Here is a 56015-nt window from a genome sequence, read left to right on the forward strand (position 1 = left end):
GCTCTACGACACCCTGCTGACGCTGGCCGGCTGGGCCGAGCGGCACCTGCACGAGATCGACGAGTCCCGTGTCCGGTACGACCGACGCGCCCTGGCGGAGGCGGAAACGGCCTGATTCACGGGGCGTCGGCAGCGGAACGCCGGGTGGCCGGCCCTGCCGACGAGGGGTGCCGGGAATGCCGCCGGGCCGCGACGGGTTGCCGTACGTCCGCGCTCAACGACGGTGCTCGTAGCGCCGCATGAGTGCAGCACCGCCCGACCAGCCTGCGATGGCGGCCGCCACGGCAGAGGCCCAGGCGGCTGTGTCCGGCGCGCCCAGAGCGGAGAGCAGTGCCCCTGCCACGCCGAAGCCGAGCACGGCTCCGCCGATGCGCACGGCGAACCTGAGCCTTTCGCGAAGGAAGCCCTCGCCGTCCATGCCTCGCCTCCTCGCGGTGAGCCATCCGGCGGCCGCTCTCGAGCCGCGCTGCCGGTCTGCCCGGCCGGGGGCCCGTCACACCTTTTGACGGCTCAGGGCGACCCGCGGCCCCGGAGCCGTGCGCTCCGGGGCCGCCGTACGAACGGCACCGCGGCCTTTCTGCCGCGGGCTTCACTCTCCGGGTTCGGTGCGCTCTGCGTCCCAGCGGGCGAGGTCGCGCAGCCAGACCTGCGCCGAGCTGTCCGAGGGGGCGCGCCAGTCGCCGCGGGGGGATAGGGAACCGCCGGCCGACACCTTCGGCCCGTTGGGCATCGCCGAGCGCTTGAACTGCGCGAACGCGAAGAAGCGGCGGCAGAAGGACTCGAGCCAGTGCCGGATCTCCGGAAGGTCGTAGGCCACCCGTTCGGCCCGCGGGAAGTTGGGCGGCCAGGCGCCGGCGTCCCGGTCGTGCCAGGCGTGCCAGGCCAGGAACGCGATCTTCGTCGGCCGGAAGCCGTAGCGCAGGACGTGGAAGAGGGTGAAGTCGTGCAGCGCGTACGGGCCGATCTTCGACTCGGTGGACTGCAGTTCCTCGCCCGGCACGAGTTCGGGGCTGATCTCCGTGTCGAGGATCGCCGCCAGCGTCTCGCCGGTTTCCTCGTCGAACTGGCCGCTGCTGATGACCCAGCGGATCAGGTGCTGGATGAGTGTCTTCGGCACACCGGAGTTGACGTTGTAGTGGCTCATCTGGTCGCCGACGCCGTACGTGCACCAGCCGAGCGCGAGCTCGGACAGGTCACCGGTGCCGAGCACGATGCCCCCGCGCTGGTTCGCCAGCCGGAACAGGTAGTCGGTGCGCAGGCCGGCCTGCACGTTCTCGAAGGTGACGTCGTACTCGGGCTCTCCGGCCGCGAACGGGTGATCGATCTCCCGGAGCATGAGCCGGGCGGTCGGCGTGATGTCCAGTTCCGACGCCGTGACGCCCAGCGCGCGCATCAGCTTGTGGGCGTTCTGCTTGGTGTGCGCGCCGGTCGCGAAGCCGGGCAGCGTGAAGGCCAGGATGTCGCTGCGCGGTCGGCCCGCGCGGTCCATCGCCCGGGCGGCGACGATCAGCGCGTGCGTGGAGTCGAGACCGCCGGACACCCCGATGACGACCTTCGGGCCGCCGATCGCCGCCAGCCGCTGCTGCAGGCCCACGACCTGGATGTTGTACGCCTCGTAGCAGTCCTGGGCGAGGCGGTCGGGGTCGGCCGGGACGAACGGGAACCGCTCGACCCGGCGGTGCAGTCCGAGGTCGGTCGTCGGCGGGTCGAGCCGGAACGGCACGTGCCGGAAGCCGCCGGTGCGCGCGGCGTGGGTGCGCCGGTTGTCGTCGAAGGTGCCCGTGCGACGGCGCTCCTGCACCAGCAGGTCGAGGTCGATGTCCGCCACCGCGTACTGGTCACCGGGCGGGAAGCGGTCGGTTTCGGCCAGCAGGGTGCCGTTTTCGTAGATCATGGTCTGCCCGTCCCAGGACAGGTCGGTGGTCGACTCGCCCAGCCCGGCAGCCGCGTACACGTACGCGGCGAGGCAGCGCGAGGACGCCGAGCGGCACATCAGCCGCCGGTCGTCGGCGCGTCCGACCGTGATCGGACTGCCCGAGAGGTTGACCAGGACGGTTGCCCCGGCCAGTGCGGCCTCGGCGCTGGGCGGCACCGGCACCCACATGTCCTCGCAGATCTCCGCGTGCAGTACCAGGCCGGGGACGTCCTCGGCCTCGAACAGCAGGTCCACCCCGAAGGGCGCCGTCGCGCCGCCGATCCGGATGGTCCCGCCGCGCTCGTCGTCGCCCGTGGCGATCTGTCGCCGCTCGTAGAACTCCCGGTAGTTCGGCACGTAGGACTTGGGGGCGATGCCGAGGATCCGCCCGCGGTGCACGACCACCGCGCAGTTGTAGAGGCGGTTGCGGTGCCGCAGCGGTGCCCCGACCACGAGCACCGTCATCAGATCCGCCGAAGCGGTCACGATGGTGTCGAGCGCGGCTTCGACGTCGTCGAGCAACGCGTCCTGCAGCAGGAGGTCCTCGACGGAGTAGCCGGACAGGCACAGTTCCGGGAAGACGGCGACGGCGACCCCCTCCTGCGCGCACCGGCGCCCCTGCCGCAGAACCGCCTCGGCGTTGGCGGTCGGGTCGGCGATGGCGGCATGGCCGGTGCACGCGGCCACCCGCGCGCATCCCTGCTGATAGATGGACCAGAAGTTCACCCACCCATCATGTCAGCCGGGTCGGGGACTGCAGGGGCCGGAGGGACGGGCACTGGTGTTGCCGCGGGGAGGGCGCCCGAGGAGACCGGGGGAGGTGACGTTGCGCCGTTCGTGGCCCGGGCTCCCGGCCGGCCGGCGACCGGGGTGCGATCCCGGGAACGGTGTCTCCGAGATGCTCTCCAGCCGCTGTCCGGTCGGACCGCAGCGGAGATCCGGCGCCGCGGCCCCGGCCGGCCGGAGCCCGGCGGCGTCGGCACCCTCGGTCCGTCAGGTGCCGGGGGCCCGGAAGGCGACCTTCCGGCGGGCGGCCTCGTCGATCTCGTCGAGGGTGAGGAGGGGGGTGGCCCGGCTGCGGAGGGCGCCGCTGGCCTTGACGATGAGGCTGCTGGCTGCCATGGAGGCCGGGTCGGGGAAGTCGAGGATGAGCACGATGTCGTCCTCGCCGAAGGCGAAGTACATGGCCTCGACCGTGCCGCCGAGTTCGGTGACGACCTGGTCGACTGCGGCACGACGGCCACTCGCGCAGACCCTTCGTGCCCTCTGGCGTGTACAGCGGGCCGGGGTGCCGCTGGTGCATGTCGGTCCGCCGTACACCAGCCAGCAATGCTCCGAGTGCGGTCACATCGACCGGCGCAACCGCCAGTCACAAGCGACGTTCGCCTGCCGGTCCTGCGGGGCCTTCATGCACGCGGACGACAACGCGTCCCACAACATCGGCCGTAAAGGCGAGAGCGTATGGACTGCGGGGCGTGAGTCACGCGTCCCCGCCACCCCATAGGGGTGTCTGGACGGAGGAGCCCACCCAGCAGCCGGTTGGGCACTACCTCCAAGCCCGGTCGTTCACGGCCGGGTCAAGTTGACTACAGCCGTCTGTCGAACCTCGCCGCGACGGCCTGCTCCAGTGTGAGGCCACTCGCGTCCTCGTCCGGTTCGAGGAACGCATAGATCACAGCGAGCGCCACCAAGCCCATGAGGGAACGGTTGTTGTCGTGATCGATCACACCGGAAGCGGGGTCGCCGATGGCCCGGAGGGTCATTCCGTCGTTGGCCGCGGACAGGGCGTTGGCGAGGTCGTCGCGGGTGAGGCCCTCGCGCAGTCGCAGGCGGCGCGCCCGTATGACGGTGCCGTACAGCTGCTTCCACGAGCCGAGGTAATCCCCGTACACGGCGGAGATTATTCGCCTGACCTCGTCGTCTCCCTCGGCCGCCGCCATGAGTGCGAGGCTCAGCCGGACTTGGGGCAGGTCGACACCCTCGGCGGCGTGCCGATGGGCGACTTCGTGTACGGCGTTTGCGAAATCCGGGCCACGCACCAGTCTTTCGATGTTGGCTTTCCGCTGCTTCCGGTACTCGGGCCGGTAGTTCTCCCGCCAGAGAGCGAAGTTGAGCAGGTCGACGATGAAGTTCGAGTGCGGCTCCCAGCGATCTCTCAACATCGATCCGCCGTTGCCGTTCCGGACGAACGGGGGCGGGTTGCGATGGAACTCCTCGGCAACCCTGCGCTGGGAGAGGGGGCCCAGCAGCAGGAGCTCACTGTTGACGCGTTGCCGGCCGCCGGGGCCGAAGTGCCGGTGGAGCAGCCGCATTCCGGCGGCCAGGAACGCTGCGGTCTCCGGGCTGTTCGCGAGCCGGCGGCGGCCCATGGGAGTGATGCGCCTGAGATTGCGCAGCACCCCGGACACGTCCTGGTTGTAGGGGAAAGGAAGGTTCCGTTTCCGTCGGTGGCCCGGCGGCTCGTCCATATCGCTCATGCATGCATGTTGCCTTCGCCGTCGTCACCCCAACAGGGACGCAGATGCGCGGAGTTCGAGCGCAGTGGACGACTCCGCGCGGCTGCGGGGCAGCGGATCCGTCCGCGACCGCGCTACACCGGGGACCTCCTGATACGAGAAGGGTGATCGAGGATGCGCAACTTCGACATGGGGGTTGTCGGCTGGGCGCTGACGGCTGTCGCCGTCAGCAGCGCTCTGGTCCGGCTGATCCTCGGCGCGCTCGCCGTCCATGCGACCCGCAAACTGCTCACCGAATCCACCGATCGCACCCATCTCCTCGCGGTGCTGCGCGCGCTCCTCAGCAGCCTGAAATCCCCACGGCGTTGAGCACGCCATGTGGCAGCGAACCGGCCGTCCACTGACGCACCATGGCGCAGGAACCGACCGGCCCCGACTCCCGGAGCCGCAGGCCGGGGACCGGTGCGGTCCGGCCTTGCGTACGTCGCATCCACCGCTACCGGTATCCGCAGCCCCGAGCGGCGACGTACCGGTGAACTCTCCAGGCCCTTTCCGGACACCCGCCGGAAGTCACGCAGGGGCCGTTCAGGAACCGGTGGATCGCTGAACGCCGCCGCCGGCTTCGACGAACACCCGGCCCCGATGAGCGTGAGCGACGGAAGGGAGTTCCCGGACCGGTGGCCGGGAACTCCCTTCAGCGGAGGTGCGGATCAGAAGGTGGAGACGTTGAGCAGCTTCTCCTGGATGCCGTCGGGGTCGCCGGCCGGCCAGCTGTAATTGGTGGTGCCTGCCGTCTGGAGGGCCGACTTCACGGTGCTCGGGGAGGCACTGGGGTGGGTGGCCCTGTACAGAGCCGCAGCGCCCGCCACGTGCGGCGTGGCCATCGAGGTACCCGAGATGGTGTTGTAGGCGCCACCCTTCCAGGTGGACTCGATGCAGACACCCGGGGCCATGATGTCGACGTCGGCACCGTAGTTGGAGAAGTCGGCGATGGTGTCGTCGACGTCGCTGCGGCAGGTGGCAGCGGCCCCGCCACCGGGCTGGCCGTTGAAGTCGGCCAGGGCGCTGACCGTGATGACCTCGTCGTAGGCGGCCGGCGTGTGGTTGGCCGCATCATCGGTCTCGTTGCCCGCTGCCACGGCGTAGGTCACGCCCGCGGCGACGGAGTTGCACATGGCCTCGTGCATGGCGTCCTGATTGGTACCGCAGACGCTGTCCGTACCGGCCCCGCCGAGGCTCATGTTGGCGACCTCGATCTCGTCGGCGTGGGCGGTCACGTAGTCGATGCCGCAGATCACATCCGACCAGGTGCCGCTGCCGGCGTTGTTGAGCACACGGACGGGCCAAACGCGGGCACCAGGAGCCATGCCGACGACGCCGTTGCCGTCGTCGAGTGCACCGATCGTGCCGGAGACATGCGTGCCGTGTCCGTTGCCGTCGTCGGCGCTGTTGCCCGTTGAGCAATTCTTGGCACCGGCGGTGTTGACATTGAGGTCGGGGTGGTCGAGGTCTATACCGGTGTCGATGACGGCGACGTCGACGTTGACGCGCTCGTCCGTGCCGTTGATCTTCGCCGTGGGGCTGAGGTCGGCGTCCGCGCGGTTGATGCCCGTGGGGGTGGACTGAGCATCGGTGCTGACGGTGCCATCACGCTGGACCAGCAGGACGCGGGAGTCGCGCGCGATCCGGGCCGCAGCCGTGTCACTCATCTTGGCCGAGTAGCCGTGGATGGAGTGTGCGTAGAGGTGGTTGACAGTGGTTCCGTAAGCGCGGGAGTGCTCGGACGCCACCGACGACGAGTTGGCCGAGTCGCGCAGCATGACGATGTAGCCACTGCTGGCCGGAGCAGCCTGGGCCGGGACCGTGGCCACCGCAGCGGCGGCCATAACCGCCCCGGCGAACAGGGCAGCGGACAGGGATCTACGCATGGTTGGGCTTCCTCTCCGAGGGATCATGAAAACCAGGGGGGTGGCCATGCGGTCCTGCTGTCCGACGCTTCCACGTCCGACCGGAGGCAGCATGCTCAAGTCTGAGTTATGTCCTGCTCACATGGGGTGTGAGCTCTGTGCGTACGTGCCGATGTCGTGCAGCGAAGTCAGGGGCCGCCGTGAATGCCGTGTCCCTGACAAACGCTCAGGAGAGTTTCACCCCCCGATCGACGTGCTGCAAGACCTCCTTCGGTGCCAAGTGTCATGAAATGCGTCTTAGATCACTGAAAGGCCACTGGAAGCGAATTTTGAGCAGTTCCCATCACGCTGCACACATCGGCCATGAGCCGTCACACTGCGCCTTGGACTTGTCGTACTTCGCTCCTCGACGATCGCTGCAAGGCCGAGGGGAGGCCGGGTCGGCACTGGTGGAGTCGGGCGTCATCGAACAGCGGTAGCGCGATGTCCTGGAAGTCGAGCCCGGTTGCCCGGTGAGCGCATGACCGGCTCGCAGGTCTCGCCGCCGTCGGCCCTCCCGGACGCATGCACTTCCACGACCAGAGGTACACCGGGAACACGCTCGCCTCCAGCGCAGGGGCCGGGAGGCGGGAGCTGATGACGCGGACGGGCAGCAGCACCGCGCGCGCCCTTCTGATTCACCGGCACATGACCGGCGGCCGGGACCGTGCGATCGCCGACGAGCTCGGCGCGGTGATCCGGACGAGCCGCGGGGACGGGGACCCCGGAGCGACGTAGTGGCACGTCTGTGGCACGCGTCTGATCAACGAAAAGGGCCGGCCCCGGCGGATGACTCCGCTGAGCCGGCCCTTTGTCGTGTGCCCCCGGCAGGATTCGAACCTGCGACACCCGCTTTAGGAGAGCGGTGCTCTATCCCCTGAGCTACGGAGGCGTGGCCGCCCGCGAGGACTGCCGGGACGTAGCCTACCGGGTTCCCGCCGGGGCGCGGTGCGGGGTTCACCGGCCATCGGCCGGGGCCAGGAGATGACCGGTTCACGACCGGCCGACGGCGGACGCCCTGCCGGACGGGCCCCGGCCGGGTGATGACCGCAGTCACGGCCGGGTGACGCGGACGCGGTGCCGACCGTCCCCGTCGCGACCGGTCACCTCGATCGACACCCCGGTCCGCCGGTCGCTGAACTGCTCGTGCAGCCCGAAGGGCGCGTCCGTCAGCTCGGCGTTCGCGTTGGCCTCCTTCGCGCAGCCACCGCTGTCGGGCGCGCTGTCCGCCACGACCACCGGCCCGCTGCCGCTGTCGACGGCCGCGTCCACCCAGTAGACGAGGGCCCCCGGCTTGCAGACCGCGTGATCGTTGCCCGCCTGGGTGCGTACCTCCACCGCCCAGCCGGCCGTGTCCGAGACGGGCACGTACAGCAACTTTTTCCCGTCGGGCCCGGCCAGCGGGGACAGCACGTGGACGCTGCTCCCGTGCCCCGTGGCGCACGCGAACCGACCGCCCCCCAGCCACCCGAGCTTGCGCTTGTGCCAGGCCAGGAAGTCGTTGCCGGCGCCCCAGTCCTCCGACATGACGTCCCAGTGCCCGGCCTTGCCGCCGCCGTCGGCCGTGTACAGGTCGGGCACCCCGAAGGCGTGCGCATTCTCGTGCGGCAGGACGCGGAACGCGTTGTGGCGGGCGGTCGGCGACCCGTCGTCCTGGCGGCTGTAGACGAACGACACGTCGGTCAGCGGCACCCCGTCGGCCTTCGGCACGTCCCGCAGCCCCGAGTAGGTGACGGACAGGACGGTGTCGACGGCGGACGGTCCGGCATTGGGCGTCACCAGCACGTTGACCAGGTCGTAGAGCCGGAAGTCGACCCGCGGATCGGCCGCGTTCACGATGTCCTGAACGAGCCTGCGATAGCCGGGGGAGTAGGGGCTGCCGCGCTTGATCCCGTAGGAGGCGAAGCTGCGCGGCATCCGCAGCCAACGGGGGACCGGCGCGTACGCACGGTAGTCGAGCGCCCCGTACGAACTGGTGCGGTACCAGTCGGAGGTCCGCGGAAAGAACTCGCGGAAGCGCTCGCGGGCGGTGCCCTCGCCCCGAACGTCCGGGAAATCGATCATGAGGTTGAGGGCCTTCAGCGTCCCCGTGCTGCGGACACGCCCCGGAGGCGTGGGCAGGCCCTCCGACATCTCCACGCCGGGCACCGGCGCGGGGGAGCACGGGGCGCTCGCACGAGCCAGGCCGCCCGACAGGAACGACGACTGGGCGAGCTGGGCCGCGGTGGCAGTGGTCGAGGCCCCGAGAGCGACCGCGGCGGTCGTCAGCAACACGGTCACACGGCGGGGCCTGCGTATTCGCCTCCGAAGGCGGGCCTGCTCCATGGTCGTCGCTTTCGGCTCGGGGCAGCCCGGTCCGGCTCGGCGGCTGCGTCGTCCCTTCACCGTGCGGCGGCGCCCCGTTCGGCTGCACGACGACTGGAGCCGTACGGGTGAATCCGCGGGCCGTTCGGGCGCTCCCGCACCGGATGTCGTTGACGGACGGGGCGCGGGGAACGCTCCTGCGCGAGTTCGGCACGATCGCGCCCGGTCAGGCACGCCCGCGACGCGCGCCGCGGCCTGCCGCCGGGCCCCTGCACCGCCTCATGTGATGCGCATCACGCCATCTCCGCGAAATAACCGGTGAGAGTTTCCCCGTTTTCCTGGCGTCCACGCGATCCGGGGCGTCCGCCCCCGGCCGAGCGCCGGAGGGGGCGCGCCTGTGACTGCTGTGACAACCGGCCGCCTTCGGCCCCGGATGCGGGCCGACGCCCAGCGCAACCGGGAACGGATCGTCGCCGCCGCCCGCGAGATGTTCGTCGAACAGGGGCCGGACGTCGCCCTGGACGAGGTCGCGCGCCGGGCCGGCGTCGGCAATGCCACCCTCTATCGCCACTTCGCCGACCGGCAGGAACTGCTCCGGCAGGTGACCCTGCTTGTCATGGCCCGGGTGGCCGACCGGGCGGAGGCCGCACGGGACGAGAGCGACCCGTTCGAGGCGTTGCGCCGCTTCGTCCATGCCGCAGCCGAGGAGCGGGTCGGCGCCCTCTCCCCCCTGATCTCCGACGGCATCGACCGCGACGGCCCCGAACTCTTCGAGGAGCGGACCCGGCTGGAACGTGCCGTCGAGGCCCTGATGGCCGCCGGTCGCCGCCGGGGACTGCTCCGGGACGACGTCGCGGTCGGCGATCTCATGGTCGCCGTGGCCCAGTTGACCCGCCCGCTGCCGGGAAGCGACTGTACTGACTTCGACGGCTTCGTCCACCGGCACCTGCACCTGTTCCTCGACGGGCTGCGGCCGTCCGCGCAGTCCGAACTGCCCGGCGAACCAGCCACGTTGGAGGCCCTGCGACGGCCGTCCTGATGCCCCGGCCGTCCCGGCGCGTCGACGCAACCGGCGCATCGCCCCTCCTCCGACCTGCACCGTCCCGCTTTGCCGCCCTGTCCCGTACTGATCAGCACCACGAGGAAGTCGATCCATGCCCGCTGCCGTCACCGACGGAGTGTCCGCCGTCAGGCCGGAACTCCCCGAGCCCGCCCCCAACCGCTGGAAGACGCTGGTCTTCATAGCCCTCGCCCAGTTGATGGTCGTCCTCGACGCGACCGTCGTGAACATCGCCCTGCCCTCGGCCCAGGCCGACCTCGGGTTCTCCGACGGCAACCGGCAGTGGGTCATCACCGCCTACGCCCTCGCGTTCGGGGGGCTCCTGCTCTTCGGCGGCCGGGTCGCCGACCTCTGGGGACGCAGGCGCACCTTCATCACCGGACTCGTCGGCTTCGCCCTCGCCTCCGCACTCGGCGGCGCCGCCGCGACCACCGGCGTCCTGCTCGCCTCCCGTGCTCTCCAGGGCGTGTTCGGCGCGCTGCTCGCCCCGGCCGCCCTGTCACTGCTCGCCGTGACGTTCACCGAGGCGAAGGAGCGGGCCAAGGCATTCGGCATCTACGGAGCCATCGCCGGCGGCGGAGGAGCGATCGGCCTGATACTCGGCGGCGTCCTCACCGAGTACATGGACTGGCGCTGGACCTTCTTCATCAACATCCCGATCGCGGCCGTCGCAGTGGCGGGCGCGGCGCTGGTGATCACGGAGCCTGCAGGTGCCCGCAACCGCTCGCGCCTGGACGTCCCCGGCGTCGCCCTGGCCACCCTCGGCCTGGTTTCGCTGGTCTACGGCTTCACCCGCGCCGAGAGCCACGGCTGGACCGAGGACGTCACCCTGGCGCTGTTCGCCGCGTCCGCGGTGCTGCTCGGCACCTTCGTCGCCGTCGAACACCGCACGAAGGCGCCGCTGCTGCCGCTGCGCGTGGTCGCCGACCGGAACCGGGGCGGTGTCTACCTGTCGCTGGGCCTCGCGGTCATCGGCATGTTCGGCCTGTTCCTCTTCCTCACCTACTACCTGCAGGTGGTCAGGGGATACAGCCCCGTCGCTTCCGGGCTCGCCTTCCTGCCGATGGTGGCCGGCATGGTCACCGGGTCGACGCAGATCGGCGCCCGGCTCATGACGCGCATCGCCCCTCGGATGCTGATGGCGCCGGGCTTCCTGCTCGCCGCGGTCGGCATGCTCGTGCTGACCCGGATCGACGTCGACACTCCGTACGCCGGTCTGATCCTGCCCGGGCTGCTGCTCATGGGGCTGGGCATGGGTACCGCCTTCATGCCGGCGATGAGTCTGGCGACGCACCGGGTCCAGCCGCGGGACGCCGGGGTCGCCTCCGCCATGGTGAACACCTCGCAGCAGGTCGGCGGCGCCATCGGCACGGCCCTGCTCAACACGGTCGCCGCGAATGCCACCACCGACTGGGTCGCTTCGCACGCCACCCCGGCCGCGGCCGGGCGCGCACTGCAGGTGGAGGCCGTGGTGCACGGCTACTCGACGGCGATCGGGTGGGCCGCGGGCATTCTGACGCTGGCCTCGGTCATCGCGCTCGTCCTCGTCAACGCAGGCCGGCAGGACGGGGCGCCGGGCCCCGCGGGCGGCGCCCGGCGTCCCGACGGTGACGCGGCGACCGCTGCGCCCGTGCTCGCCCACTGACGCACGCGACCGTGAGAGGGGCCGCCCGGCGGACGGGCGGCCCCTTTCTTGTTGAATATTGAATCAATTTGGTCGTACGGTGGAGGCAGTAACACAAGGCCACCACGACGGTTCGGGGGTTCACATGTCCGCTGCCGGCACTTCCCGCGAGCGCATGCCGGCCCTCTACCTCAGCCATGGAGCGCCGCCGCTGGCCGATGACCCGGTCTGGCCGCGCCAGCTCGCATCCTGGTCCGCCGATGTGCCACGGCCGACCGAGATCCTGGTGGTCTCGGCCCACTGGGAGGACGCCCCGCTCGCCCTCGGCGCCACCGGGACCCGACCGCTGGTCCACGACTTCTGGGGTTTCCCGGAGCGGTACTACGACGTCCGCTATCCGGCGCCCGGAGCCCCGCAACTGGCCGAACGTCTCCGAGCAATGCTGAGGTCCGCGGGCACTCCCGTGCAGGACGTACCGGACCGGGGACTCGACCACGGTGCCTACGTGCCGCTCGTCGAGATGTTCCCCGCCGCGGACATCCCCGTCCTGCAGATGTCGATGCCGACCCTCGACCCGCAGCGGCTCATGGAGATCGGCCGGAAGCTCGCACCGCTGCGCGACGAGGGCGTGCTCGTTGTCGGCAGCGGGTTCTTCACCCACAATCTGAGCGCGCTGCGGCACCCCGGCGGTCACGTGCCCGGCTGGTCATCGGAGTTCGACGCGTGGGGCCGGGAGGCCCTGCAGGCCGGTGACATCGACGCGCTGCTCGACTTCGAGCGCAAGTCCCCGGCGGGCCGGCTCGCACATCCGCGCACGGAGCACTTCGCCCCGCTCTTCGTCACCCTCGGGGCCGCGGACGCCGTGGGTGAGGCGGCCGAGGGGCGCAACGTGATCGACGGGTTCTGGATGGGGCTGGCGAAGCGGTCGCTGCAGTTCGGCTGAGGCAAGCGAGGCGTGTGAGCCGTCCGTGCCCCACGTGCCGACGGCGCCCGGCTCAGCGTGCCGGCTCGATCAACTCACAGGCGCGGACAGCTGCCGCGAGCGCCCGCCCGTCCCCGGGACGGTCGCCCTCCGCAACGTCCAGGGCGGTGTCGGCGAGCTTGATCGCATGCTCGTCGCCATGCGCTGCGACCCGCTCGAAGACCTCCCCGGGGTGCAGCGTCACGGTCGGCGCCGCCCCGGCCGGTTCCCGTGGTGCGTACGCGGCGGTGACCGCGGCGCTCGCCGACCAGGCGGCTTGCAGACTCGCCGGCCACAGCTCGTGCGGAAGCGCAGGCAGGGTGCGCAGCACCGCATTCGGAGCGGTCGCGGCATGGACGAGCATGACCGGGTCCCCGTGGCCGTGAGTGGCGTAACGGTGGGTCGATGCGTGCACGAGCTCGGTCAGCAGCGCCCGGGCCTCCTCCGGACCGGCCGCCCGGGCCGGCCACGCAGGGACGGTGGTGAGCTGTGCGAACCGTCCACGGATGCCGCCCTGCTGGTCGGGTACGGGCTCCACGGCGGCCAGCGCCCCGGCCGCCGATCCGCCCCCGGCCGGCAGCGGCGGGCGGCTCAGCTCGGGAAGCGGCTGGTGGCGAGCTGCCCAGTAGCCGAGGGCGTGGGCGAGTTCGGCGGTGCGGGGTGCGGTGGTGGCGGGCCCGTCGGCGAGCAGGGTGTGCACGGCGTGCCCGACGCGGATCGCCCCGTGGGTGGCGGCCGCGGTGATGCCGGGGAGCAGCCGCGGCCACCATTCGGCCAGGACGTCGCGCCACGGCCGCTCGGCGATCTCGCGGTCGAACCAGCGGGTCCAGTCCGTGATGCGGCTCGGATCGCCCAGAGCCTGGCGCCAGTTGTCCTTCCGGACGGCCTCCGTGGGCCGGGGCATGTCCTCGAGCTTGTGGCGGTACCGGTCGAGCCAGCGGTGTACGTCGCCGGCGTGGCCGTGCCGGGTCAGGGCCTCGATGGCCATCGGTGCGTGGTTGGAGAGCCAGCCGTCGCGTTCGGGGCCCGAGGCGTGCAGGCGTTCCAGGGCTTCGTCGAGCGTTCCGTCAGATGTGTTCATGCGGGCCATGGTGTGACTTGAAGTTCGATTGAGGTCAAGAGGTGATCCTCACCCCCTTGCAATCGATCATCCAGGAGCGAGCGGGGCGGTCCGGAAAACCGGCTGCGGCCCGAAGTGACCAGGACTTCCGGCCTGGTTCGAGGCGGTCGGAAAAGCTACATCCCGAAGGCGACGCATCCGTCGTCCGGACGGGACAGTGCCTGCTCGGCCCAGATGACCTTGCCGGTCGCGGTGTAGCGGGTGCCCCAGCGGGTGGTGACCTGCGAGACCAGGAACAGGCCGCGTCCTCCCTCGTCGTTGCTCCCGGCCCGGCGAGGACGCGGTGAGGTGCTGGAGCCGTCCGACACTTCGCAGATCAGAACGTGATCACGGAGCAACCGCACCCCGATCGGGCCCGCCGCATGCCGGATGGCGTTGGTGACCAATTCGCTGACGGCCAACTCGGTGCTGAACGTGAGGTGTTCGAGCCCCCATTTCTCGAGTTGCCTGCCCACGGCTGCGCGGACGTCCGCGACGACCGACGGGTCCGGGTCCACCTCCCAGCAAGCCGTCTGCTCGGCGGTCAGCCTCCGTGTCCGCGCGACGAGTAGCGCCACGTCGTCGTTCGGGTGTGTGGGCAGCATGGCCTGAAGCACCGCGTCGCACGTTGCGTCGGGGTCGTCGCGGCAGTGTGCGAGCGCACGGCCCAGTTGTGCCAGCCCCACGTCGAAGTCCCGGCCCCGGTCCTCGACCAGACCGTCGGTGTAGAGCACCAGCCGGCTGCCCTCGGGCACGTCCAGATCTGTGACCTCGAACAGCATCTCCCCGAGGCCGAGCGGGGCGCCCGTCGGCACGTCCGCCGCCGTGACGGAGCCGTCCGGCCGGACGATCATGGGTGCCGGATGCCCGGCCCGTGCCACGCTGCAGCGTCCCGACGCCGGGTCGTAGATGGCGTAGAGACAGGTGGCGCCGATGATCCCCTCGCCACGATGGTCGCCCGCGGCGCACTCGTCGCGGTCGAGACGGTCCACGAGATCGTCGAGATGCATGAGCACCTCGTCCGCCGGCAGATCGAGTGCCGAGAAGTTGTGGATGGCGGTCCGCAGCCGCCCCATGGTCGCGGCCGCGTGCACGCCGTGGCCGACGACGTCGCCGACGACCAGCGCCACCCGGGCTCCCGAGAGCGGGATGACGTCGAACCAGTCACCGCCGACACCCGCCTTGGCGGGCAGATAGCGGTGGGCGACGTCCAGGGCCCGCTGCTCCGGGGCGCCGCGGGGGAGGAGACTGCGTTGCAGGGCCAGGGCTGTGGTGTGCTCACGGGTGTAGCGGCGGGCGTTGTCGATGCAGATCGCGGCCCGGCCCACCACTTCCTCGGCGAGCGCCAGGTCGTCGTCCTCGAAAGGGCTCGGCAGGTCCGAGCGCAGGAACGTGACCACGCCCATCGCCTCGCCCCGGGCGAGCACGGGAACCGCGATCAGCGAGTGGTAGCCCGCCTGGAGGATCTCATCGACTCGTTTCGGGTCCTGGGACGCCCAGCCCACGGCGTTCCGCAGGGCCGGTTCGAGCACCGCGCGGCCGGCGGTCAGACTGCGGGCCTGAGGTGTGGCCGGCACGAAGCGCGTAAGGGATCCCAGGGGGTAGGGCGCCGAGCTGTCGCCCACGGCCCTGAGGGCGACCCGGCGCAGCCCCTCGTCGACCCGCACCGGCTCCTCACCGCGGAGAACGGAGTCCGCCAGGTCGACGGAGGCGAAGTCGGCGAACCGGGGGACGGCGACCTCGGTCAGCTCCTCCGCCGTCCTGGTCACGTCCAGCGTGGTGCCGATCCGGACGCTGGCGTCGTGCAGCAGCCGCAGGCGGCGCCTGGCCTCGAGCGCCACTCGGCCCACACCCTGCTCGCCCACGAGCAGCAGCCAGGGGTTGTCCCCTGCCACCGGGGCGATGGCGCCTCCGGGCTGTCGGGCGGGGGGCACCGGCACCGCGGTGGCACCCGATGAGCCTTGCTGGGCGTCCTCGTGGGTGAGCGTGAGGTGGCGCTGCCGGGAGCCCGTGCCGATACGGGCCTCCACGGCGATGCCGTCCTCTCCGGAACCGCTCCTGAGCCGACGCGATCGCAGGACGGCCACGCGGCCTCCCGGCAGATCGACCCGCTCGGTCGCGCCGGGCGGCCCGGCGAGCAGTTCCGCGGCCTTCTCCCGCAGCATGGCCCGGTCCTGGCGGTCGAGGTTGTCGGAGACGGTGCCCGGGGAGGCGGGCCCGAGCGCTCCGGCTGCCGGGCGCGGTCCGGTGCGCAGCGCGGCGAACGCCTCCACCAGTCCGCGCTCCCGTCGTGACGCCTCCTCCAGCAAGCGCTGCTCGATGTCGGCGGCGCACTCGCGGGCCAGCGCCAGCAGCAGCGGATCGGCGTCCGCTCGACGGCAGGTCAGATCGAGGACACCCTCGGTTCGACCGCTGATCGGGTCGTGGACGGGGGCCCCGGCGCAGGCGAACGGCTCCATGCAGTCGGCGAAGTGCTCCCGCCCGTACACGTAGCAGGGGCGGCGCTCCGCGAGTGTGGTTCCGATGCCGTTCGTCCCGGCGAGCTGTTCGGTGAAGGCGTAGCCCGGCGCGATGTTGAAGCTTTCGAGTTCACGCGCCAGGAGCTGGTCGGTCGTGCGGCAGTGCAGGATCCGGGCCTGGTCGTCGGCGAGGACGGCGCTCACCCCGAACCGGGTGAAGGATGCCATGAGCCTGTCGAGCACGGGGGTCGCGGCACGTACGAGGCGGTTCTCCTCGTCCAGGCCCTTCTCGTACGGGACGGCCAGTTGCCGGCCGATCAGGCCGTACTCCTCGCACCGACGCCACGAGGTGGCGATGGAGGTCCTGACGCCGTCGGGCTCCGGGCGTCCGGCGAGGAAGCGGTCGTAGGAGCGGTTGAGAGCCCGCACGTCGTCCCAGATGCCTGCCATGGATTCACTTCCGCTGGTGAAGCCCCGTTCCGCTGGGCGGCTCCTGCACCCGTCACGGGCGCATATGAACGGATTGTAGGTGAAAGTGGAATTTGCAGTGGATCATGGCCCTGGTGGCCGGGGACTCCGGTCGCGAATCCGGGTCAGGGGCCGAGTGGCTTCTCGTACCAGGCGACGTCCCAGTAGCGGCCGAACTTCTGCCCCACTTCGCGGTAGGTGCCGACATGTTCGAAACCGAAGCGGGCGTGCAGGCGGACGGACGCCTCGTTCGGCAGTGCCACGCCGGCGTAGGCGCGGTGCAGGTCCTCGTTCTCCAGAGCCTTGAACAGCGACTCGTACAGCAGGGTTCCGACGCCGCGTCCGCCCGCACCCGGGGCGCAGTAGACGGTCAGTTCCACCGACGTGCCGTAGGCCGGCTTCGGCCGGAAGCTACTGCTCGTCGCGTAGCCGAGGAGCGTGCCGTCCGATGTGTCGTGGGCGACGAGGAGCCGGTGCGGACCGTGCTCGGGGTGGGCGAGGAGCCACGGCCGGCGTGTGCCGGGCGTGAACGGCTCGGTGTCGAAGGTGATCGCGGTCTCGCGGACGTAGTGGTTGTAGAGCTCCGTGAGCGACGGCAGGTCGGCCTCGGTACCCGGCCTCACCTGCATGTCCGCGGACGTCGAAGACATGGTTCCTCCCCGTTGTGGCCGGACAGGGTACTGCATGATCGAAAAGTTCTTGGGACGCCATGGGAATTCTGTCCGGGTTCCAGTCGTTGTTTCCTTCTGAGCGGGCACCCGACCAGTGCACGTTCACAGACTCGCGACCTACCAATCGCAAGGGAGCACGCATGGCAACCCGTGCCGTCGCCCGTCGGCAGTCCGCTGGAAGCGAGACCGGCAGGGCAGGCAGTGTTCGCGCCGGAGGCGAGATCGCCGACCGCGACCTGGTCGGCATGTACCTCGACGAGATAGCACGCACACCCCTGCTCGACGCGGCCAAGGAAGTCGACCTGTCGCAGGCCATCGAGGCCGGGGTCTTCGCGCAGCGGATCCTCGACAAGGAGGTGGAGTCCGAGGCGGCCGGCGCCAGCGAGGAGGAGCTCGAAGCCCTCGTGGCGGAGGGGGAGCACGCGAAGGATGTGTTCATCCGCTCCAATCTCCGACTCGTCGTTGCCGTGGCGCGTCGCTACCCGCGCAGCGGACTCCCTCTGCTCGACCTGATCCAGGAGGGGAACGCCGGACTGGTCCGCGCGGTCGAGAAGTTCGACTACACCAAGGGCTTCAAGTTCTCCACGTACGCGACGTGGTGGATCCGGCAGGCGATCACCCGTTCCATCGCCGACCAGTCGCGCACGATCCGGCTGCCCGTTCACCTGGTCGAGGAGCTGGGCCGGATTCGCCGGGTCCAGCGCGAGTTCAACCGCGAGAACGGCCGCGACCCGGAGCACTCCGAGATCGCCGCGGAACTCGACAGCAGCACCGAGCGGATCGGCGACGTCCTGGACTGGGCGCGGGACCCGGTGAGCCTCAACATGTCGGTCGACGACGAGGGCGAGACCCAGTTCGGCGATCTGCTCGAGGACACCTCCGCGGACTCGCCCGAGCAGTCGGTGATGGTCATGCTGCGGCGTGAGGAGCTCGACGGACTGCTCAGTCGGCTGGACAACCGGACAGCGTCGATCATCAAGATGCGTTACGGCATCGATGACGGCCGTGAGCGCACCCTGACCGAGGTGGGCAAGCAGCACGGTCTGACGCGGGAGCGTATCCGGCAGATCGAGAAGCACGCGCTGCTCGAACTGAAGAAGATGGCGCACGACACCGGGTTCGACGCGGCGGCCTGACCTCCGCCGCCGCGCGACCGGTCGTGCGGCGGGATCGAACCGCCGCACCGTGGCGCACATGAAGCGGAGCCTCGGCGTCTTCCCCCCGGCGTCGGGGCTCCTTCATGCACGGCGCCGGCCCGAGTCGCCCGGAAGCGGGGAGCCCGGGCCACCGGCGGCCCGGAGCCCCGTAGGCTGAGTGCATGAGCAGTACCGACCCCGGCTCCGATCACGCGGAGAACCACGCCGAGGACCAGGCGGAGAACACTCGGGACCCGCAGCCGAAGCCGTCGCGGCCCCGAGCGGCTGCGCTGATCTTCGACGATCCGCTGTCCCGGCCGTCGGCGGACGACACCGACGCCGGCTGGGGGGAACGCTCCTCGCGAGGTGACGGAGCGGCCGATCTGGCCCGTTTCCTGGCCGAGAAGCCCCCGCACCACCTGTAGGGCGGGAGCTACGTGCCCTGGCCACCCGGCTGCTTCTGAGCCGGTACCGCCCCCGAGGCGCCCGCGCGCTGCGCCGCCAGGTGGTCGCGGATCTCGCGGAGCAGCACGATCTCGGCGGCCTCCGCCTCGGCCTGCACCTCTTCCGCGGCCTTCTCCCTGGCTGCCTTGCGGGCCAGGTACTTCGCCATCGGCAGGACCATGAGGAAGTACACGACAGCTGCGGTGATCAGGAAGCTGACGGTCGCGCTGACGACCGATCCCCACATGATCTGCACGCCGTCGGCCGCCTCGCCGTTCTTGCCCGGCGTGCAGGGGTCTTTGAGGCAGACGCTGTAGTGGTCCAGATCCTGGGTGCCGAATGCCCCGATGACGGGGTTGATCAAGCCCTGCACCACTGCGTTCACGATGTTGGTGAACGCAGCTCCGACGACGACCGCGACCGCCAGGTCGATGACGTTGCCCCGCATCAGGAAGGCCTTGAAGCCCTCCAGGATGCTCTCCTTCTTCTCTTCGCTCAACGCAGTGCCTCTCCTCACGCAGGTCGGAACATGGCGTTCCGCTGCCCAGAGAAGCGTGGAGGAAGGAGGGCCGAAACGACAAAGTCGCCAGGGAAATATCACGCCTCGTTCGGAACATGTTCACGGAACGTCACGCCCCGCCGTCTGCGTGACCGACCGGCAGGCGGGTGCGGACGGCCCCGCACCGAGGTCCGTGGATGCGAGCAGCGCGGCGGCCACCAGCAGCAGACCGGCGGCCGCGGTGCGCCGGCCCGGAAGCCGCAGCCCCGGCCCGAAGCGCCCCCGGCGCACCCGCAGGGGCGGAAAGACGGGCACCTCCCGGGCCGGCGGGACGGGCCGCGCCGGCAGCGGAGGATAGGGGGAGCGAACGGGGACGTGAGGCATGGCCATCACCGCCTGATCGTCAGAAGTCCGTCGGGACGACCCCCACGATCCCCGCTCGGGCCGAATCCTGCTGAGCCCTGTGGACAGGCACGTCGCCTGTGGAAAACCCACTCACACCTGTGAGTGACCAAGGCACTCACGCCCGGCCGATTCGCCGCGGATCGGCCGCCGGCCCCGGCACTGCCGCGCGCCCGACGCCTCGGGCCGCAACGGACGGGCCGCCGCCCGCCCCGCCTACGGCAGCTCGATTCCGGTGTCCAGCCCGTCCAGGGCTTTCGAGCACAGACAGTCCCGGGCGTTGCGCTCCGGCAATGCCGCCACCGCGTCGAAAAGCACGGTGCGCAGGCGCTCCACGTTCTCGGCGAACACCCGCAGCACCTCGTCGTGCGAGACGCCCGCACCCGTCTCGGCGCCCGCATCGAGGTCCGTCACCAGCGCCAACGTCGAGTAGCAAAGCCCCAGTTCGCGTGCCAGGACGGCCTCCGGATGCCCGGTCATCCCCACCACGGACCAGCCCTGCGCCGCATGCCAGAGGGACTCGGCCCGGGTCGAGAACCGCGGCCCCTCGACCACCACGAGCGTGCCGCCGTCGACCGGCTCCCAGTCCCGGCCGCGTGCCGCGGCCACGGCCGCCGCCCGGCCCGTCGGGCAGTAGGGGTCGGCGAAGGAGAGGTGCGCGACGTTCGGAATGGATCCGTCCGACAGCGTCTCGCCGTCGTAGAAGGTCTGCACCCGGCTCTTGGTCCGGTCGACCAGCTGGTCCGGGACGACGAGCGTGCCGGGGCCGAACTCCTGCCGCAACCCGCCCACGGCGCACGGGCCCAGGATCTGCCGGATGCCGAGGGTGCGCAACGCCCAGACGTTGGCGCGGTAGTTGATGCGGTGCGGCGGAAGGTGGTGCTTGCGGCCGTGCCGTGGCAGGAACGCGACCCGGCGTCCCGCGATCTCGCCGAGGAAGACCGAGTCGCTCGGCCGTCCGTAGGGGGTCTCCAGGGAAATCTCGGTCACGTCGTCGAGGAAGGAGTAGAACCCCGATCCGCCGATGACACCTATGTCCGCCTGAGGGGTCTGCGCCCGCGCACTGCTCGTCTCCACCATGCGGTCACCCTACGGGGCGCACCGGCGTCGCAGGCCGCTCCGGTACCGGGCCCGGCACTGGAGCAACCTGCCCGCCCGGGCGGGCAGGAGTCCGTCCCCGGCACGGCGAGACCCCGCCGCCTCGCGGACGAGACGACGGGGCCGGTGCGTGCTGCTGCCCGCCTCAGGCGGCCGTGGAACTCCCCGCCGGGCTCTTGGAACCCGACGAGCTCGACGACGGGGCGGAAGACGTGGACGAGGAGGAGCCCGAATCCGAGCTGCCGCCGGACGACGAGCCGCCGTCGCTCTTCGCCGTCGCGGACTTCGCCGGGCTGCTGCCGGACGACGAGCTGCGGCTGTCCGTCCGGTAGAAGCCGGAGCCCTTGAAGACGACGCCTACCGCCGAGAACACCTTGCGCAGACGGCCCGTGCACGCGGGGCACTCGGTCAGTGCCTCGTCGCTGAACTTCTGCACCGCCTCGAGGCCCTCGCCGCATTCGGTGCACTGGTACTGATAGGTCGGCACTTGCTCCTCCTGGCACTCTTGCTCAGTGAGTGCTAACGACGCTCCATAGTGCAGCATTCTTCGGGATCAGTCCACCGCGACGGGAACACGGTGACCGACTCCACTCGTCCCGCGGGCCGCGATCCGCCCGGATGCACGGGTCCGCAGCCGGCCGCGCAGCATCCCGACCGTCACCAGGGCGGCGGCCGTTCCCGCCAGAGGGACGAGGAAGCCGGCGCTCGCCCCGTAACGGTCCGCGAGTTGCCCCGCCGTGGTCGCGGCAGCGGCCTGCCCCAGTGCCACCGCACCCGTGAGCCAGGTGAACGCCTCGGTGCGTGCCGCCGCCGGAACGAGCGTGTCGACCAGGGTGAACCCGCTGATCAGGACGGGCGCGATGCACAGACCGGCCAGCAGCCCCAGCCCACCCAGCAGCGGAACGGCGTGCGCCGACCACAGCAGTGAGGTCACCGCGGTGAGAGCGGTGTAGGCGACGAGCAGCCGTCGCTGCGGCGAGACCCGCCAGGCGATGGCACCGCAGGCCACGCCCGCGAGCATGTTGCCCGCGGCGAAAGCCCCGTACAGCAGGCCGTTCAGGCCCGGCTGTCCGATCTCCCCGGTGAATGCGGTCAAGGACACCTGCATGCCGCCGAACACGGCCCCGACACCGAGGAAAGCGGCGGCGAGCACTCGTACACCCGGGACGGACAACGCCGACGCGTGCTGCTGCGCGCACCGTCCCGCGTCGCGGTTCCCCGCCGGCTGGGTCCGCCGCTGCGCCGCGAAGAGGAGTCCCCCGACGAGCGTCAGCACGCCCTCGGCGGCCAGGCCGGCCGCGGGGTGCACCGTTGTGCACACGGCCGTGGCGAGCACGGGGCCGACGACGAAGGTGAACTCGTCCGTCACCGACTCGAAAGCCGTGGCAGTGCCCAGCAGCGGCGAGCCCTCCAGTCCGGCGGCCCAGCGGGCGCGCACCATCGGGCCGATCTGCGGGACCGAGGCGCCGGCCGGAACGGCCGCGGCGAACAGCGCCCACAGCGGGACTTGGGCGAGGGCGAGGGCGATCAGCAGGATGACCGCCGCGGCGTGCACGAGGACGCCGGGCACGAGGACCGCCGCCTGCCCGAAGCGGTCGGCGAGACGCCCGTTCTGCGGTGCGAACAGGGCCATGGAGACGCCGGCGACAGCGGACACCGCGCCGGCGGTCCCGTAGGAGCCGGTGGTGTGCTGCACCAGTAGGACGATGCTGATGGTCAGCATGGCGAAGGGCTGCCGGGCGGCGAAGCCGGGCAGCAGGAAGGTCCATGCGCGGGGAGTGCGCAGGAGGTGGCCGTAGCCGGGACGTTCGGTGACCGTGGTCGACACGGTCCGTGCCTTTCTGCCACCTGGTAGCGCGCTTCGGCCGTCCGTCGGGGGGACGGGCCGGGCCTCGGGGGGCCGGGGTGCGCGCCGAGAGCCGTCCTCTCGCGCATGACCGGGGTGACGCCACCGGTCCGCGCCGAAAGGGTGGCGAGGGGACCGTGGCCGCCGAGCGGTCGCGCCGACTCTGCATCAGGCGGATTCGGTTCGTTCTGAAGTGGCGATTGTACAGGTGGACGCGCGTAGAACCGTCGACCGTCCAAAGAGTGGAACGCTGCCGTCCGGGGGCCCGTGCCCCGCCCCGGACGCCCGGCTCCGCGCTGTCGTCGCAGCGCCGGGCGGGCGGCTACTCCGAGCCGCCCGCGCCCAGCCAGCCGGCCAGTTTCCCGCCGCGGGCGACGGCTCGCAGCCGCCGTTCCGTCGCATCGCGCACCGGGTCCGTGGCGACGACCAGCAGTTCGTCTCCCCGGCGCAGCATGGTCGACGGCGCCGGTACGAAGCTGCGGTCCTCCCGCACGACCAGGGTGACGGCCGCGCCCGGCGGCAGCCGCAACTCGTTGACCTCCACGCCGTGGATCCGTGAGGACTCCGGGATCGAGACCGACAGCAGATGCCCCTGCAACCGCTCCAGCGGGGCGGACTCGATGCCCAGGTCCTCCGCGCCCTCGCCGCCGAGCCGCAGGCGCCCGGCGACCCAGGGCAGGGTCGGGCCCTGCACCAGGGTGTAGACGATCACCAGCAGGAAGACGATGTTGAAGATCCGCAGGCTGCCCTCGACCTGCGTCACCATCGGAATGGTGGCGAAGATGATCGGTACCGCACCGCGCAGACCTGCCCAGGACAACAATGCCTTCTCCTGCCAGCGCACGCCGAAGGGGGTTGTGCTCACCAGCACCGACAACGGCCGCGCCACCATCGTCAACACGAGGCCGACGACCAGCGCCGGCACGATGTCGTCGGCCAGCTCGTGCGGGGTGACCAGCAGGCCGAGCAGGACGAACATGCCGATCTGGGCGAGCCATCCGAGTCCCTCGGCGAAGCCGCGCGTCGCGGGCCAGTGCGGCAACTTCGCGTTGCCCAGGATGAGCGAGGCGACATAGACCGCGAGGAATCCACTGCCGTGCGCCAGCGCCCCACCCGCGTAGGCCGTCACCGCGATGGCCATCACCGCGATCGGATACAGGCCGGACGCGGGCAGCGCCACGCGCCGCAGGCCGTACGACCCGAGCCAGCCGATGGCGATGCCGATCGTCGCGCCGATGGCCAGCTCGAGAACGATCTTGCCGAGCAGGACGTACCAGGACTCGATCGGTCCGGCCGTCGAGAAGGCCACCACCATGATCACAACGGGTGCGTCGTTGAATCCCGATTCCGCCTCGAGGACGCCGTTCAGCCGTGACGGCAACGGCACCCGGCGCAGCACCGAGAAGACGGCGGCCGCGTCCGTCGAGGACACCACGGCGCCGATGATGAGCGCCGGCCGCCAGTCCAGGCCCACCAGGTAATGGGCGGCCAGGGCCGTGACGCCGACGCTCACCGCGACTCCGGCGGTCGAGAGCACCGCGGCGATCGGGAGTGCGGGTCTGATCTCACGCCACTTCGTCCCGAGTCCGCCCTCGGCGAGGATCACGACGAGCGCCGCGTAGCCGAAGGTCTGGGTCAATTCGGCACTGTCGAAGGAGACTCCGATGCCGTCCTGGCCCATGGCCACGCCGATGCCGAGGTAGACCAGAAGGCTCGGCAGCCCGCTGCGGGAGGAGAGCCGGACCGCCGCTACCGCGATGAGCAGGACCAGTGAGGAGATCAGAAGGAGTTCGTTGAGGTGGTGGACAGTCAGGGGCCGTCACCTTTCTTGCTGTTTCCTGCTGTATCGGCGGAATCGACCGAAACTGTCGCCCCCCGCCGGGCAGAAGTTCATTGCCTTACCTAACATTTTACCGGCTCTTGACGCCCTCCTGCCGGGGACCGGCCCAAAGCGCCCGCAAAGCGCGTCGGTGCACCGCTGATGAAGCCGCGTAAGGGCCGTCCGGACGCTGCGCCTATGGTTGCTCCAGCAGTTCCAGGATCACCCTGCCCCTCTAAGGACAGCGATGCCCGCCAACAACAACGGTCCCTCCCCGAAGAAGAAGAGGGGCCGCGTCGGACTCCTCGTGATCGCAGTCGTGCTGCTGCTCGTGGCGGGCGTCGGATACGGCGGCTACTGGAGCGTCAACGCCGTGCGGGCCTCGTACCCGGAGACCACCGGCTCGATCAAGCTCGAGGGGCTCTCGGGGCCGGTGCAGGTCAAGCGCGACAACTACGGGATCCCGCAGATCTACGCCGACACCGACGAGGACCTCTTCCGCGCGCAGGGATTCGTCCAGGCCCAGGACCGCTTCTGGGAGATGGACGTCCGTCGGCACCTCACCTCCGGCCGGCTCTCCGAGATGTTCGGCGAGAAGCAGGTCGAGACCGACGCCTTCCTGCGGACCATGGGCTGGCGCAAGGTCGCGCAGCAGGAGTACGACACCAAGCTCTCGCCGCGGACCAAGCAGTACCTGCGGGCCTACGCGGCGGGCGTGAACGCCTACCTGAAGGAGCACGAGGGCGCCAAACTCTCCGCCGAGTACGCCGCCATGGGCCTCACCAACGACTACAAGCCGGAGAAGTGGACTCCGGTCGACTCGGTCGCCTGGCTGAAGGCCATGGCCTGGGACCTGCGCGGGAACATGCAGGAGGAGATCGACCGCTCGCTGCTCGCCGGCCGGCTGTCCCCGCGGGAGATCGAGGACCTCTACCCGGCCTACCCCTACGACCGGAACGCGCCGATCGTGGAGGGCGGTTCGGTCGACCCGCTCAGCAAGACCTTCGACCCCGAGAAGGCCCCGGCCGGAACCCGGGAGAGCGCGGGCGCCGCGGCCCAGGGGTTCCGGGGCCGGCTGGCGTCGCTCTCCAGGACGCTGGAGGACGTGCCGGCGCTCCTCGGGCCGAACGGCAACGGCATCGGATCCAACTCGTGGGTGGTCTCCGGCAAGCACACGGCGACGGGCAAGCCGCTGCTCGCCAACGACCCGCACCTGGCACCGCAGATGCCTTCCCTCTGGTACCAGATGGGTCTGCACTGCCGGTCGGTCGGCAAGTCGTGTCGTCACGACGTCTCCGGGTTCACCTTCTCCGGCATGCCGGGTGTGGTCATCGGCCACAACCGGAACATCGCCTGGGGGTTCACCAACCTCGGCGCGGACGTCTCCGACCTCTACCTCGAGAAGGTCACCGACCGCGGCTACCTCTACGGCAGCCGGCAGCGTCCGTTCACGACCCGCAAGGAGACCATCAAGGTCGCCGGCGCCCCGTCGCGCGAGATAACCGTCCGCTCGACGGTGCACGGCCCGGTCGTGTCCGACCGCAGCGGCGAACTGGGGGACGTCGGCCGGCAGGCGCCGGTCGGTGACGCCGCGCCCGACCGGGGCCACGGTTACGCCGTCTCGCTCCAGTGGACGGCGCTCACTCCCGGCAAGTCCATGGACGCGGTCTTCGCGCTCAACGAGGCCGAGGACTTCCAGCAGTTCCGCAGCGCCGCCCGCGACTTCTCGGTCCCCGCACAGAACATGATCTACGCCGACACCAAGGGCAACATCGGCTACCAGGCGCCCGGCCGGATCCCGGTCCGCGGCGAGGGCGACGGCCGCTACCCCGCGCCCGGCTGGGACCCGCGCTTCAAGTGGACGGGCTACGTCCCGCAGGCCGCGCTGCCGTACGAGTACAACCCGAGCCGCGGGTACATCGTCACCGCCAACCAGGCCGTCATCGACCAGAGCAAGTACCCCTACACGCTCACCGAGGACTGGGGCTACGGCGCGCGCAGCCAGCGGATCCACGACCTGATCCAGTCGAGGATCGACGACGGCGGCAAGATCTCCACCGACGACATGCGGACGATGCAGCTGGACAGCAGCAGCGAGATCGCCGAACTGCTCACCCCGCTGCTGCTGAAGATCGACCCCGAGGACCCCGAGGTCCGCGAGGCGCAGAAGATGCTGGCCGGCTGGGACTACACCCAGGACGCCGACTCCGCGGCCGCCGCCTACTTCAACTCGGTGTGGCGCAACGTCCTCAAGCTCGCGTTCGGCAACAAGCTGCCGAAGGAGCTGCGCGTCGAGGGCCAGTGCCTGCGGGTGCGGCCCGCCGACGACTCCGGCCCGATGGAGGACCTGGACGGCAACACCCGCTTGGTGCGCGAGTGCGGGGAGAGGGCCGCCGACAACGCCCAGCCCGACGGCGGCGACCGGTGGTACGAGGTCGTGCGCAACCTCCTCGACGACGAGGACAGCGAGTGGTGGAAGACGAGCGGCACGCTCCGCGAGCCCGGCGACCGCAACCGTGACGAGTTGCTGGCCCACGCCATGCGGGACGCCAACTGGGAGCTCACCGCCAAGCTCGGCAAGGACCGCGAGACCTGGAGCTGGGGACGTCTGCACCAGCTGAACCTGCGCAACCAGACGCTGGGCACCGACGGGCCCGGCTTCCTGCAGGGCGTGTTCAACCGCGGGCCGTGGAACGTCGGGGGCGGCGAGGCGGCCGTCAACGCGACCGGCTGGAACGCGGCCGGTGGCTACCAGGTCGTCTGGGTCCCCTCGATGCGGATGGTCGTCAACCTCGGCGACTTCGACAAGTCGCGGTGGATCAACCTGACCGGCGCCTCCGGGCACGCGTACAACACGCACTACAGTGACCAGACCGAGAAGTGGCTCAAGGGCGATCTGGTCCGCTGGCCGTTCAGCGAGAAGAAGGTCGCGGACAGCACCGACGACACCCTGGCGCTGATTCCCTAGAACCGCCGGCCTCCGGGGCCGGAGACGACGCCACCGGCGTGCCGCGCGAGCGGCGCACCGGTGGCGTCGCCGTTCGCCGGAGCCGGCCGGTTCCGGAGGCCGCCGCGTCCCCGGGCCCGCCGTTTCCGCCGCACGCGCCCTGGGGTTCAGCCGCCGAAGTGCCGTACGCCACGGGGTGTGACGGCCGCGTGCACCGGCCGGTCGTGGGCCTCCTGCGGAACCCGCGGCACCACTTCGTCCGCGTACAGCAGCACCACCCGGGCCGGATCGGCGCCGGCCTGCTCGAGCCGCTGCAGAACCCGGTCGTACGATCCGCCGCCCCGCCCCAGCCGCATGCCGCGCTCATCCACCGCGAGCCCCGGAAGGAGCACCGCGCCGGCCTCCAGCACCGCCGCCGGACCGAGTCGTGGGCCCGCCGGCTCCAGCAGTCCGCGCCGCGCCGGGCGAAGCGACCCCGGCCCCTCGTAGACCGCCCAGTCCAGGTCGTTGTCGGCCATCAGGACGGGCAGCAGTACGCGGACGCCGGCCGCGCACAGCGCGTCGAGCAGTCCGCGGGTCCCGGGCTCACGGCCCACCGAAACGTACGCGGCGACCGTGCCGGACCGTGTCAGCACGGTCAGTTCGAGGGCGTGACGGATGAGTCCGCGCTCCGCCGCAGCGACGTCCTCGGGTGTACGGTGCGCTCTCAGAGCCAGCAGCCGCTGCCGCAGCTCCGCCTTGACCGCCTGGTTCTCTTCCACGGGGAGTTCGCATTTCCTCTCTCATCGTCCGGCACTAACCGGAGCTTCACCTTCTGCTCATACGCACCGGTTATGGTTCTCGGCATGACCGAATCGCGTTCCCGGATCAGCAAGGCTGTCATCCCCGCTGCCGGCCTCGGCACCCGCTTCCTCCCGGCGACCAAGGCCACTCCGAAGGAGATGCTCCCGGTCGTCGACAAGCCCGCGATCCAGTACGTGGTCGAGGAAGCCGTCACCGCGGGTCTGTCCGACGTGCTCATGATCACGGGACGCAACAAGCGCCCGCTCGAGGACCACTTCGACCGCAACTACGAGCTCGAAGAGGCGCTGCACCGCAAGGGTGACGAGTCCCGGCTGGCCCGGGTGCAGGAGTCCAGTGACCTCGCCACCATGCACTACGTCCGCCAGGGCGACCCGCGGGGCCTGGGCCACGCGATCCTCTGCGCGGCCCCGCACGTCGGCGACCAGCCGTTCGCGGTGCTCCTCGGCGACGACCTGATCGATCCCCGCGATCCCCTGCTCACCCGCATGGTGGAGATCCAGGAGCAGCAGGGCGGCAGCGTGGTGGCGCTCATGGAGGTCGACCCGTCGCAGATCCACCTCTACGGCTGCGCGGCCGTGAAGGAGACCGGCGAGACGGACGTCGTCCAGGTCACCGGTCTGGTGGAGAAGCCGGACGCGGCGGACGCCCCGAGCAACTACGCGATCATCGGCCGCTACGTGCTCGACCCGTCCGTGTTCGAGGTGCTGCGCCACACCGACCCCGGACGCGGCGGGGAGATCCAGATCACCGACGCCCTCCAGACGCTCGCGGTCGATCCGGCCATCGGCGGTCCGGTGCACGGCGTGATCTTCGACGGCCGCCGCTACGACACCGGCGACCGCGGCGATTATCTGCGCGCCATTGTCAGGCTCGCGTGCGAGCGTGAAGATCTGGGTCCGGAGTTCCGGACGTGGCTCCGCAGTTTCGTCGACGAGGAGATGTAGCGCGTTGAGCAGCACCGCGGGACAACCGGCCGCCGGTACCGGAACGCAGGGCGAGGACGGCGGCCCGGGGGCCGCACCCACCGCGGATCGCGTCTGGTCGGTGCCGGAGCACCTCGACGACGTCCTGCGGAACCTGAAGCCCCTCGAGCCGATCGAGCTCCCGCTGCTCGAGGCCCGGGGCTGCGTCCTCGTGGAGGACGTCACCGCCCCCGTCGCCCTCCCGCCGTTCGACAACAGCTCGATGGACGGATACGCGGTGCGCACGGCCGATGTGGCCGGTGCCACCGAGGAGTTCCCGGCCGCACTGACCGTCGTGGGTGACATCGCCGCGGGGGCGCGGGATTTGCCCACCGTCGGGCCCGGCGAGGCCGCCCGCATCATGACGGGCGCGCCGCTCCCGCCCGGCGCCGAGGCCGTCGTTCCCGTGGAGTGGACCGACGGCGGGACGGGCACCGGGCCCGTGACCTCCATGGCCGCCCACGGCACTGCCCCCGGGGGAGGGTCGGGGGAGGTCCTCGTCCACCGGCCGGTCGGGGAACACGGCCATGTCCGCGCCCGCGGCAGCGACATCGGCGCCGGTGCTCTCGCGCTGCGGGCCGGGACGGTCCTGGGCCCGCCGCAGATCGGTCTGCTCGCAGCGATCGGCCGGGCCGTGGTCCGGGTGCGCCCGCGTCCCCGCGTGGTCGTCCTGTCGACGGGCAGCGAACTCGTCCCGCCGGGCGAGACCCTCGGACCCGGCCGGATCCACGACTCCAACAGCTACGCCCTCACTGCGGCAGCCCGTGAGGCCGGGGCCATCGCCTTCCGGGTCGCCTCGGTATCCGATGACGCCGCCACCCTGCGGGCCACCGTCGACGACCAGCTGGCCCGGGCCGACGTGCTCGTCACCAGCGGCGGCGTCAGTGTCGGCGCGTACGACGTGGTCAAGGAGGCGCTCTCCCGGCCCGACGAGGAGGGCGGGCGCGTCGAGTTTCGCAGGCTCGCGATGCAGCCCGGCAAACCGCAGGGCTTCGGCAGGATCGGACCGGACCGCACGCCGCTGCTGGCCCTGCCCGGCAATCCGGTCAGCTCCTACGTCTCGTTCGAGCTGTTCGTGCGCCCGGTGATCCGGACGCTCATGGGCCTTCCGCCGGACGATCGCGGGACGTTGCGAGCCGTCTGCCCCGAGGGCGTGGCGTCGTCGCCTCGCGGCAAGCGGCAGTTCCTTCGTGGCCGGTACCACGGCGGCACGGTCACTCCGGTGGGCGGTTCCGGATCCCATCTCGTCAAGGCGCTTTCCGACGCCAACGCCCTGATCGTCGTCCCCGAGGAGACCACGAGCGTCGCGCCCGGCGCCGAGGTCGACGTGGTGCTGCTCGGCTGAGACGGGCTCCCCGGCGGTACCGTGTCTGCCCACAGGGACCGCACCGGGAGAACAATGAGCAGCGCCCAGCACCACCTCACGCACATCGACGCGGCGGGTGAGGCCCGCATGGTCGACGTATCGGAGAAGGACGTCACCGCACGCACGGCCACCGCCTCCGGGCGGGTGCTCGTCTCGCCCCGCGTCGTGGAACTCCTGCGCGGGGAGGGCGTTCCCAAGGGGGACGCCCTCGCCACCGCCCGCATCGCCGGGATCATGGGAGCCAAGCGCACCCCGGACCTGATCCCGCTGTGCCACCCCTTGGCGGTGTCCGGGGTGAAGGTCGATCTGACGGTCGCCGACGACGCCGTCGAGATCCGGGCCCGGGTGAGGACCACCGACCGGACGGGCGTCGAGATGGAGGCGCTGACCGCGGTGACGGTGGCCGCGCTGACGGTCGTGGACATGGTGAAGGCCGTCGACAAGGCCGCCGTCGTCACCGATGTCCGGGTCGAGGAGAAGACCGGCGGCAAGTCCGGGGACTGGTCGCGACCGGGCCGGGCCGGGGACGCGGCATGAGCGCGCCGGACCACGACGGGGCAGCGGACGGAGCCGGGCGCCGTCGCGCGCTGGCCGTGACGGTCTCCAACCGGGCCTCGGCCGGCGTTTACGCCGACAAGGGCGGCCCGTTGCTGGTCGAGGGGCTCTCGGCGATGGGGTTCACCACCGACGGTCCCCGGATCGTCCCCGACGGAGAGCCGGTGGAGGCGGTGCTGCGCGAGGCGGTCGCGGCCGGGTACGACGTGGTGCTGACCACGGGTGGTACCGGCATCTCGCCGACCGACCGCACACCCGAGATGACCCGCCGCGTCCTGGACCGCGAGGTTCCGGGGATCCCGGAGGCGATCCGCGCGGAGGGACTGGCGAAGGTGCCGACGGCGGCCCTCTCGCGCGGCCTGGCCGGCGTCGCGGGCGGAACCCTCGTGGTCAACCTGCCGGGTTCGACCGGCGGGGTGCGTGACGGCCTGGCCGTCCTCGAGCGGCTGCTGGTCCACGCCGTCGACCAGATCCGCGGCGGCGACCACGCCGGGTCTGCCGGGAGTTCGAACTGAACGCCCCGTGGCCGGTCGAGCTGGCGGACCGCGACGTGCGGCTGCGCCCCATAAGGCTGCGGGACCATGCCGCCTGGCGTGAGGTCAATCTGCGGAACCGGGACTGGCTGCGCCCGTGGGAGGCGACCGTTCCACCGCCGGGTCCGCGCGGGCCGGTGGCCCGGCGTCCGTCCTACCGGCAGATGGTGCGGCATCTGCGGACCGAGGCACACCAGGGCCGGATGCTGCCGTTCGTGATCGACTACCGGGGCCGGCTGGCCGGGCAGTTGACGGTCGCCGGCATCACCTGGGGCTCGATGTGCTCGGCCCACATCGGGTACTGGGTGGACCGGGCGGTGGCCGGACGGGGCGTCATGCCGACCGCGGTGGCGCTGGTGACCGACCACTGTTTCCGGACGGTGGGACTGCACCGGGTCGAGGTCTGCATCCGGCCGGAGAACACGCCGAGCCGTCGCGTCGTCGAGAAAATCGGATTCCGCGAGGAGGGGCTGAGGCCGCGTTATCTTCACATCGACGGCGCTTGGCGTGACCATCTCGTCTACGCGCTGACGGCGGAGGAGATTCCTGGTGGCCTGCTCACCCGTTGGCACCGGGAACAGTCCAACGCAGGCCACAAATAAAATATGTGTTCGAAATAGTTCAGCAATTGGCCACATTCTGCAGACGGTTGATCGCATCAATCACAAAAAAGTCTCGAGATATGAGCTAGATCGTGCGACACACCGAGCCAATTGGCGGATGGCCTCATGCGAACCCCTCTACCGTGTGAGATGTGAGCAGCAGCGGCCTCATCTATGCAGTCATCGTCGGGGCCTGGGCCGCCTACCTGGTGCCGATGTGGCTCCGAAGGCAGGACGAGCTCAACGAAGCCCGTCCGACGGAACGCTTCAGCACCGCCATCCGGTTGCTCTCCGGACGGGCGGGAATGGAGCGCCGGTACGCCAAGGAGCTGGACGAGCGCTACGCCGGGGAAGCGGAGGCCCTCGGTGACGGGGGACCGGCCGATCCGGACGACGGCACCACCGGCCCGGACGTCGTGACCGACTCGGTCGACGTCCGGTCCTTCGCCGTTTCCGCTTCCGCCGATGCTCCCTGTCCCGACGGCGCAGAAGCCCCGGCCGACGCTCCGCCGAGCCGTACGCCGGCCCGCCCCGGGCACACCGGTGCGGAACGCCGGGCGCGCTCGAAGGTCCTGGCCCGGCGCAGACGCACCACGATGGTGCTCTTCCTGGCCTTCACCCTCGGGGCGATCGTGGCGGCCGTCGGGGGGCTCGCCTTCCTGTGGGCGCCCGTGGTGCCGGCGCTGCTGCTCAGCGCCTACATCGTGCATCTGCGGGCTCAGGAGCGCCGCCGCTTCGCGTTCACCATGGACCAGCGGCGGGCCGAGGCCGCGGCGCAGCGGCTCAGGGAGCGGGATCGGCGGACGCGGCAGGAGGTCCGGGATCCCGGCGGCGAGAACGACACGGTACGGGCGCCCGCCCCCGACCCGGAGATGGTGACCGTCCGGGTGCCCGCCCCGGCGTCCCCGCACGCTGCGGGCCGCCGGGCACTGGTCGAGCAGACCGATCACGCCGAGTGGGTCGACCAGCAGCGGGAGCGCCGTCCGGCGGACGGCGAGAGCTGGGAGCCGGTGCCGGTTCCGCTGCCCACCTACGTGACGGCCCCGGTGGCGCCGCGCGCCGCCGCCCGTGTCGACCTGGAGGCGGGCGATGCGTGGAGCTCGGCCCGGTCCGGCTCCGCCGAGCCGGCCGTGGACCTGCCCGAGCAGGCCGCCGGGCCCGGTGGGGCGTCCGCGGAGCGCCGGCCCCGGGAGCGCGGACGCACGCCGCTCTTCGACCAGTACGCCGACGAGGACCGGCCCCGCGCTGCCAACGAGTGACGCCCGCGCCTCCGCCCCACGGGGACCGTGCTGACCAGCGGGGAGAGCGCCCCCGCGGGGGCGGGGATCGGATTTCCGACCAGCCCGCTCGGGGTGCTAGAGTCTCACTCGTCGCAAGGGCCTGTGGCGCAGTCTGGTAGCGCACCTCGTTCGCATCGAGGGGGTCAGGAGTTCAAATCTCCTCAGGTCCACAGACAGACACCGAGATCCCGCCCGATCACATCGATCCGGCGGGATCTTCGCGTTGGCCGGGGCTCCTCCGATCGGAGCCCCGGCCCTTGCGGGGCGGTCGGTCAGACGCGGTCCGCCGCGATCAGGAGGTACTGGAAGGAGCCGTCCTTGTACGCCTTGATGAACGCCTCCTCGATTCCGGTGACCAGCGAAGACGTGGCCCTCAGCTCCCAGTAGGACAGCGTCGCGGCCGTCAGGTCGACGACGGCCTGCGGTACGAGACGGTGGTCGGCCATGGCGCGCAGGTACTCGCGCCGGGAATGGATGTTGCACTCGAAGTGCGCGTTGATCCGGGAGACCCACTTCGACGGCTGGCCGTAACACGGGTTCCAGCAGCCGGTGATGGTGACGTAGCGGCCGCCCGCGGCCAGGACGCGGGAGTGCTCGGCGAAGAGGTCGTCCAGGTCGACGTACATGCTCGACTCGTTGTTCCACGATCCCGCGACGCGCCCCGTCTCGAAGGGCATGCCGAGCATGTTGCACACGCGGGCCCGGACGTGGTCCTCGATGCCGAGTTCACGGGCGCGCCCGTTGGCGAAGTCGGCCTGCTTGGCGGACAGGGTGACGCCCTCGACCGTGCAGCCGAACCGCTGATGGGCCATCACCATCGAACCGCCCCGGCCGCAGCCGGCGTCCACGAGTGTGGCGTCCCGCCCGACGGGGCCCAGGTGGTTCAGGAGGACCTCGGCCTGTGCCGACTCCAGGCGGTGGAGTTCGGCGATCAGGCGCTTCTCGTAGCCGCTGTCGCCGGGGTCGCCGAGGGCGGCGCGGTCGACGTCGCCGATGCCGTAGTGGTGGTGGTAGAGCCCGTCGACGTCGCCGAGACGCAGGTTCACGGGCCTGGCTTCCTGGTCCCAGTAGCGGGCGATGTCCCCCTGGTAGGGCGACGCCGGGGCGGGGACGAACGGGGAAGTGCCGGTGGTGAGCTCGGTGCTGGTCACAGAGAAGTCCACTCCTTACCAGAAGTCGGGCAGGCTGTAGCGATAGGTGTTGGTCCGGTGCCAGTAGTGGTTGCCGTCGACCCATACGGCGACCCCCCGCAGGAAGCGCAGGACGCTCGGGAAGGGGCAGGCGGCGGCCAGGGCGGCCGACTCGGCTTCGAAGTCGTGCATGAGGTCGTTGTGGACCTCGACCGCCTTCAGATAGGCGTCCCGGTCGGACATGCCCTCACGTTCGGCGATCACCACGGGCAGGTTCAGATGCCGCCCGGGGGCGGCGAGTTCCTTGGTGTACGAGTACAGGTCGTTGACGATGGTGGTGGCGTTGCCGGCGAGGGCGATGACCCGCTGCACGGCGGGCTGCGCGTGCAGGTCGGCGGGCATTTCGTAGCCCCCGACGGTGTCGGTGATGGTCGGGCAGGGACGGAAGTTGTTGAACTGGCGCATCGCCAGGTACTCCCACACCTCGGGCACGTGATCCGTCTCGGCCCACGCGGCCTCGGCGAGGTACCCCAGGTGCAGACGGGCCATGTCGTGCCGGAACCGGTCGGCCTGCGAGGGGGTGGCCCGCCGGAGGAAGTACTCCATCGCGGAGCGGTAGGCACGCCGGGGTGCGTCGGACCGGAGGGACTCCGTCCACGCGGGTTCGTACTCCTTCGTGGTGTGCAGCGGGTCGAGGGCGGTGTGCGCCAGCAGGAGGCGACTGCCGAGGCCGACGGGTGAGCCGCCGTGGTCCTCGCAGTAGCAGTCGTCGACGGCGTTCTCGGCGACCATCAGCCGGGTGGCGATCATCAGGTGGTCGACGGTCGGGGCGTCCGGATGGCAGGCGACCATGTAGCGGCCGACGGAGAAGCCGTCGAACTGGTCCTCCCACTCCGGGGGGAAGGCCTGCACCTCGTCCACCGCCCAGGCCTTGATCCTGCGGCCGACCTCCGCCACCCGCGCCGGGTCGGGCTCCGGCACCGGGTGGTGGTGGAGCCCGGGAACGGGTTCGCCCTCCGCCGCTTGCGCGGGGGACGGGGGAGTCGGGGGGTTCCGGCGACGGGCCGGGTGCAGGCTCGTCGTGCCCAGACCGCTCGGGCCGCGCAGAATCCGTTCCAGGGCAGAGGCGATGTCGCGCGTGGTGCCGGTGCCGGTGCCGGGCCCGGGGACGTCTGCCGGGACGACTCCCGCGGTGCGGACGGGTACGGCTGGCGGGCCCGGCAGGGCGGGGCGCGTGCGGCCGACGGCTTCCGTGCCGGTCGCGTGGGTGCTGGTGCTGGTGCTGTTGCGGGTGCGGGCGGCTGGGCGGTCCGCAGTGGCGCGCGGGCCGGACTGCGGAGGGGAAAGCCCGGGGTCGGACATCCGTGACTCCTTGGCGTGATGGCGGGCTGAGCCGGTTGACGACCGGTGCCGCCCGGCCCGGAAGGGTCCGGGCCGGCCGTCCTGTCCGTCCGACGGCCCCGTCACCGGTCGCGCAGCCGGGCGATCTGCACGTTCTCCAGCACGCCGAGTGCGTCGGGGACCAGGACGGCGGCGGAGTAGTAGGTGGTGACCAGGTACGAGATGACCGCCTGCTCGTCGACGCCCATGAAGCGCACCGACAGGCCCGGCTCGTACTCCTCCGGCAGGCCGGTCTGCCGCAGACCGATGACACCCTGGTTGTCGGCTCCGGTCCGCATGGCGAGGATCGAGCTCGTGTTCTCCTGGCTGACGGGAATCTTGTTGCAGGGCAGGATGGGGACCCCGCGCCAGGCCGGGACCTGCTGCCCGCCGAGGTCGACGTGGTCGGGGTAGAGCCCGCGGGCGTTGAACTCCCGCCCGATCGCCGCGATCGTCCGGGGGTGGGCGAGGAAGAGCTCGGTGCCGCGGCGGCGGCAGAGCAGCTCGTCGAGGTCGTCCGGAGTGGGCGGACCGGAGTGGGTCTGAATCCGCTGCTTGAAGGCGGCGTTGTGGAGCAGACCGAACTCCCGGTTGTTGATCAGCTCATGCTCCTGCCGCTCGCGCAACGCCTCGATGGTGAGCCGGAGTTGCTCCTCCGTCTGGTTCATCGGCTCGTTGTAGAGGTCGGCGACCCGGGTGTGGACCCGCAGAACCGTCTGAGCGACGGAGAGTTCGTACTCGCGCGGGTTGAGTTCGTAGTCGACGAAGGCGCCCGGCAGTCGGGCCTCGCCGATGTGGCCGGACGACATCGCGATCTCGGCCTCGCCGTGGCGGTTCTGCCGCGGGCGGGGCAGGGCTCCGACCTGTCGAACGTGCTCCCGGAGGCCCGGAGCCGTGGACAGCACGGCCTCGAAGTCGGCGCGGGACAGGGTGAGCAGGGTGCCGGCGGTCTCGGCCGTGGCGGTGCAGTCCCACCGGGCGTCGGCGTCCAGCAGGGCGTCCTCGCCGAACCGGTCGCCGTCGGCGAGCACGGCGACGGCGACCTCGTCGCCGTACTTGCCGACGGAGGTCCGGCTGATCCGGCCGTGGGCGATCAGATGGACCTGCTTGGCGAGGGTGCCGCGCTCGGCCAGGACCTCGCCGGGGCGGAAGTCGCGCTGGACGCACCGGTCGGCGATCGCGGTCAGCACCTCGACCTCCTCGAAGCCGCGCAGCACCGCCAGTTCGCCGAGCTCGCGGGGGATCACCCGCACGTCGGCGCCGTCCTGGACGAACTCGATGCGCCCGTCCCCGACGGTGTGGCTCAGCCGGCGGTTCACCCGGTAGGTGCCGCCCTTGGCCTCCACCCAGGGGATCATCCGCAGCAGCCAGCGGGAGGTGATCTCCTGCATCTGCGGAGCGGACTTGGCCGTGGTGGCGAGATTGCGGGCGGCCGCTGTGCTCAGGCTGGACTGCTGCGGCATCTCTGGCTGCGCTTCCGGGCCGGTCTCTACGGTCATCGGGCGAACTCTCCTTCGTGTGGGGGTGATCGGCAGGCGTGCGCCGACCGGTGAAAGAGGGAGGGGGAAGGTGAATCACGGGCAATCCGTCCGGATGCCGAGGAACGCTAGTGGCCGGTGTGCCCGGCCGGCTCCGGGAAGCCGGTGCCGTTACCTCGATGCAGCGATCTTGATCGACGCCGGGTTTATCCAGACAACCGATGGCATTCGGGGTGCCGGTCTGGGTGCGCCCGGGAAGGGGCGGATGGCGCGCGGTGGCGTGACACCGGTTGCCGGGAGCGCCCGGAGGGGGCGTGTTGCCCACCTCTCGGCGGACCGGCTGCCCGCAGGCCAGAATGGGCCGACGCGGCGAAGGCGACGGCGGAAGGGGCGCGCATGCGGACCAGCCGGCTCGGACGCAGTGCGGTGGAGGTCACGGAACTCGGCCTCGGCGGCGGGCCGCTGGGCAATCTCTTCACCGCCGTGGACGACGACGCCGCCGCCGCGACGCTCGCCGCCGCCTGGGACTGCGGGATCCGCTTCTTCGACACCTCGCCGCATTACGGCCTCGGCCTGTCCGAGCGTCGTACGGGCAACTTCCTGCACGGGAAGCCGCGGGCGGAGTTCACCCTGTCGACGAAGGCCGGCCGGCTGCTCGTCCCGCAGGATCCGGCGGGAGGGACGGACGAGAGGTTCGCGGTGCCCGCCACGCACCGCCGGGTCTGGGACTTCTCGCGCGACGGCGTCCGGCGCAGCCTTCAGGAATCGCTGGACCGCATGGGCACCGACCGGGTCGACGTGCTGCTCCTTCATGACGCGGAGGAGCACTTCGAGACGGCGCTGCGCCACGGCTGGCCCGCACTCGCCGAACTGCGCGCCCAGGGTGTCGTGGGCGCCGTGGGCGCGGGTATGCACGACACCGCCCTGCTGGCCCGTCTCGTCCGGGAGGCCGATCTCGACGTGGTGATGCTGTCCGGCCGCTGCACTCTGCTCGAGCGGAGTGCACTCGACGAACTCCTGCCCGCCTGCGCGGAGCGAGGCGTCTCCGTTCTCGCCGCATCCGTCTTCAACTCCGGCCTGCTCGCCTCGGCCCGGCCCGCCGCGGGCGCCATGTTCGACTACGCGCCGGCCCCACCGGAGTTGCTGCGCCGGGCGCACCGGATCGCCGACGTCTGCGCGGCGCATGCGGTGACGCTGCCACAGGCGGCGATGGCCTTCCCTCTGCTGCACCCAGCGGTCGTCGGCGTCGTGGTGGGCATGCGCTCTGCCGCCGAAGTGCGCAGCGACGTCGAGGCGTTCGAGACCGGGGTGCCCGGCGGGCTGTGGACGGATCTGCGCGAGGCCGGTCTGCTGGGCGAGCAGCTATCCGGTTGACACCGCACCTGCGCCCCGCAAGAGGGAGGCCTCCCTGGCCGCGGCGCAATCCGTTGCCTGGGTCAACGGTCGGCTTGAAGTCATCGGTATACGCGCCGAAGTTGTATCGCGCGGGGCCTTGGCCGTCCCGTAGCGTACGCAGGAGCGGCCCACAGGTCCGTACTCAGGCAGCGTCAGCGGTCCGGATTCGGATCGCCATGCCCCCTCACGCGGGCCGCACACCCACGCACTGTCCCGCGCACACCTTCGCGTGTACTTTTCGCCGTCAACGGCCACGATCGGTCCGTCGGCAGAAGACTTGTGGGCGTGAAGTCGGAACCTCCGGATGTGATGGAAAGTCAGGTCGACGTGCACCAAGGTGTGTTGCAGTACCGGCAGCAAATCGTCGCGGACCCGCAGCAGTTCGCCGTGGTGCGTCGCAGCGTGGGCGCGTGTCTGCGGACGTGGGGGCTGAGGAGTCTCGTCGAGGCCACGGCGATGTGTGTGACCGAGATGCTCTCCAACGTGCACCGGCACGTCGAGTCGCCGGACTGCGAACTGCGCCTGGAGCGGCTGCCGGAGGGGATCCGTGCCGTGGTGGGCGACTGCTCGGCCGCCCTGCCCGACCTGGTCGGCGACGAGCCCGACTGCTTCGCCGAGTCCGGGCGAGGGCTCTTCCTTTTGAGTCGGACCGCCGACCGCTGGGGCAGCACGCCGACGGCGACGGGCAAGGAGGTCTGGGTGCTGCTCCGTGAGGAGGGGGTCTCGGGCGATGGGCCCGACTGGGGCCCGGCGGGTCCCGAGGGCCTGCCCCCCGATGGGTCCAGGGCCTGGTCCGGTTGAGGTCGACGGGCCTATCGCTCGTCGGTTCATAGGGTCTCGGGACTCAGGAACCTTTGATTCCAAGTCCTAGTGAGGCCCATTCTTGCGAATCGATGACATTGGGCGTTGACGAGGTCGATGGGTCACCGCAGAGTAGGCGGCACGCGTAGACGAGCCGCACGGCGGAGCAGCCTCTCCGTGCCGGACTCGTGCAGGTACCTGATCATGCACGCCCCGCACGTCGAGAAGAACCATCGATTCCGGAGGATGCACATGAAGCGCACCGCACGAACCCTGTTGCCCCTGGCGCTCGGCGCCGCGCTGCTGGCGCCCCTCGCGCCCACCGCGTCGGCCCTTCCGGCCGCCGGCGACCAGGCGCAGACCGCCTCGGCTCCGGCCGCCGCGTCGCTGTCGACTGCTGAGGCGACCGCCTACAGCCGCGACACCACCATCACCCGGGCAAAGCGGTGGCTGACCGCCAACAACGGCAGCCAGGTGCCCTACAGCCAGGTCCGGTACTGGAACGGATGGCGACAGGACTGCTCCGGCTACGCCTCCATGGCCCTCAAGCTGGGCAAGCCCGGCACGAACACGGTCGGCCTGGCGAGCAGCACCTACACCTACAAGATCAAGATGAGGAACCTGAAGAAGGGCGACCTCGTCATCGACCCGAACGGCACCAGCACCAGCCGCCACGTCGTGATCTTCCACAAGTGGGCCAATGCCGCCCACACCCGCTACTGGGCGTACGAGCAGCGCGGCGGTCACGGCACCGACCACCGGCGGCTCAGCTACGGCATAGGCAAGGACCAGTACGACGCCTACCGCCCCAAGAAGTACTGAGGGGGGGCGCCGCCGCGACGGAAAGCCGTCCCGGCGGCGCGGCGTCCGGGGCCGCGGTCCACGGAGCCGGGGGGAGTGCAGGGCCGCGGCCATGAACCCACCGGGATCGGTGCCTCGGGGACACGAACCCTCGCACCGGCCGGAAGGCCCCGGGGCCCGGACGCCGCTCGGCGTCCGGGCCCCGGGGCGCGGTGGCCGGCCGGACCGGCTCGGGGCGGTCCGGCCGGCCGGACCGCCCGGCGTCAGGACGTCGGACCCGCGGCGTCGCCACCCTGGCCGGCCTGGGCCTGCTGCTCGGCCACGGACTTGTGCACCTCGGTCATGTCCAGCTCGCGAGCCTGCCCGATCACGTCCTCGAGAGCGGCCTCCGGCAGGGCGCCGGGCTGCGAGAAGATCGCCACGTTCTCGCGGACGATCATCAGTGTCGGGATCGACTGGATCTGGAAGGCGGCGGCCAGCTCCGGCTGGGCCTCGGTGTCGACCTTGGCGAACAGCAGGTCGGAGTGGCGGTCCGCGGCGGACTCGTAGACCGGCGCGAACTGCTTGCACGGGCCGCACCAGTCGGCCCAGAAGTCGATCAGGACGAAGTTGTTCGCCGCGATGATGTCGTCGAAGTTGTCCTTGGTGAGTTCGACCGTGCTCATGTGTCTACCTGCTTCCGGATCGCGTCGGCGGGTATCGGTAACCGCCCGGGGAACAGGAGGGAGCCCTGCCCGTATTCCGCCGTTTCATGTGGCCGGTTTTCTGGGCGGGGACAACGATTGAGGGACGGCCGCCCCGAGAGCCGAGAGGCAGAGCGCCATGACCCGGACACCGCAGCCCGCGGAGGAGCAGTACGACGTCGTCGTCCTGGGAGCCGGGCCGCCGGGGCAGAACGCCGCCGCCCGGTGCCGGGCCGCCGGGCTGTCGGTCGCGATCGTCGAGCGGGAACTGGTCGGCGGCGAGTGCTCGTACTGGGCGTGCATCCCCAGCAAGACGCTGCTCCGTCCGGTGTCGGCGCTGTCCGCCGCCCGTGCCCTGCCCGGCTCGCGGGAGGCGGTCACCGGAAATCTCGACACCGCGGCGGTGTTCGCCCGGCGGGACAGCTTCGTCCGCCGCTGGAACGACGCTCCCGAAGCGGTCTGGCTGGCGTCCGAGGGCATCGACCTCGTGCGCGGCCACGGACGGATCGACGGCGCGCGCCATGTGCTCGTCCAGCCGTCGGAGGGCGGGCCCCGGCGGCTCGTCGCCCGGCACGCCGTCGTGGTGAGCACCGGGTCCCGGGCGGTGCTGCCGCCCCTGCCGGGGCTGTCCGGCGCTCGCGTCTGGACGAGCCGGGAGGCCACGAGCGCCGAGACCGTTCCGCGCCGGCTGGCCGTGGTCGGCGGCGGCGTCGTCGGTACCGAGATGGCCACCCTCTTCCAGTCCCTCGGGTCCGCCGTGACCATGCTGGTCCGGGACGAAGGGCTGCTCCCGCGCATGGAGCCGTTCGCCGGCGAGCTGGTCGTCAAGGCGCTCAGCGAGGCGGGAGCGGAGGTGCGTACCGGCACGTCCGTGGCCGCCGTGGTGCGCGACTCCCCGGAGGGGCCGATCACCCTGATCCTGGACGACGGCGAGCAAGTCGTCGCCGACGAGGCGCTGTTCGCGACCGGCCGTGCGCCCCGGACCGACGACATCGGTCTGGAGACCGTGGGCCTGGACCCCGGCGGCCGGCTTCCGGTGGACGACACCTGCCGGGTGGACGGCGTCAAGGGCGGCTGGCTCTATGCCATCGGTGACGTCAACCACCGGGCCCTCCTCACCCACCAGGGGAAATACCAGGGCAGGATCGTCGGCGCGGTGATCGGCGCGCGTGCCCAGGGCGTGCCGCTGCTGGAAACGGACCCCTGGGGGGCGCACGTGGCGACCGCCGACCGTGCCGCGGTGCCACAGGTCGTCTTCAGCGAACCCGAGGCCGCCTCGGTCGGGCTGACCGCCGCCGAGGCAGAGCGCCGGGGCCTGCGGGTGCGGGTGGTCGACTACGACCTCGGCCAGGTGACGGGCGCATCGGTGTATGCCGAGGGCTACCGCGGCTGGGCCCGCATGGTGGTCGATCTGGACCGGGACGTCCTCGCCGGGGTGACGTTCGTCGGGCCGGGCGTCGGCGAACTGCTCCATTCGGCGACGATCGCGGTCGTCGCCGAGGTGCCGATGGACCGGCTCTGGCACGCGGTTCCGTCGTTCCCCACGATCAGCGAGATCTGGCTGCGGCTGCTGGAGACCTATCGCGGCTGACCGGAGCCCGTCCGCTCCGGTCCCGGCGCGTGGGCGGCACGCCGGTCCGGACCGCGGAACGTTGCGCGGTAGGCGCCCGGTGAGACCCCGATGGCCGCCTGAAGGTGGCCGCGCAGCGAGGCCGCGGTCCCGAAACCCGCGCGGGCGGCCACGCGGTCGACGGAGTCGTCGGTCTCCTCCAGCAGCCGGCAGGCCAGGTCGACCCGCCGCTGGATCAGCCACTGCACGGGCGTGAGTCCGACCTCCTCGCGGAAGCGGCGGGAGAACGTCCGGACGCTCATGGCCTCCTGGTCAGCCAACTCGCGCAGACCGATCGGACGGTCCAGATGCTCGAGGGCCCATGCCCGCGCCGTCCCGGTCGACGCCGACCGGGGCTCGGCGACGGGCCGCCGGACGTACTGGGCCTGGCCGCCCTCGCGGTGCGGCGGCACGACGGTACGGCGAGCCACCTCGCCGGCCACCGCCGCGCCGTGGTCCGTGCGGATCATGTGCAGACACAGGTCGATGCCTGACGCCTCCCCGGCCGAGGTCAGAACATCGCCCTCGTCGGTGTAGAGGACGTCCGGATCCAGCGCGGCGTACGGGAACTGCTGCCGGAAGCGGTCGGCCGACTTCCAGTGCGTCGTCGCCCGGCGGCCGTCGAGCAGTCCGGCGGCGGCCAGGACGAAGGCACCGGTGCAGATCGACGCGATCCGGGTGCCCGGCCGGATGCGGGCGAGCGCGTCCGCCACCGGACCGGTCGGCGGCCCGGCGCCCCAGGCCCCCTCGTCCCCCCGGGAGGCCGGGACGATCACGGTGTCCGCCTCCACGAGAGCCTCCGGGCCGACGGCTACGCCGATGGTGAAGTCGGCATCCGTGCGCACGTCGCCGGGGACCGGCGTACACGTCACCACCTCGTACAGCCGCTGCCCGTCGGCCGGGTCGGCTGCCTGGCCGAACAGCTGGTGCACAATACCCAGTTCCATGGGCATCAGCCCCTCCCGGACCAGCACCGCGACCCGGTGACGGCCGGCGTGCGTGAACACGGTTCCTCGCGCTGGCATGGCCAGATCCTTGCACACCTTGGCTATCCGGCCACTCGTCTCCCGGCGGGCCATTGCGCAGGTCGACGGCATGACGTACTGCACCCGCCTTCCCCGACTCGCCCCGGCCGGCCACGAGTCGCCCCGGCGCAGACCGCACCGCGCCTGGTGGGTCGTCGCCGCCGCCGGACTGACGACCGTCGTGGCCGGCTCCTTCACGACGGTGCCGGGACTGCTGACCGAACCACTTCACCGGGAGTTCGGCTGGTCGCGGGGATCGATCGGCCTCGCCGCATCCGTCGCCATGGTGCTCTACGGCCTGATCGCCCCCTTCGCGGCCGCCCTCATGGACCGCTTCGGCGCCCGACGGGTCGTCGCCGGGGCGCTGGCCCTGCTGGCCGCAGGCGCGGCGCTGACCTCGGTGATGACCCGGACTTGGCAATTCACCCTGTTGTGGGGGGTGTTGACGGGCCTGGGCAGCGGCTCCCTCGCCCTGGCCTTCGCCGCGTCCGTCGCCGGCCGCTGGTTCACCGAACGCCGGGGCCTGGTGACCGGGCTGCTCACCGCAGCGAGCGGTACCGGCCAGCTCGTGCTCCTGCCGCTGCTCGCCCGGATCGTCGAGCAGTACGGCTGGCGGCCCGCAGTGGTGACTCTCGCCCTCGCGGCCGCGGTCACGGCGGTGCCCGCCTGGCTCCTTCTGCGGGATCAACCCGCGGACGCCGCCGTGAAACCCTACGGTGCCCGGGAGTTCGAGCCGAAACCCGCGCCCGCGCCGGGGGCCGCCGGCCGGACCGTGCGGGTGCTCGCCGCCGGGGCCCGCACCGGCCCGTTCTGGGTGCTGGCCGGCACCTTCGCGGTCTGCGGCGCCTCCACCAACGGCATCATGTGGACCGCTTTCGTCCCTGCCGCCCACGACCACGGGATGCCGGCGACGACCGCGGCATCACTGCTCGCAGCGATCGGCGTGTTCAACCTGGCCGGGACGGTCCTCTCCGGCCGGCTCACGGACCGCTTCGACGCGCGCCGCCTGCTCGCCCTCCACTACGCGCTGCGCGCGCTGACGCTGCTGCTCCTGCCGCCCGCGCTCGCCCCGGCCGTGGGGGTGCCGATGATCGTCTTCGTGGTGCTGTTCGGCCTGCTCGACCTGGCCACCGTTCCGCCGACGATCGCCCTGTGCCGGCAGCTGTACGGCGACGACGGCCCCGTCCTCTTCGGCTGGGCGAACACCGCGCACCAGGCCGGAGCGGCCTCGGCCGCCTTCCTCGGCGGCACGCTGCGGGACGGCCTCGGCTCGTACGACCTCGTCTGGGTCGGCACCGGCGCCCTCTGCGCGGCGGCGTCCCTGACGGTGCTCGTGCTGCGGACACCGGCGCGGGCGGACGGCCGTCAGGCCAGGGACTTCGCGAAGCAGCGGCTCTCGTCCTCGAAGCGGTAGAGGCCGAACTTGGTGGTCGGCGCGTAGCCGCAGGAGCTGTAGAGCGTGATTGCCTCCGGCTGCTTGGTGCCGGTCTCCAGCACCATGCGGACCCGGCCGGCGTCCCGGGCGGAGTCCTCGAGGGCCCGCAGGATGTAGCGGGCCAGACCCCGGCCCCGGGCTTCGGGGACGACGTACATCCGCTTGAGCTCGGCGTCGCCGTCCGCGTAGCCCTCGTCGTTGCGCTCCTGGGCGCGCCAGCCGCCGGTGGCGATGGGCTGCTCGTTCTCGTAGGCGATCAGGAACAGGCCGTTCGGCGGGTCGAACTGGGCCGGGTCGAGCGGCGTCAGGTCGCCGTCGCCGTAGCGCTCCGTGTACTCGAGCTGCACACGGTCGTTCAGTTTCATGGCGTCGGGATGGTCGAACCGGACGGTGCGGATGCGCATGGCTGCCATCGTACGGACGTGTGGGTTCCGGCGGTCCCATGGTTCTTGGGCGGAAGTATCCGGACGTGTGAGGTCTTCCACAGCAGGGGCCGCAGGGCCCGGGGTCACCCATGCCCGGCCGGGGACCGGGCAGCCGTGACACGTAGGCTCGGCGGACGCCGGAAACCCCCAAGGAGCTCCTCTTGCAGAAGATCACCACCGTCAACGTGAACGGTCTGCGCGCCGCGGCCGGAAAGGGCTTCGTTCCCTGGCTGGCGGAGACCGACTCGGACGTGGTGTGTCTCCAGGAGGTACGGGCCGAGCCCCATCAGCTCCCCGACGCGGTGCGCGAACCCGAGGGCTGGCACAGCGTGCACGCGCCGGCCGCGGCGAAGGGCCGGGCCGGCGTCTCGCTCCTCACGCGTCGCGAGCCGGAGCGGGTCCAGGTGGGCTTCGGCTCCACCGAGTTCGACGGCAGCGGGCGCTATGTGGAGGCGGACCTCCCGGGGCTGACCGTCGCCAGCCTCTATCTGCCCTCGGGTGAGGTGGGCACCGCGCGGCAGGACGAGAAGGTGCGGTTCATGGGCGAGTTCCTGCCGTATCTGAAGGAGCTCCGGGAACGCGCCGCGCGGGACGGCCGCGAGGTGCTCGTCTGCGGCGACTGGAACATCGCGCACCACGAGCTCGACCTGAAGAACTGGCGGCCCAACCGCACCAGGTCGGGGTTCCTGCCGGAGGAGAGGCAGTGGCTGACCCGGGTCTTCGACGAGGCCGGTTACGCGGACGTCGTCCGCCGGCTCCACCCGGACACCGAGGGGCCGTACTCGTGGTGGTCGTACCGGGGGAAGGCCTTCGACAACGACAGTGGGTGGCGGATCGACTACCACGTTTCCACCCCGGGGCTGGCGCAGCGCGCGGTCAAGGCGGTCGTCGAGCGGGCGGCGAGCTACGACCTCAGGTGGTCCGACCACGCCCCGGTGACGGTCGCCTACGCCGGCGTGCGATGACCGCGGCGACAATCGGGGTATGAGCACCGAACGCGACCGGGACGAAGAGGGCCGCGCCCGCAATGCCCGGCCCCGGGACGGCCTGGGCCGCCCGCTGCCCCATGGCGCGGTGGGCGTCGAGCGGCAGCCCGAGGGCGTGGTCCGCACCCCCGACGAGACGCTGGACGCGGCGCAGCGGCTGCTGGACGCCGGCCGTCCCTTCCACGCGCACGAGGTCTTCGAGGACGCCTGGAAGGGGACGGACGCCCCCGAGCGGGAGCTGTGGCGCGGGCTCGCGCAGCTGGCCGTCGGCCTGACGCACGCGATGCGCGGCAACACCAAAGGCGCGGTCGCGCTGCTGACCCGGGGCGCCGAGGCCGTCGCGCCGTACGCGGACCGTTCGCCGTACGGGATCGACGTCGCCGGGGTGAGGGCCTGGGCGCGACGGCTGGCGGACGGGTTGCCGGACGGTGCCGAACTGTTGCCGCCCCGGCTGCGGAAGGGCTGAGCCGGGGCGCCTCGACGGAGCGCTGACGGCCGGGTCAGGACACGTCGGCGGGTTTCGGTGGAGCCTGCGGCTTGCGTGAGCCCCGGACCTCGAGATCGCCCAACAGCTCACGGGTGGCTTCGGCGACGGCCTCCACGGCCCGGTCGAAGACGGCCTGGTTGTGGGCGGCCGGTTGGTGGAAGCCCGAGACCTTGCGGACGTACTGGAGCGCGGCGGCCCGGATGTCGTCGTCGCCGACGGCTTCCATGGCCGGGGCGCGGAGGGTCTTGATGCTGCGGCACATGCTTCCAGTGTGCTCCGCAGGACCGGGGTGTGGCAGGGGGGATCCCGCGGCCACAGCTCGCCCGGATCGGACTGCGCGCTTGCGATGTAAGACAATGCGTCTTACGCTGTCGTCATGGCTGACACGATCACCATTCGCAGCGATTCGGAGACCGAGCATGCCCTGGCGGTTCTCACCGAGGACGGCAGTTCTCGCTCAGCGGCCATTCGTCGGGCCGTACTGCAAGCCGCTGCACGCACGGAGCGTGCGGCTGCCATGCGTCGCGCGGTCCTTCGGGTCCCCCTGGGTGAACCGGACGGCATCGACGTTGCGGCTGAGATCTCGCGGAATCGCGAGGACGACCGCTGATGATCTACCTCGACTCCGCCGCAGTCGTGAAACTCGTTCATGCCGAATCGGAGTCCCAGGCGTTGCGTGACTGGCTCGACGCGCGGGCGGAAATCGGATGGACGAGTTCGGTGCTGGTGGAAATCGAGTCGTCGAGGGCGTTGGCGCGCTATGCGCCGGATGCAGTCGTCCGACTGCACCCAGTCCTTGACCTGATGGATCTGGTGGAACTGGATGCTCACGTGCGCATTCTTGCGCAGACCGTGAAGCCGGAAACCGTACGCAGTCCGGATGCGATTCATCTGGCGACGGCGCTCCGCATTCGATCCCGGCTCACGTCGTTCGTGACTTATGACAAGCGCCTTGCCGATGCGGCGCGAACCACGGGATTGACGGTCGACGCACCGGCCTGACCCGTTGCTCAGCCGCTCGCCTCGGGGCCGGGTTCCGCTTCGCGCCGCCGATCGTCCTTCCGATCCCGGTCCCGGTCCCGGTCCCGGTTCAGGTCCGGATCCCGTCCCCAGGCGTCCAGTTCGGCCCGCACCCGCCGGTCCATCGCCATCGCCAGTTCGGCGTCCACCACGGCCTTGGAGATCGGCCGCAGCTGCTCGATGGTCTCGGCGATCCGGGCCACGTCGTCCGGGCCGAGCCCCCGGTCGGGTTCGGCCCGGTCGAGGACGCCCGCGAGGACGTGCTTGCGGATGATCCGGGTGAACAGCCCGGCGAGGTCGTCGGCGTGCGACCGGACCTCGCGCGCCGCCGCCAGGACCACCGACAGCGGCACGCCCCGGTCGACCAGGGCGGTGGAGGCGTCGAGCAGCCGCCGGCTGACGTGCACCACGGTGTCGCCGTCACCGGTGATGTAGCCCAGGTCCATCGAGGCGGACAGGTTCTCCGGGGTGGCCTCGCCCCGGAAGCGGTCGGCGAGTGCCTCCGGAGACAGGCGGACCTCGGTCTCCTCCGACCAGGGGACGGCTATCGCGCTCTCGAGGCCGAGGAGTTCACCGACGTCGCGCCCGCTCTCGAAGGCGGCGAAGAGCTCCGCGATGCCGCCGAGGGTGTGACCGCGTTCCAGCAGTGCGCCGATGGTGCGCAGCCGGGCCAGGTGGCGCTCGCCGTACCAGGCGATGCGGCCGTCCCGGCGGGGCGGCGGGAGCAGCTTGCGTTCCCGGTAGAAACGCAGGGTGCGCACGCTGATGCCGGCCGCCTCGGCCAGTTCCTCCGTCCGGTACTCGCGGGCATCGTCCGCTCCGGGCTCGTCGTTCGCCACACCGGGCAGCCTATGCCGACGGGTGGCACGCGCGCCGGGCGGTGCGGACGGCGTCGTTTTCCGTCGTACCCCTACCCATGAGTACGGCTCTGCTCTACTCTCCCAACCGTGCCAGTGATTGCTGGCGCGATCGTGAAGGGGCAGGAGGCTGCGGTATGGCCGTACGGAAACGGGAGCGCGAACACGTACGGGTGGCGGTGATCGGATCCGGGTTCGGCGGCCTCGGGGCAGCGGTCAGGCTCCGCCGCGCCGGCATCACCGACTTCGCCGTCCTGGAGCGCGCCGACGCCGTCGGCGGGACCTGGCGGGACAACAGTTATCCGGGCTGCGCCTGCGACGTGCCGTCCCACCTGTACTCGTTCTCCTTCGCGCCCAATCCCGACTGGCCCCGGGCCTTCTCCGGCCAGCAGCACATCCGCGCCTACCTCGAGCGCGTCACCGACGGCTTCGGTCTGCGCCCGCACATCCGCTTCGACTCCGAAGTGCAGGAAATGCGCTGGAACAACGACGAGCTGTTCTGGGAGATCGCCACGGCCTCCGGTCCGCTCACCGCCGACGTCGTCGTCTCCGCCACCGGACCGCTCTCCGACCCGAAGGTCCCGGACGTTCCCGGACTGGACTCGTTCCCCGGCAAGGTCTTCCACTCCGCGCGCTGGGACCACGACTTCGACCTCGCCGGAAAGCGCGTCGCCATGATCGGAACGGGCGCTTCGGCGATCCAGATCGTGCCGTCGATCCAGCCCGGGGTCAGCCGGCTGACGGTCTTCCAGCGCACCGCACCCTGGGTGATGCCCCGGGCGGACCGGGCGATCAGCGCGTTCGAACGGCGGCTGCACACAGTCCTCCCGGCCACCGGCGCGCTGCGCCGCGGACTGCTCTGGTTCGTCCGGGAGATGCAGGTGGGCGCCTTCACCAAGCGGCCGAAGATGCTCGGCGCGGTCCAGGCGTTGGCTGCCGCCCACATGAAGAAGGCCGTCAAGGACCCCGTGCTGCGGGCGAAGCTGACGCCCGACTACCGCATCGGCTGCAAGCGCATCCTGCTGTCGAACAGCTACTACCCGGCGCTGGCCCGGCCCAATGTCGATGTCGTCGCCTCCGGTCTGCGGGAGGTACGCGGCTCGACGCTCGTAGCCGCCGACGGCACCGAGACCGAGGCGGACGCGATCGTCTTCGGCACCGGGTTCCATGTCACGGACATGCCGATCGCCCAACGTGTCTTCGGGTCCGACGGCACCAGCCTCGCCGAGGAGTGGAAGGACGGCATGGCCGCGCTGCGGGGCACGAGCGCGGCGAAGTTCCCCAACTTCCTCACCGTCATCGGTCCCAACACCGGCCTGGGGAACAGCTCGATGATCCTCATGATCGAGTCGCAGCTGAACTACATGGTCGACTACGTGAAGCAACTCGACGTCCTCGGCGGCCGGGTCGCGCTCTCCGCCCGTCCCGAGGCCGTTGACGACTGGAACCGGCACGTGCAGGACCGGATGCGGCGCACGGTGTGGAACACCGGCGGTTGCGACAGCTGGTACCTGGACGCGTCGGGTCGCAACACGACCGTCTGGCCAGGGACCACGGCCGAGTTCCGCAAGGCGACCCGGCGCGTCGACCTCGCGGAGTACGAGGTTCTGCGGGCCGCCGTCGCCGAGGAAGCCCCGGCGGGCCCCGCCGCCGGACACAACGAAACGGAGGCAGCCGTATGAGTCGGCTGACGCACGTCGCCCGCGGCCCCTACAGCCCCCCTGTGGCTCGGCAGGAACTCGCGGCCACCTCGGCCGACGGCTCCCGGTTGCACATCGAGGTGCACGGGCCCGAGGGCGCACCCGCGGTCGTCCTCGCGCACGGCTGGACCTGCTCGACCGCCTTCTGGGCGGCCGTCGTCCGGGACCTCGCCGAGGAACACCGGGTCGTCGTCTACGACCAGCGCGGCCACGGCCGCAGTCCTGCGCCCGCGCCCGGCGGCTACAGCACGCAGGCCCTGGCCGACGACCTGGAGGCGGTGCTCGCCGCCACGCTGGAGCCCGGCGAGCGCGCCGTGCTGGCCGGGCATTCCATGGGAGCCATGACGATCATGGCCGCCGCCGACCGGCCGACGGTGCTGGCGCGCGCCGCCGCCGCGGTGCTCTGCAGCACGGGCAGCTCCCGGCTGCTGGGGGAGTGCACGGTGGTGCCGCTGCGCTCGGCCGGGGCGAGCCACCGCGTGCACCGTGCCCTGCTGGGCTCGAGTCTCCCGCTCGGGCCGGTCACGCCGCTCGCCAGGAAGATCCTCAAGTACGCGACGATGGGCCGTGCCGCGACCCCCGAGATGGTCGACGCGTGCGCCCGCATCGTGCACGCCTGCCCGCGCAAGGTGCGCGCCGCCTGGGCCGAGGTGCTGGCCGAGCTCGATCTCGACAGCGGCGTACGGCAGTTGAGCGTTCCCACGGTGGTCGTCGCGGGTACCGCGGACCGCCTCACCCCGGTTGCGCACGCTCGCAGGATCGCCGAGGCGCTGCCCGAATCCGCCGGTCTGGTCGAACTCGAGGGCCTCGGCCACATGACCCCCGTCGAGGCGTCCGGTGAGGTTTCCGCGGTGATCCGGCGGCTGGTGCGCGAGCACCTCACGTCCGCCTCCGCGCACGAGCCGGCGGACCGGGCGGGCATCACGAAGACGGACACGAGCGAGAAGGAGGCGTCGTGAGCACAGGTAAGAACCTCGACGGCCAGGTTGCGGTCGTCACCGGTGCGGCGCGCGGCGTCGGCGAGATGCTGGCCCGCAAACTGTCGGCGCGGGGTGCCAAGGTCGCACTGATCGGGCTGGAGCCGGAAGAGCTCGAGCGGGCCGCCGGCCGGATGAACACCGAATCCCGTCACTGGCACGGCGACATCACCGATGCCGGGGCGATGGAACGGATCGCCGGGGAGGTCAGGGAGCACTTCGGCCGGATCGACATCGTCGTCGCCAACGCGGGTGTGGCACAGGGCGGACCGTTCGCCGAATCCGACGCGTCCTCCTGGAACCGCGTGATCCAGGTCAATCTGCTGGGCAGCGCCACGACCGCCCGAGCGTTCCTGCCGGCACTCCGGGAGAGTGGCGGCTACCTGCTGCAGATCGCCTCGCTGGCCGCGATCACCCCGGCGCCGATGATGAGCGCCTACTGCGCCTCGAAGTCCGGCGTCGAGGCCTTCGCGCACTGCCTACGGGCGGAGTTGCGCCACCAGGGCGTCAAGGTGGGCGTCGGCTACCTCAGTTGGACCGACACCGACATGGTGCGCGGTGCCGACGAGGACGACGTGATGCGGGAACTGCGCTCGCGACTGCCCTGGCCGTCCAACCGGACCTATCCGCTGGAGCCGGCCGTCGACCGGATCGTCGCGGGCATCGAACGCCGTTCCGCACACGTCTACGCCCAGTGGTGGCTGCGCGGAATGCAGTCGATCCGCGGTTATCTGCCACCGCTGATCGCAGCAGTGGGGCAGCGGGAGATGCGCCGCTTCGAGCCCCGACTCGCCGCGACCCGGGACGCCCGCGGGGGGCTGGTCGGAGCAGGTGGCGCCGCCGACGAGAAGGAGCGCAGCCGGCGGCATGCATGACGGCCGTCCGCGTCTCGTGAAGCGGCTCTGAACTGCGGTTTTGCCTGAATGCCCGTCCGGAATGCGAAGGTCACACCATCGTGTCAGGCTTAGCGAGGTCCGACCCCCCTCCCGTAGGAGAGACCTCATGGGCATGAAAGACCAGTTCGAAGAGAAGAAGAAGCAGATGCAGGACCGCGCCAAGCAGAAGATGGGCAGCGGCGAGAAGGGCGAGCGCGGCCGTGAGCAGGGCGGCAGCGAGGAGATGAAGGAGCGCGCCCGCCGCGGCATGGACGAGATGAAGGAGCGCGGCCAGGGCGGGCAGGAACGGGACCCGCACTCCGAGCGCTGAGCCCGCGCGCGGCGTGCCGGCCACACCGCGCGAACGCGGGGTGCACTCCACGGGGGTGCACCCCGTTCGCCGTGCCCGGGCGGGGCCGCCGGCATCGACGCGTCGCCGTACCGAGCTGTCCGACCGCGGGGCGCTGCCTTCGGCGGCACCCGCCCCGCAGCGGGAGAGGGGCCAGGTCTCCCGGATGCGACCGTGCTCGATCAGTTTTGAGGAGGCACTCACAGCGCACGGCAGGTGCAAGGGGGATTCATGGCAGAGCAGTTCGCCGTCACGCATGGCGCGTTGACGAAGTTCTCGAAGACCGAGCTGGAACGTGCCCGGCAATTGCGGCAGATCCGGAAGACGCTGGGCGCGGACTCTCCGTCGGAGACTGCGTTCGGCAGTCTCCCGGAATCCGAGGAGACGGGGCAGGACTACCGCGAGCGGGTCGAGGAGACGTTGACGAACCTCGGCTTCGCGGCCGAACAGCGGGACTGGATCGGCGAGTTCATCGAACGCACTGCCCGCTCGTACCAGGAGACCGAGGACCACACCTCCGGCGAGATCCGCACCATCGAGGCTCAGGCGCGGGGGACGATATGAGCGGTCCCGCAAGTACGGCGGTCGACGCCTACAGCAAGGTCAACGACTGGACGAGCCCGCTCAGCGGGCTGCTGGACGAGTTGATGCGCCCATTGGTGGAACCGCTGGCCGAGCAGCTCGAGTTCGTCACCGGGGATCCCGAGGGCTTGGAGAAGGCGGCGGAACTCCGGACGCGGCAGGCCGACGAGCTCCGCGGGCTCATCGCCGACCCAGCGGCTCGACCGCATGGACTTCGCCCACGAGTGGTCCGGCGCGGCCGCGACGGCCTTCATGAACGAACTCGGAGAGACTCGCGGGATGAACAAGAACATGCACGGCCAGGTGGAACCGCACCTGCGGCCCGGAGAGCGGCTGCTCGCGGTGTGCGAGTGCGGGAGGGCGCCGGGAGTGCCGGACCTGCCGGTCCGGTTGCGGCGGCCGCCGCAGGAGTCGGAGTTCGAGCGCCGGGTCAAGTCCCGACTGCCCGGGGCAGTGCAGCGGTTCCTTCAGCCGAGTGAGCCGAGGGCCGTCTCCCGGACGGAGCGGGTGCTGGAAGGGGCCGAGCAGGCGACCGACGACGCCCTCGCACGCGGCGTCCACGGCGAGGGTCTGCACGGAGGCTGGGAGAGCCGGGCGGGGCAGTTCCTGGTGACGCACTGCACGGCCGCACGGGTGCCGGCCTCGACCCTTGCGGTCGCGTTCACCGACCGCCGGGTGCTCGTGCTCGCGGACCGCTCCAAGCTGTGGCAGCTCGACCCGGTCTTCGAGCCGCAGTGGGAGGCTCCGCGGTCCGCCGTCCTCGGGGTCCGCGCCAACGCCAAGGGTGTCCTCCAGCGGGGTCGCTTCGAGCTGGTTTTCGCGGACGGTTCGTGGATCGCGCTGGTGGCGTCGGTGCCGACGCACGCGGAGCCGTTCGCCGCCCAGGTGGGCGGCGCCTGACGGCTCCCGGCGGCGGTGACCGTGTTGCTGCACCGAACCTGCTCCCACCGCCTTTGTCAGTGCCCTCAACTACCCTGCCGCCATGACTGATTACGTACTCGTGGCAGGGGCGTGGCTCGGAGCGTGGGCGTGGGACGACGTCGTCCCCGAGTTGCGGGCGGCCGGACACGGCGCTCACGCGCTGACGCTGTCCGGGCTGGCGGAGAAACAGGGTGTTCCCGCCGGGCAGCAGACGCACGTGCAGGACATCGTGGGAGAGGTCGAGCGGCTCGGGCTGCGGGACGTCGTCCTCGTGGGGCACAGCTACTCGGGCATCCCCGTCGGACAGGCCGCTGAACGTATCGGTGACCGGCTGGCCCGGGTCGTCTTCGTCGACGCCGGGGTGCCGGCGCACGGTGAGTCGATGGCTTCCGCCTGGTGGCAGGGGCAGGCCGCCTTCGAGGCGGCGCTCGCCGGGAACGACGGCTACTGGGCCCCGCTGACCGCCCCCGAGTGCGAGGGGCAGGGACTCACCGAGGAGCAGATCGCCCGGTTCGTCGGCGGCTCCACACCGCACCCGGGGGCGTCACTCACGGAGCCGGCCGTCCTGGAGCGCTCGCTCGGGGAGCTCCCGGCGACGTACGTCAAATGCCTGCTCGACGGGGACGAGCCTAGTGACGACGTCGCGGAACTGCTCAAGAGCGAGCACTGGCGGCTGGTCGAGATGGACACGGGGCACTGGCCGATGTTCTCCCAGCCGCGTGAGCTCGCCCTAGTCCTGATGCAGGACCTGTGAAGCGGAGCCGGGTCGCGTCACTGGGGCCCGGCGCCAGGCTGGAGTGCTCCCGCCGCAGGTGCGAGCGGCCGATCCGTCCGGCGGACGCTCTCAACCCCCCCGGCGCGGGGGCAGGTTCGGGCGGCGCAGGTCGGGAACGCCGCTGAGGTCCGGCGGGGTCGCGGCCGGGGTGCGGTCCAGCAGGCCGAGCGCCGCCTCCACCGCGTCGTCCAGCTGCCGGTGCCGGCCCTCCGCCCAGTCGAGCGGGGTCCGGTCCACCTCGATGTCCGGCTCCACCCCGTGATTCTCGACCCCCCACCCGTACCCGGTGAACCAGGCCGCGTTCATGGGAACCGTGATGACCGTCCCGTCCACGAGCCGGTGCCGCCCGGTCATCCCGACCACTCCGCCCCAGGTCCGCAGCCCCACCACCGGTCCCAGGCCGAGCAGTTTGAACGCGGCCGTGATCATGTCGCCGTCGGACGAGGTCATCTCGTCGGCGAGCGCCACGACCGGACCGCGCGGCGCAATCGAGGCGTACGAGACCGGCTGCGCGTCGCGGGTCAGGTCCCAGCCCACGACGGTCCGGGTCAGCTTCTCCACCACGAGTTCGCTGATGTTCCCGCCCGCGTTGCCGCGCACGTCCACGATCAGTGCCTCGCGCGCCATCTCCTGGCGCAGGTCCCGGTTGAACTGCGCCCAGCCCGAGCCGCCCATGTCGGGGATGTGCAGATAGCCGCAGCGCCCCTTGCTCAACTCCCTTACCACCGCCCGGCGTTTGCGGACCCAGTCCTGGTAGCGCAGCGGACGTTCGTCGATCAGCGGGACGACCGCGACCCGGCGCGGCCGGGCCTCGGCCTCTTCCGGCACGCTCCCGCCCCCGCCCCGGTCCGCACGTCCGTCGCCGCCAGGGGCGGGGAGGAAGGCGAGTTCGACCGTCGTGCCACCGGCTGCCTCCAGCAGCGGGAACGGGCCGGCCACCGGGTCGACCGGGCGCCCGTCGACATGGGTGAGCAGCGCCCCCTCGCGGATGCCCGAGCCGGCGAGCGGCGAGTGGGCGTGCGGATCGGACGACTCACCCGGCAGGATCCGCGCCACCGCCCAGCGGCC

At 71.3% G+C, this 56015-nt stretch carries 56 protein-coding genes and 2 tRNA genes (2 of these 58 cut by a window edge); 32 read left to right on the forward strand and 26 right to left on the reverse strand.

Going from position 1 to position 56015, the window contains the following annotated elements; translation table 11 throughout:
- Positions 1-115 carry the final stretch of a winged helix-turn-helix transcriptional regulator gene (locus M1E25_RS17085; protein ID WP_372500960.1) on the forward strand. 221 nt of this gene lie to the left of the window's left edge, so the window shows 115 of its 336 coding nt (coding positions 222-336); its start codon lies off the left edge, out of view; its stop codon occupies positions 113-115.
- A gap of 99 nt (positions 116-214) precedes the next feature.
- Here the strand turns inward: M1E25_RS17085 and M1E25_RS17090 are convergent, their stop codons facing one another.
- From M1E25_RS17090 to M1E25_RS17100, 3 genes are all read right to left on the reverse strand, one after another.
- Positions 215-418, reverse strand: coding sequence for a hypothetical protein (locus M1E25_RS17090; RefSeq protein WP_251416421.1), 204 nt, complete (start codon positions 416-418; stop codon positions 215-217).
- Positions 419-589: 171 nt separating this feature from the next.
- Positions 590-2641, reverse strand: a complete 2052-nt coding sequence (locus M1E25_RS17095; protein ID WP_251416423.1) for an NAD(+) synthase — start codon at positions 2639-2641, stop codon at positions 590-592.
- A gap of 267 nt (positions 2642-2908) precedes the next feature.
- Positions 2909-3235, reverse strand: coding sequence for a GYD domain-containing protein (locus tag M1E25_RS17100; protein WP_251416425.1), 327 nt, complete (start codon positions 3233-3235; stop codon positions 2909-2911).
- On the opposite strand from M1E25_RS17100, the gene M1E25_RS17105 reads away from it, so the two are divergent.
- Entirely contained in the window at positions 3213-3419 is a 207-nt protein-coding gene (locus M1E25_RS17105) for a zinc ribbon domain-containing protein (protein WP_251416428.1), read from the forward strand. The genes M1E25_RS17100 and M1E25_RS17105 overlap by 23 nt on opposite strands.
- Positions 3420-3501: 82 nt before the next feature.
- On the opposite strand, the gene M1E25_RS17110 is transcribed toward M1E25_RS17105, so the two are convergent.
- A complete protein-coding gene (locus M1E25_RS17110; protein WP_251416431.1) occupies positions 3502-4392 on the reverse strand; it encodes a hypothetical protein in 891 nt (296 codons plus the stop codon).
- 153 nt (positions 4393-4545) lie between these two features.
- Between M1E25_RS17110 and M1E25_RS17115 the strand changes: the two genes are divergently transcribed.
- Positions 4546-4740 carry a hypothetical protein gene (locus M1E25_RS17115; RefSeq protein WP_251416433.1) on the forward strand — a complete coding sequence of 65 codons (195 nt, stop codon included), beginning with the start codon at positions 4546-4548 and terminating at the stop codon, positions 4738-4740.
- Positions 4741-5081: 341 nt separating this feature from the next.
- Here the strand turns inward: M1E25_RS17115 and M1E25_RS17120 are convergent, their stop codons facing one another.
- The 3 genes from M1E25_RS17120 to M1E25_RS17135 form a co-directional block, all read right to left on the reverse strand.
- Positions 5082-6299: a S8 family peptidase gene (locus tag M1E25_RS17120; RefSeq protein WP_251416436.1), complete on the reverse strand. Its 1218-nt coding sequence runs from the start codon at positions 6297-6299 to the stop codon at positions 5082-5084.
- 837 nt (positions 6300-7136) lie between these two features.
- Positions 7137-7209: transfer RNA gene (locus tag M1E25_RS17130), tRNA-Arg, on the reverse strand.
- A gap of 161 nt (positions 7210-7370) precedes the next feature.
- Entirely contained in the window at positions 7371-8642 is a 1272-nt protein-coding gene (locus M1E25_RS17135; RefSeq protein ID WP_251416437.1) for a M6 family metalloprotease domain-containing protein, read from the reverse strand.
- Between the two features lie 412 nt (positions 8643-9054).
- Here M1E25_RS17135 and M1E25_RS17140 point away from each other — a divergent pair, with 412 nt between their 5' ends.
- From M1E25_RS17140 to M1E25_RS17150, 3 genes are all read left to right on the forward strand, one after another.
- Positions 9055-9660 carry a TetR/AcrR family transcriptional regulator gene (locus tag M1E25_RS17140; protein WP_251416783.1) on the forward strand — a complete coding sequence of 202 codons (606 nt, stop codon included), beginning with the start codon at positions 9055-9057 and terminating at the stop codon, positions 9658-9660.
- Between the two features lie 115 nt (positions 9661-9775).
- Positions 9776-11326: an MFS transporter gene (locus M1E25_RS17145; protein ID WP_251416439.1), complete on the forward strand. Its 1551-nt coding sequence runs from the start codon at positions 9776-9778 to the stop codon at positions 11324-11326.
- 124 nt (positions 11327-11450) lie between these two features.
- A complete protein-coding gene (locus tag M1E25_RS17150; protein WP_251416441.1) occupies positions 11451-12248 on the forward strand; it encodes a dioxygenase family protein in 798 nt (265 codons plus the stop codon).
- A gap of 52 nt (positions 12249-12300) precedes the next feature.
- Here the strand turns inward: M1E25_RS17150 and M1E25_RS17155 are convergent, their stop codons facing one another.
- From M1E25_RS17155 to M1E25_RS17165, 3 genes are all read right to left on the reverse strand, one after another.
- The gene (locus tag M1E25_RS17155) at positions 12301-13347 is read right to left on the reverse strand and encodes a questin oxidase family protein (protein WP_251416443.1); all 1047 of its coding nucleotides are present in this window, start codon (positions 13345-13347) and stop codon (positions 12301-12303) included.
- 155 nt (positions 13348-13502) lie between these two features.
- Positions 13503-16274: a SpoIIE family protein phosphatase gene (locus M1E25_RS17160; RefSeq protein WP_251416445.1), complete on the reverse strand. Its 2772-nt coding sequence runs from the start codon at positions 16272-16274 to the stop codon at positions 13503-13505.
- A gap of 143 nt (positions 16275-16417) precedes the next feature.
- Positions 16418-16942: a GNAT family N-acetyltransferase gene (locus M1E25_RS17165; RefSeq protein ID WP_251416447.1), complete on the reverse strand. Its 525-nt coding sequence runs from the start codon at positions 16940-16942 to the stop codon at positions 16418-16420.
- A gap of 161 nt (positions 16943-17103) precedes the next feature.
- Between M1E25_RS17165 and M1E25_RS17170 the strand changes: the two genes are divergently transcribed.
- Both M1E25_RS17170 and M1E25_RS17175 read left to right on the forward strand, forming a co-directional pair.
- Positions 17104-18099 carry a sigma-70 family RNA polymerase sigma factor gene (locus M1E25_RS17170; protein WP_251416449.1) on the forward strand — a complete coding sequence of 332 codons (996 nt, stop codon included), beginning with the start codon at positions 17104-17106 and terminating at the stop codon, positions 18097-18099.
- A 182-nt stretch (positions 18100-18281) separates the two neighbouring features.
- Positions 18282-18524 carry a hypothetical protein gene (locus M1E25_RS17175; protein WP_251416451.1) on the forward strand — a complete coding sequence of 81 codons (243 nt, stop codon included), beginning with the start codon at positions 18282-18284 and terminating at the stop codon, positions 18522-18524.
- Positions 18525-18532: 8 nt separating this feature from the next.
- On the opposite strand, the gene mscL is transcribed toward M1E25_RS17175, so the two are convergent.
- From mscL to M1E25_RS17205, 6 genes are all read right to left on the reverse strand, one after another.
- On the reverse strand, positions 18533-18991 hold the full coding sequence (mscL, locus tag M1E25_RS17180) for a large conductance mechanosensitive channel protein MscL (RefSeq protein WP_251416786.1): 459 nt from the start codon (positions 18989-18991) through the stop codon (positions 18533-18535).
- Between the two features lie 171 nt (positions 18992-19162).
- The gene (locus M1E25_RS17185) at positions 19163-19435 is read right to left on the reverse strand and encodes a hypothetical protein (RefSeq protein WP_251416453.1); all 273 of its coding nucleotides are present in this window, start codon (positions 19433-19435) and stop codon (positions 19163-19165) included.
- Between the two features lie 225 nt (positions 19436-19660).
- Positions 19661-20524: an S-methyl-5'-thioadenosine phosphorylase gene (locus M1E25_RS17190; RefSeq protein ID WP_251416455.1), complete on the reverse strand. Its 864-nt coding sequence runs from the start codon at positions 20522-20524 to the stop codon at positions 19661-19663.
- Positions 20525-20687: 163 nt separating this feature from the next.
- Positions 20688-21029, reverse strand: coding sequence for an FmdB family zinc ribbon protein (locus tag M1E25_RS17195; RefSeq protein WP_251416457.1), 342 nt, complete (start codon positions 21027-21029; stop codon positions 20688-20690).
- A 66-nt stretch (positions 21030-21095) separates the two neighbouring features.
- A complete protein-coding gene (locus tag M1E25_RS17200) occupies positions 21096-22370 on the reverse strand; it encodes an MFS transporter (RefSeq protein WP_251416459.1) in 1275 nt (424 codons plus the stop codon).
- A 340-nt stretch (positions 22371-22710) separates the two neighbouring features.
- Positions 22711-24201 carry a potassium/proton antiporter gene (locus M1E25_RS17205; protein ID WP_251416788.1) on the reverse strand — a complete coding sequence of 497 codons (1491 nt, stop codon included), beginning with the start codon at positions 24199-24201 and terminating at the stop codon, positions 22711-22713.
- A 253-nt stretch (positions 24202-24454) separates the two neighbouring features.
- Between M1E25_RS17205 and M1E25_RS17210 the strand changes: the two genes are divergently transcribed.
- Entirely contained in the window at positions 24455-27175 is a 2721-nt protein-coding gene (locus M1E25_RS17210; protein ID WP_251416461.1) for a penicillin acylase family protein, read from the forward strand.
- A 146-nt stretch (positions 27176-27321) separates the two neighbouring features.
- Here M1E25_RS17210 and M1E25_RS17215 read toward each other — a convergent pair whose 3' ends face one another.
- A complete protein-coding gene (locus tag M1E25_RS17215; RefSeq protein ID WP_251416463.1) occupies positions 27322-27915 on the reverse strand; it encodes a 5-formyltetrahydrofolate cyclo-ligase in 594 nt (197 codons plus the stop codon).
- Positions 27916-27999: 84 nt separating this feature from the next.
- Between M1E25_RS17215 and galU the strand changes: the two genes are divergently transcribed.
- From galU to M1E25_RS17250, 7 genes are all read left to right on the forward strand, one after another.
- The gene (gene galU / locus M1E25_RS17220; RefSeq protein ID WP_251416465.1) at positions 28000-28902 is read left to right on the forward strand and encodes a UTP--glucose-1-phosphate uridylyltransferase GalU; all 903 of its coding nucleotides are present in this window, start codon (positions 28000-28002) and stop codon (positions 28900-28902) included.
- Positions 28903-28906: 4 nt separating this feature from the next.
- Positions 28907-30265 (forward strand): molybdotransferase-like divisome protein Glp, encoded by a 1359-nt coding sequence (glp, locus tag M1E25_RS17225; protein ID WP_285830870.1) that lies wholly within the window; start codon positions 28907-28909, stop codon positions 30263-30265.
- 54 nt (positions 30266-30319) lie between these two features.
- Complete coding sequence (gene moaC, locus M1E25_RS17230) at positions 30320-30823, forward strand: cyclic pyranopterin monophosphate synthase MoaC (protein WP_251416468.1); 504 nt, start codon at positions 30320-30322, stop codon at positions 30821-30823.
- Complete coding sequence (locus M1E25_RS17235) at positions 30820-31356, forward strand: MogA/MoaB family molybdenum cofactor biosynthesis protein (protein ID WP_251416471.1); 537 nt, start codon at positions 30820-30822, stop codon at positions 31354-31356. Before moaC ends, M1E25_RS17235 begins: the two co-directional genes overlap by 4 nt.
- On the forward strand, positions 31353-31976 hold the full coding sequence (locus M1E25_RS17240) for a GNAT family N-acetyltransferase (protein WP_251416792.1): 624 nt from the start codon (positions 31353-31355) through the stop codon (positions 31974-31976). Before M1E25_RS17235 ends, M1E25_RS17240 begins: the two co-directional genes overlap by 4 nt.
- A 152-nt stretch (positions 31977-32128) precedes the next feature.
- On the forward strand, positions 32129-33235 hold the full coding sequence (sepX, locus tag M1E25_RS17245) for a divisome protein SepX/GlpR (protein WP_251416474.1): 1107 nt from the start codon (positions 32129-32131) through the stop codon (positions 33233-33235).
- 117 nt (positions 33236-33352) lie between these two features.
- Positions 33353-33426: transfer RNA gene (locus M1E25_RS17250), tRNA-Ala, on the forward strand.
- A 102-nt stretch (positions 33427-33528) separates the two neighbouring features.
- Here M1E25_RS17250 and M1E25_RS17255 read toward each other — a convergent pair.
- The 3 genes from M1E25_RS17255 to M1E25_RS17265 all read right to left on the reverse strand — a co-directional run bounded on the left by M1E25_RS17255 (position 33529) and on the right by M1E25_RS17265 (position 37265).
- A complete protein-coding gene (locus M1E25_RS17255) occupies positions 33529-34407 on the reverse strand; it encodes a geranyl diphosphate 2-C-methyltransferase (protein ID WP_251416477.1) in 879 nt (292 codons plus the stop codon).
- A gap of 15 nt (positions 34408-34422) precedes the next feature.
- A complete protein-coding gene (locus tag M1E25_RS17260; RefSeq protein ID WP_251416480.1) occupies positions 34423-35748 on the reverse strand; it encodes a family 2 encapsulin nanocompartment cargo protein terpene cyclase in 1326 nt (441 codons plus the stop codon).
- Between the two features lie 101 nt (positions 35749-35849).
- The gene (locus tag M1E25_RS17265) at positions 35850-37265 is read right to left on the reverse strand and encodes a family 2B encapsulin nanocompartment shell protein (protein WP_251416483.1); all 1416 of its coding nucleotides are present in this window, start codon (positions 37263-37265) and stop codon (positions 35850-35852) included.
- A 375-nt stretch (positions 37266-37640) separates the two neighbouring features.
- On the opposite strand from M1E25_RS17265, the gene M1E25_RS17270 reads away from it, so the two are divergent.
- The 3 genes from M1E25_RS17270 to M1E25_RS17280 all read left to right on the forward strand — a co-directional run bounded on the left by M1E25_RS17270 (position 37641) and on the right by M1E25_RS17280 (position 40262).
- Complete coding sequence (locus tag M1E25_RS17270) at positions 37641-38618, forward strand: aldo/keto reductase (protein WP_251416486.1); 978 nt, start codon at positions 37641-37643, stop codon at positions 38616-38618.
- A 306-nt stretch (positions 38619-38924) separates the two neighbouring features.
- On the forward strand, positions 38925-39440 hold the full coding sequence (locus M1E25_RS17275) for an ATP-binding protein (protein ID WP_251416488.1): 516 nt from the start codon (positions 38925-38927) through the stop codon (positions 39438-39440).
- Positions 39441-39692: 252 nt separating this feature from the next.
- Complete coding sequence (locus tag M1E25_RS17280) at positions 39693-40262, forward strand: hypothetical protein (RefSeq protein ID WP_251416490.1); 570 nt, start codon at positions 39693-39695, stop codon at positions 40260-40262.
- Positions 40263-40504: 242 nt separating this feature from the next.
- Here the strand turns inward: M1E25_RS17280 and trxA are convergent, their stop codons facing one another.
- Positions 40505-40906, reverse strand: a complete 402-nt coding sequence (gene trxA, locus M1E25_RS17285) for a thioredoxin (RefSeq protein WP_251416492.1) — start codon at positions 40904-40906, stop codon at positions 40505-40507.
- A 157-nt stretch (positions 40907-41063) separates the two neighbouring features.
- On the opposite strand from trxA, the gene M1E25_RS17290 reads away from it, so the two are divergent.
- Positions 41064-42515, forward strand: a complete 1452-nt coding sequence (locus tag M1E25_RS17290) for a dihydrolipoyl dehydrogenase family protein (protein WP_251416494.1) — start codon at positions 41064-41066, stop codon at positions 42513-42515.
- Here the strand turns inward: M1E25_RS17290 and M1E25_RS17295 are convergent.
- Positions 42503-43558, reverse strand: coding sequence for a GlxA family transcriptional regulator (locus M1E25_RS17295; RefSeq protein ID WP_251416496.1), 1056 nt, complete (start codon positions 43556-43558; stop codon positions 42503-42505). The genes M1E25_RS17290 and M1E25_RS17295 overlap by 13 nt on opposite strands.
- Positions 43559-43628: 70 nt before the next feature.
- Between M1E25_RS17295 and M1E25_RS17300 the strand changes: the two genes are divergently transcribed.
- Positions 43629-44972, forward strand: a complete 1344-nt coding sequence (locus tag M1E25_RS17300; RefSeq protein ID WP_251416794.1) for an MFS transporter — start codon at positions 43629-43631, stop codon at positions 44970-44972.
- Here M1E25_RS17300 and M1E25_RS17305 read toward each other — a convergent pair.
- Positions 44924-45397 (reverse strand): GNAT family N-acetyltransferase, encoded by a 474-nt coding sequence (locus M1E25_RS17305; RefSeq protein WP_251416498.1) that lies wholly within the window; start codon positions 45395-45397, stop codon positions 44924-44926. The two genes, M1E25_RS17300 and M1E25_RS17305, sit on opposite strands and share 49 nt — an antisense overlap.
- Positions 45398-45588: 191 nt before the next feature.
- On the opposite strand from M1E25_RS17305, the gene M1E25_RS17310 reads away from it, so the two are divergent.
- Positions 45589-46383 (forward strand): exodeoxyribonuclease III, encoded by a 795-nt coding sequence (locus tag M1E25_RS17310; protein ID WP_372501035.1) that lies wholly within the window; start codon positions 45589-45591, stop codon positions 46381-46383.
- A gap of 19 nt (positions 46384-46402) precedes the next feature.
- Positions 46403-46870 (forward strand): DUF309 domain-containing protein, encoded by a 468-nt coding sequence (locus M1E25_RS17315; RefSeq protein ID WP_251416503.1) that lies wholly within the window; start codon positions 46403-46405, stop codon positions 46868-46870.
- A gap of 34 nt (positions 46871-46904) precedes the next feature.
- Here M1E25_RS17315 and M1E25_RS17320 read toward each other — a convergent pair whose 3' ends face one another.
- Positions 46905-47153, reverse strand: coding sequence for a DUF2277 domain-containing protein (locus M1E25_RS17320; RefSeq protein ID WP_251416506.1), 249 nt, complete (start codon positions 47151-47153; stop codon positions 46905-46907).
- A 114-nt stretch (positions 47154-47267) separates the two neighbouring features.
- Here M1E25_RS17320 and M1E25_RS17325 point away from each other — a divergent pair, with 114 nt between their 5' ends.
- Together M1E25_RS17325 and M1E25_RS17330 are read left to right on the forward strand one after the other, a co-directional pair.
- Positions 47268-47501, forward strand: a complete 234-nt coding sequence (locus M1E25_RS17325; protein ID WP_251416508.1) for a hypothetical protein — start codon at positions 47268-47270, stop codon at positions 47499-47501.
- Positions 47501-47893, forward strand: coding sequence for a type II toxin-antitoxin system VapC family toxin (locus tag M1E25_RS17330; protein WP_251416510.1), 393 nt, complete (start codon positions 47501-47503; stop codon positions 47891-47893). The genes M1E25_RS17325 and M1E25_RS17330 overlap by 1 nt, the downstream gene beginning before the upstream one ends.
- Before the next feature lie 8 nt (positions 47894-47901).
- On the opposite strand, the gene M1E25_RS17335 is transcribed toward M1E25_RS17330, so the two are convergent.
- On the reverse strand, positions 47902-48750 hold the full coding sequence (locus M1E25_RS17335) for a MerR family transcriptional regulator (protein ID WP_251416512.1): 849 nt from the start codon (positions 48748-48750) through the stop codon (positions 47902-47904).
- A gap of 155 nt (positions 48751-48905) precedes the next feature.
- On the opposite strand from M1E25_RS17335, the gene M1E25_RS17340 reads away from it, so the two are divergent.
- The 7 genes from M1E25_RS17340 (at position 48906) to M1E25_RS17370 (ending at position 54926) form a co-directional block, all read left to right on the forward strand.
- Positions 48906-50450, forward strand: coding sequence for a flavin-containing monooxygenase (locus tag M1E25_RS17340; protein WP_251416514.1), 1545 nt, complete (start codon positions 48906-48908; stop codon positions 50448-50450).
- Positions 50447-51427, forward strand: a complete 981-nt coding sequence (locus tag M1E25_RS17345) for an alpha/beta fold hydrolase (protein ID WP_251416516.1) — start codon at positions 50447-50449, stop codon at positions 51425-51427. The genes M1E25_RS17340 and M1E25_RS17345 overlap by 4 nt, the downstream gene beginning before the upstream one ends.
- Positions 51424-52320 (forward strand): SDR family oxidoreductase, encoded by an 897-nt coding sequence (locus tag M1E25_RS17350; RefSeq protein WP_251416518.1) that lies wholly within the window; start codon positions 51424-51426, stop codon positions 52318-52320. Before M1E25_RS17345 ends, M1E25_RS17350 begins: the two co-directional genes overlap by 4 nt.
- A 127-nt stretch (positions 52321-52447) precedes the next feature.
- Complete coding sequence (locus M1E25_RS17355; RefSeq protein ID WP_251416520.1) at positions 52448-52651, forward strand: hypothetical protein; 204 nt, start codon at positions 52448-52450, stop codon at positions 52649-52651.
- 249 nt (positions 52652-52900) lie between these two features.
- The gene (locus tag M1E25_RS17360) at positions 52901-53233 is read left to right on the forward strand and encodes a hypothetical protein (protein WP_251416522.1); all 333 of its coding nucleotides are present in this window, start codon (positions 52901-52903) and stop codon (positions 53231-53233) included.
- A 225-nt stretch (positions 53234-53458) separates the two neighbouring features.
- Positions 53459-54151, forward strand: a complete 693-nt coding sequence (locus tag M1E25_RS17365) for a hypothetical protein (protein ID WP_251416524.1) — start codon at positions 53459-53461, stop codon at positions 54149-54151.
- Positions 54152-54233: 82 nt separating this feature from the next.
- Complete coding sequence (locus M1E25_RS17370; protein WP_251416527.1) at positions 54234-54926, forward strand: alpha/beta fold hydrolase; 693 nt, start codon at positions 54234-54236, stop codon at positions 54924-54926.
- A gap of 90 nt (positions 54927-55016) precedes the next feature.
- Here M1E25_RS17370 and M1E25_RS17375 read toward each other — a convergent pair whose 3' ends face one another.
- On the reverse strand, positions 55017-56015 hold the final stretch of the coding sequence (locus M1E25_RS17375; protein ID WP_251416529.1) for a S41 family peptidase. It continues 2379 nt past the right edge of the window; the window shows 999 of its 3378 coding nt (coding positions 2380-3378); the start codon falls outside the window, past its right edge; it ends in the stop codon at positions 55017-55019.

Origin of the sequence: Streptomyces meridianus (assembly GCF_023703325.1) — a bacterium.
GTDB lineage: Bacteria > Actinomycetota > Actinomycetes > Streptomycetales > Streptomycetaceae > Streptomyces > Streptomyces meridianus.

Bases quoted from the DNA above. Each gene is read 5' to 3' on its own strand.
- M1E25_RS17135 (WP_251416437.1), bottom strand. From the start codon at position 8,642: ATGGAGCAGGCCCGCCTTCGGAGGCGAATACGCAGGCCCCGCCGTGTG.
- M1E25_RS17345 (WP_251416516.1), top strand. From the start codon at position 50,447: ATGAGTCGGCTGACGCACGTCGCCCGCGGCCCCTACAGCCCCCCTGTG.
- M1E25_RS17290 (WP_251416494.1), top strand. From the start codon at position 41,064: ATGACCCGGACACCGCAGCCCGCGGAGGAGCAGTACGACGTCGTCGTC.
- M1E25_RS17295 (WP_251416496.1), bottom strand. From the start codon at position 43,558: ATGCCAGCGCGAGGAACCGTGTTCACGCACGCCGGCCGTCACCGGGTC.
- M1E25_RS17150 (WP_251416441.1), top strand. From the start codon at position 11,451: ATGTCCGCTGCCGGCACTTCCCGCGAGCGCATGCCGGCCCTCTACCTC.
- M1E25_RS17090 (WP_251416421.1), bottom strand. From the start codon at position 418: ATGGACGGCGAGGGCTTCCTTCGCGAAAGGCTCAGGTTCGCCGTGCGC.
- mscL (WP_251416786.1), bottom strand. From the start codon at position 18,991: ATGCGGGGCAACGTCATCGACCTGGCGGTCGCGGTCGTCGTCGGAGCT.
- M1E25_RS17340 (WP_251416514.1), top strand. From the start codon at position 48,906: ATGGCCGTACGGAAACGGGAGCGCGAACACGTACGGGTGGCGGTGATC.
- M1E25_RS17110 (WP_251416431.1), bottom strand. From the start codon at position 4,392: ATGAGCGATATGGACGAGCCGCCGGGCCACCGACGGAAACGGAACCTT.
- M1E25_RS17235 (WP_251416471.1), top strand. From the start codon at position 30,820: ATGAGCGCGCCGGACCACGACGGGGCAGCGGACGGAGCCGGGCGCCGT.
- M1E25_RS17170 (WP_251416449.1), top strand. From the start codon at position 17,104: ATGGCAACCCGTGCCGTCGCCCGTCGGCAGTCCGCTGGAAGCGAGACC.
- trxA (WP_251416492.1), bottom strand. From the start codon at position 40,906: ATGAGCACGGTCGAACTCACCAAGGACAACTTCGACGACATCATCGCG.
- M1E25_RS17355 (WP_251416520.1), top strand. From the start codon at position 52,448: ATGGGCATGAAAGACCAGTTCGAAGAGAAGAAGAAGCAGATGCAGGAC.
- M1E25_RS17330 (WP_251416510.1), top strand. From the start codon at position 47,501: ATGATCTACCTCGACTCCGCCGCAGTCGTGAAACTCGTTCATGCCGAA.
- moaC (WP_251416468.1), top strand. From the start codon at position 30,320: ATGAGCAGCGCCCAGCACCACCTCACGCACATCGACGCGGCGGGTGAG.
- M1E25_RS17175 (WP_251416451.1), top strand. From the start codon at position 18,282: ATGAGCAGTACCGACCCCGGCTCCGATCACGCGGAGAACCACGCCGAG.
- M1E25_RS17145 (WP_251416439.1), top strand. From the start codon at position 9,776: ATGCCCGCTGCCGTCACCGACGGAGTGTCCGCCGTCAGGCCGGAACTC.
- M1E25_RS17155 (WP_251416443.1), bottom strand. From the start codon at position 13,347: ATGAACACATCTGACGGAACGCTCGACGAAGCCCTGGAACGCCTGCAC.
- M1E25_RS17210 (WP_251416461.1), top strand. From the start codon at position 24,455: ATGCCCGCCAACAACAACGGTCCCTCCCCGAAGAAGAAGAGGGGCCGC.
- M1E25_RS17315 (WP_251416503.1), top strand. From the start codon at position 46,403: ATGAGCACCGAACGCGACCGGGACGAAGAGGGCCGCGCCCGCAATGCC.
- M1E25_RS17300 (WP_251416794.1), top strand. From the start codon at position 43,629: ATGACGTACTGCACCCGCCTTCCCCGACTCGCCCCGGCCGGCCACGAG.
- M1E25_RS17365 (WP_251416524.1), top strand. From the start codon at position 53,459: ATGGACTTCGCCCACGAGTGGTCCGGCGCGGCCGCGACGGCCTTCATG.
- M1E25_RS17305 (WP_251416498.1), bottom strand. From the start codon at position 45,397: ATGCGCATCCGCACCGTCCGGTTCGACCATCCCGACGCCATGAAACTG.
- M1E25_RS17360 (WP_251416522.1), top strand. From the start codon at position 52,901: ATGGCAGAGCAGTTCGCCGTCACGCATGGCGCGTTGACGAAGTTCTCG.
- M1E25_RS17160 (WP_251416445.1), bottom strand. From the start codon at position 16,274: ATGGCAGGCATCTGGGACGACGTGCGGGCTCTCAACCGCTCCTACGAC.
- M1E25_RS17280 (WP_251416490.1), top strand. From the start codon at position 39,693: ATGAAGCGCACCGCACGAACCCTGTTGCCCCTGGCGCTCGGCGCCGCG.
- M1E25_RS17260 (WP_251416480.1), bottom strand. From the start codon at position 35,748: ATGTCCGACCCCGGGCTTTCCCCTCCGCAGTCCGGCCCGCGCGCCACT.
- M1E25_RS17120 (WP_251416436.1), bottom strand. From the start codon at position 6,299: ATGCGTAGATCCCTGTCCGCTGCCCTGTTCGCCGGGGCGGTTATGGCC.
- M1E25_RS17265 (WP_251416483.1), bottom strand. From the start codon at position 37,265: ATGACCGTAGAGACCGGCCCGGAAGCGCAGCCAGAGATGCCGCAGCAG.
- M1E25_RS17320 (WP_251416506.1), bottom strand. From the start codon at position 47,153: ATGTGCCGCAGCATCAAGACCCTCCGCGCCCCGGCCATGGAAGCCGTC.
- M1E25_RS17115 (WP_251416433.1), top strand. From the start codon at position 4,546: ATGCGCAACTTCGACATGGGGGTTGTCGGCTGGGCGCTGACGGCTGTC.
- M1E25_RS17325 (WP_251416508.1), top strand. From the start codon at position 47,268: ATGGCTGACACGATCACCATTCGCAGCGATTCGGAGACCGAGCATGCC.
- galU (WP_251416465.1), top strand. From the start codon at position 28,000: ATGACCGAATCGCGTTCCCGGATCAGCAAGGCTGTCATCCCCGCTGCC.
- M1E25_RS17190 (WP_251416455.1), bottom strand. From the start codon at position 20,524: ATGGTGGAGACGAGCAGTGCGCGGGCGCAGACCCCTCAGGCGGACATA.
- M1E25_RS17165 (WP_251416447.1), bottom strand. From the start codon at position 16,942: ATGTCTTCGACGTCCGCGGACATGCAGGTGAGGCCGGGTACCGAGGCC.
- M1E25_RS17270 (WP_251416486.1), top strand. From the start codon at position 37,641: ATGCGGACCAGCCGGCTCGGACGCAGTGCGGTGGAGGTCACGGAACTC.
- M1E25_RS17370 (WP_251416527.1), top strand. From the start codon at position 54,234: ATGACTGATTACGTACTCGTGGCAGGGGCGTGGCTCGGAGCGTGGGCG.
- M1E25_RS17140 (WP_251416783.1), top strand. From the start codon at position 9,055: ATGCGGGCCGACGCCCAGCGCAACCGGGAACGGATCGTCGCCGCCGCC.